This is a genomic window from Pseudomonas sp. MWU13-2105 (assembly GCF_023242315.1).
Taxonomy (GTDB): domain Bacteria; phylum Pseudomonadota; class Gammaproteobacteria; order Pseudomonadales; family Pseudomonadaceae; genus Aquipseudomonas.
The window spans coordinates 56979-114649 of sequence record NZ_JALLIY010000006.1 but is presented as its reverse complement, the minus strand read 5'-3'; the positions used below and the strand labels follow the sequence as shown (position 1 = coordinate 114649).

The 57671-nt window shown below is 64.3% G+C and carries 42 protein-coding genes and 2 pseudogenes (2 of these 44 cut by a window edge); 15 read left to right on the top strand and 29 right to left on the bottom strand.

Annotation, left to right across the window (positions count from 1 at the left end; all coding sequences use genetic code 11):
• A protein-coding gene (locus tag M5B96_RS10410) for an amino acid adenylation domain-containing protein (RefSeq protein WP_248796628.1) crosses the window boundary here: on the top strand, positions 1-2267 show its 3' portion. 6400 nt of this gene lie to the left of the window's left edge; the window shows 2267 of its 8667 coding nt (coding positions 6401-8667); the start codon falls outside the window, past its left edge; it ends in the stop codon at positions 2265-2267.
• A 93-nt stretch (positions 2268-2360) separates the two neighbouring features.
• Here M5B96_RS10410 and M5B96_RS10405 read toward each other — a convergent pair whose 3' ends face one another.
• The 5 genes from M5B96_RS10405 to pvdM form a co-directional block, all read right to left on the bottom strand.
• Positions 2361-4718, bottom strand: a complete 2358-nt coding sequence (locus M5B96_RS10405; RefSeq protein WP_412548599.1) for a TonB-dependent siderophore receptor — start codon at positions 4716-4718, stop codon at positions 2361-2363.
• Positions 4719-5025: 307 nt separating this feature from the next.
• Entirely contained in the window at positions 5026-6705 is a 1680-nt protein-coding gene (locus M5B96_RS10400) for a cyclic peptide export ABC transporter (protein WP_248796624.1), read from the bottom strand.
• Positions 6706-6825: 120 nt separating this feature from the next.
• The gene (locus tag M5B96_RS10395) at positions 6826-7866 is read right to left on the bottom strand and encodes a formylglycine-generating enzyme family protein (protein ID WP_248796621.1); all 1041 of its coding nucleotides are present in this window, start codon (positions 7864-7866) and stop codon (positions 6826-6828) included.
• Positions 7867-7909: 43 nt separating this feature from the next.
• Complete coding sequence (locus M5B96_RS10390) at positions 7910-9211, bottom strand: aminotransferase class V-fold PLP-dependent enzyme (protein ID WP_248796610.1); 1302 nt, start codon at positions 9209-9211, stop codon at positions 7910-7912.
• A gap of 7 nt (positions 9212-9218) precedes the next feature.
• On the bottom strand, positions 9219-10586 hold the full coding sequence (gene pvdM, locus M5B96_RS10385; RefSeq protein WP_248796608.1) for a pyoverdine-tailoring dipeptidase-like protein PvdM: 1368 nt from the start codon (positions 10584-10586) through the stop codon (positions 9219-9221).
• A 151-nt stretch (positions 10587-10737) separates the two neighbouring features.
• Here pvdM and M5B96_RS10380 point away from each other — a divergent pair, with 151 nt between their 5' ends.
• Positions 10738-12357: a PvdJ/PvdD/PvdP-like protein gene (locus M5B96_RS10380; protein WP_248796606.1), complete on the top strand. Its 1620-nt coding sequence runs from the start codon at positions 10738-10740 to the stop codon at positions 12355-12357.
• A gap of 153 nt (positions 12358-12510) precedes the next feature.
• On the opposite strand, the gene M5B96_RS10375 is transcribed toward M5B96_RS10380, so the two are convergent.
• The 3 genes from M5B96_RS10375 to M5B96_RS10365 are packed head-to-tail and all read right to left on the bottom strand — an operon-like array spanning position 12511 to position 17042.
• Entirely contained in the window at positions 12511-13890 is a 1380-nt protein-coding gene (locus M5B96_RS10375; protein WP_248796604.1) for an efflux transporter outer membrane subunit, read from the bottom strand.
• Between the two features lie 8 nt (positions 13891-13898).
• Positions 13899-15872 (bottom strand): MacB family efflux pump subunit, encoded by a 1974-nt coding sequence (locus tag M5B96_RS10370; protein WP_248796602.1) that lies wholly within the window; start codon positions 15870-15872, stop codon positions 13899-13901.
• Positions 15873-17042: an efflux RND transporter periplasmic adaptor subunit gene (locus M5B96_RS10365; RefSeq protein ID WP_248796596.1), complete on the bottom strand. Its 1170-nt coding sequence runs from the start codon at positions 17040-17042 to the stop codon at positions 15873-15875.
• Positions 17043-17354: 312 nt separating this feature from the next.
• On the opposite strand from M5B96_RS10365, the gene M5B96_RS10360 reads away from it, so the two are divergent.
• From M5B96_RS10360 to M5B96_RS10350, 3 genes are all read left to right on the top strand, one after another.
• On the top strand, positions 17355-17834 hold the full coding sequence (locus M5B96_RS10360; RefSeq protein ID WP_248796587.1) for a sigma-70 family RNA polymerase sigma factor: 480 nt from the start codon (positions 17355-17357) through the stop codon (positions 17832-17834).
• A 115-nt stretch (positions 17835-17949) separates the two neighbouring features.
• Positions 17950-18666 carry an MgtC/SapB family protein gene (locus M5B96_RS10355; RefSeq protein ID WP_248796584.1) on the top strand — a complete coding sequence of 239 codons (717 nt, stop codon included), beginning with the start codon at positions 17950-17952 and terminating at the stop codon, positions 18664-18666.
• A 312-nt stretch (positions 18667-18978) separates the two neighbouring features.
• The gene (locus M5B96_RS10350) at positions 18979-19602 is read left to right on the top strand and encodes a response regulator transcription factor (RefSeq protein ID WP_248796583.1); all 624 of its coding nucleotides are present in this window, start codon (positions 18979-18981) and stop codon (positions 19600-19602) included.
• Positions 19603-19807: 205 nt separating this feature from the next.
• Here the strand turns inward: M5B96_RS10350 and dkgB are convergent, their stop codons facing one another.
• The 3 genes from dkgB to M5B96_RS10335 all read right to left on the bottom strand — a co-directional run bounded on the left by dkgB (position 19808) and on the right by M5B96_RS10335 (position 22496).
• Complete coding sequence (gene dkgB / locus M5B96_RS10345; RefSeq protein ID WP_248796582.1) at positions 19808-20611, bottom strand: 2,5-didehydrogluconate reductase DkgB; 804 nt, start codon at positions 20609-20611, stop codon at positions 19808-19810.
• Positions 20612-20731: 120 nt separating this feature from the next.
• Positions 20732-21868 carry a thiolase family protein gene (locus M5B96_RS10340; RefSeq protein WP_248796581.1) on the bottom strand — a complete coding sequence of 379 codons (1137 nt, stop codon included), beginning with the start codon at positions 21866-21868 and terminating at the stop codon, positions 20732-20734.
• 88 nt (positions 21869-21956) lie between these two features.
• Complete coding sequence (locus M5B96_RS10335; RefSeq protein WP_248796580.1) at positions 21957-22496, bottom strand: PaaI family thioesterase; 540 nt, start codon at positions 22494-22496, stop codon at positions 21957-21959.
• 197 nt (positions 22497-22693) lie between these two features.
• Between M5B96_RS10335 and M5B96_RS10330 the strand changes: the two genes are divergently transcribed.
• Both M5B96_RS10330 and M5B96_RS10325 read left to right on the top strand, forming a co-directional pair.
• Complete coding sequence (locus M5B96_RS10330) at positions 22694-23560, top strand: pirin family protein (protein WP_248796579.1); 867 nt, start codon at positions 22694-22696, stop codon at positions 23558-23560.
• Between the two features lie 124 nt (positions 23561-23684).
• Complete coding sequence (locus M5B96_RS10325; RefSeq protein WP_248796578.1) at positions 23685-25127, top strand: mechanosensitive ion channel family protein; 1443 nt, start codon at positions 23685-23687, stop codon at positions 25125-25127.
• Between the two features lie 117 nt (positions 25128-25244).
• Here M5B96_RS10325 and M5B96_RS10320 read toward each other — a convergent pair.
• Positions 25245-25754: pseudogene (locus tag M5B96_RS10320) on the bottom strand (aminotransferase class I/II-fold pyridoxal phosphate-dependent enzyme); the annotation flags it as partial.
• 202 nt (positions 25755-25956) lie between these two features.
• Between M5B96_RS10320 and M5B96_RS10315 the strand changes: the two are divergent.
• Positions 25957-26397 (top strand): carboxymuconolactone decarboxylase family protein, encoded by a 441-nt coding sequence (locus M5B96_RS10315; protein ID WP_248796577.1) that lies wholly within the window; start codon positions 25957-25959, stop codon positions 26395-26397.
• A gap of 234 nt (positions 26398-26631) precedes the next feature.
• Here the strand turns inward: M5B96_RS10315 and M5B96_RS10310 are convergent, their stop codons facing one another.
• The 3 genes from M5B96_RS10310 to M5B96_RS10300 are packed head-to-tail and all read right to left on the bottom strand — an operon-like array spanning position 26632 to position 29613.
• Entirely contained in the window at positions 26632-27456 is an 825-nt protein-coding gene (locus M5B96_RS10310) for a sulfite exporter TauE/SafE family protein (RefSeq protein ID WP_248796576.1), read from the bottom strand.
• Positions 27453-28712 (bottom strand): FAD/NAD(P)-binding oxidoreductase, encoded by a 1260-nt coding sequence (locus M5B96_RS10305; protein WP_248796575.1) that lies wholly within the window; start codon positions 28710-28712, stop codon positions 27453-27455. Before M5B96_RS10305 ends, M5B96_RS10310 begins: the two co-directional genes overlap by 4 nt.
• Before the next feature lie 16 nt (positions 28713-28728).
• Entirely contained in the window at positions 28729-29613 is an 885-nt protein-coding gene (locus tag M5B96_RS10300) for an MBL fold metallo-hydrolase (protein ID WP_248796574.1), read from the bottom strand.
• Positions 29614-29894: 281 nt separating this feature from the next.
• Between M5B96_RS10300 and M5B96_RS10295 the strand changes: the two genes are divergently transcribed.
• Entirely contained in the window at positions 29895-31214 is a 1320-nt protein-coding gene (locus M5B96_RS10295; protein WP_248796573.1) for a sigma-54 interaction domain-containing protein, read from the top strand.
• Between the two features lie 46 nt (positions 31215-31260).
• On the opposite strand, the gene M5B96_RS10290 is transcribed toward M5B96_RS10295, so the two are convergent.
• Positions 31261-32247: a threonine/serine dehydratase gene (locus M5B96_RS10290; RefSeq protein WP_248796572.1), complete on the bottom strand. Its 987-nt coding sequence runs from the start codon at positions 32245-32247 to the stop codon at positions 31261-31263.
• A gap of 94 nt (positions 32248-32341) precedes the next feature.
• On the opposite strand from M5B96_RS10290, the gene M5B96_RS10285 reads away from it, so the two are divergent.
• Positions 32342-33247 carry a LysR family transcriptional regulator gene (locus tag M5B96_RS10285; protein ID WP_248796571.1) on the top strand — a complete coding sequence of 302 codons (906 nt, stop codon included), beginning with the start codon at positions 32342-32344 and terminating at the stop codon, positions 33245-33247.
• Positions 33248-33365: 118 nt separating this feature from the next.
• Here M5B96_RS10285 and M5B96_RS10280 read toward each other — a convergent pair whose 3' ends face one another.
• Entirely contained in the window at positions 33366-34766 is a 1401-nt protein-coding gene (locus M5B96_RS10280) for a VOC family protein (RefSeq protein WP_248796570.1), read from the bottom strand.
• Positions 34767-35079: 313 nt separating this feature from the next.
• Here M5B96_RS10280 and M5B96_RS10275 point away from each other — a divergent pair, with 313 nt between their 5' ends.
• The 3 genes and pseudogenes from M5B96_RS10275 (at position 35080) to M5B96_RS10265 (ending at position 37146) form a co-directional block, all read left to right on the top strand.
• Positions 35080-35511 (top strand): organic hydroperoxide resistance protein, encoded by a 432-nt coding sequence (locus M5B96_RS10275; protein ID WP_248796569.1) that lies wholly within the window; start codon positions 35080-35082, stop codon positions 35509-35511.
• Between the two features lie 12 nt (positions 35512-35523).
• Positions 35524-36156: pseudogene (locus M5B96_RS10270) on the top strand (redoxin family protein); the annotation flags it as partial.
• Between the two features lie 90 nt (positions 36157-36246).
• Positions 36247-37146, top strand: a complete 900-nt coding sequence (locus tag M5B96_RS10265; RefSeq protein WP_248796568.1) for a LysR family transcriptional regulator — start codon at positions 36247-36249, stop codon at positions 37144-37146.
• Positions 37147-37264: 118 nt separating this feature from the next.
• On the opposite strand, the gene M5B96_RS10260 is transcribed toward M5B96_RS10265, so the two are convergent.
• From M5B96_RS10260 to M5B96_RS10250, 3 genes are all read right to left on the bottom strand, one after another.
• Complete coding sequence (locus tag M5B96_RS10260) at positions 37265-38416, bottom strand: MFS transporter (RefSeq protein WP_248796567.1); 1152 nt, start codon at positions 38414-38416, stop codon at positions 37265-37267.
• A gap of 148 nt (positions 38417-38564) precedes the next feature.
• The gene (locus M5B96_RS10255; protein WP_248796566.1) at positions 38565-39716 is read right to left on the bottom strand and encodes a M14-type cytosolic carboxypeptidase; all 1152 of its coding nucleotides are present in this window, start codon (positions 39714-39716) and stop codon (positions 38565-38567) included.
• 543 nt (positions 39717-40259) lie between these two features.
• Complete coding sequence (locus tag M5B96_RS10250; protein ID WP_248796565.1) at positions 40260-40622, bottom strand: DUF6124 family protein; 363 nt, start codon at positions 40620-40622, stop codon at positions 40260-40262.
• Between the two features lie 129 nt (positions 40623-40751).
• On the opposite strand from M5B96_RS10250, the gene M5B96_RS10245 reads away from it, so the two are divergent.
• A complete protein-coding gene (locus tag M5B96_RS10245; RefSeq protein ID WP_248796564.1) occupies positions 40752-41402 on the top strand; it encodes a LexA family protein in 651 nt (216 codons plus the stop codon).
• Between the two features lie 149 nt (positions 41403-41551).
• On the opposite strand, the gene M5B96_RS10240 is transcribed toward M5B96_RS10245, so the two are convergent.
• From M5B96_RS10240 to M5B96_RS10205, 8 genes are all read right to left on the bottom strand, one after another.
• Positions 41552-43498: an acetyl/propionyl/methylcrotonyl-CoA carboxylase subunit alpha gene (locus tag M5B96_RS10240; protein ID WP_248796563.1), complete on the bottom strand. Its 1947-nt coding sequence runs from the start codon at positions 43496-43498 to the stop codon at positions 41552-41554.
• On the bottom strand, positions 43498-44313 hold the full coding sequence (locus M5B96_RS10235) for a gamma-carboxygeranoyl-CoA hydratase (RefSeq protein ID WP_248796562.1): 816 nt from the start codon (positions 44311-44313) through the stop codon (positions 43498-43500). The genes M5B96_RS10240 and M5B96_RS10235 overlap by 1 nt, the downstream gene beginning before the upstream one ends.
• 148 nt (positions 44314-44461) lie before the next feature.
• Entirely contained in the window at positions 44462-46069 is a 1608-nt protein-coding gene (locus M5B96_RS10230; protein WP_248796561.1) for a carboxyl transferase domain-containing protein, read from the bottom strand.
• Between the two features lie 11 nt (positions 46070-46080).
• The gene (locus tag M5B96_RS10225) at positions 46081-47244 is read right to left on the bottom strand and encodes an isovaleryl-CoA dehydrogenase (RefSeq protein ID WP_248796560.1); all 1164 of its coding nucleotides are present in this window, start codon (positions 47242-47244) and stop codon (positions 46081-46083) included.
• A 241-nt stretch (positions 47245-47485) separates the two neighbouring features.
• Positions 47486-52477, bottom strand: coding sequence for a dermonecrotic toxin domain-containing protein (locus M5B96_RS10220; RefSeq protein WP_248796559.1), 4992 nt, complete (start codon positions 52475-52477; stop codon positions 47486-47488).
• 933 nt (positions 52478-53410) lie between these two features.
• The gene (locus M5B96_RS10215) at positions 53411-54310 is read right to left on the bottom strand and encodes a hydroxymethylglutaryl-CoA lyase (RefSeq protein WP_248796557.1); all 900 of its coding nucleotides are present in this window, start codon (positions 54308-54310) and stop codon (positions 53411-53413) included.
• A gap of 160 nt (positions 54311-54470) precedes the next feature.
• Entirely contained in the window at positions 54471-54863 is a 393-nt protein-coding gene (locus M5B96_RS10210) for a MerR family transcriptional regulator (RefSeq protein WP_248796556.1), read from the bottom strand.
• A gap of 148 nt (positions 54864-55011) precedes the next feature.
• On the bottom strand, positions 55012-55941 hold the full coding sequence (locus tag M5B96_RS10205) for a LysR family transcriptional regulator (RefSeq protein ID WP_248796555.1): 930 nt from the start codon (positions 55939-55941) through the stop codon (positions 55012-55014).
• A gap of 151 nt (positions 55942-56092) precedes the next feature.
• Between M5B96_RS10205 and M5B96_RS10200 the strand changes: the two genes are divergently transcribed.
• Positions 56093-57322 carry an acyl-CoA dehydrogenase gene (locus tag M5B96_RS10200; RefSeq protein WP_100943900.1) on the top strand — a complete coding sequence of 410 codons (1230 nt, stop codon included), beginning with the start codon at positions 56093-56095 and terminating at the stop codon, positions 57320-57322.
• A gap of 232 nt (positions 57323-57554) precedes the next feature.
• On the opposite strand, the gene M5B96_RS10195 is transcribed toward M5B96_RS10200, so the two are convergent.
• Positions 57555-57671 carry the 3' end of a substrate-binding domain-containing protein gene (locus M5B96_RS10195; protein WP_248796554.1) on the bottom strand. 1218 nt of this gene lie beyond the right edge of the window, so 117 of the gene's 1335 nt are visible here — the last part of the coding sequence; its start codon lies off the right edge, out of view; its stop codon occupies positions 57555-57557.

The window sequence follows — 57671 nt, the reverse complement described above, 5'->3', positions numbered from 1 at the left end:
ATCCGCGCAACCTGACCTTGCCGGACCATCTGGCCTATGTGATCTACACCTCGGGTTCCACCGGGCGGCCGAAGGGCGCCGGCAACAGTCATCGGGCGTTGTACAACCGCCTGGCCTGGATGCAGAAGGCCTACGCCCTGCAAGCCCAGGATACGGTCCTGCAAAAGACCCCGTTCAGTTTCGATGTGTCGGTCTGGGAGTTCTTCTGGCCGCTGCTGAGCGGCGCGCGCCTGGCCATTGCCAGGCCCGGGGAGCACCGCGATCCGCAACAGCTGATGGACAACATCGAGGGTTATCAGGTCAGTACCCTGCATTTCGTGCCGTCGATGTTGCAGGTGTTCATGGCCGGGCTGGACGTGGAGCGCTGCCGCAGTATTCGACGCCTGGTCTGCAGTGGCGAGGCGCTGCCGGCCGAGTTGGCCCAAGAGGTGTTGAAGCGTCTGCCCCGGGCGGCGCTGTACAACCTCTATGGTCCGACCGAAGCGGCCATCGACGTGACTCACTGGACCTGCACGGCCGACGACAAGTTGAGCGTGCCGATTGGCCGACCGATCGACAACCTCAAGAGCCATGTGCTGGACAATGGCCTGCTGCCGGCGGCATTCAGTGCCGCTGGCGAGCTGTATCTCGGTGGCGTCGGGCTGGCGCGTGGTTATCACTGCCGTCCGGCGCTGACCGCCGAGCGCTTTGTCCCGGACCCGTTCGACGAGCACGGTGGCCGCCTGTATCGCAGCGGCGACCTGGCCCGGTATCGCGATGAGGGGGTGATCGAGTACGCCGGACGTCTCGATCATCAGATCAAGATTCGCGGCTTGCGCGTGGAATTGGGCGAAATCGAGGCCCGCCTGCAGGAGCACCCGGGCGTGCGCGAAGCCAATGTCATCGATATCGACGGGCCGCTGGGCAAGCAGCTGGTGGCGTATCTGGTGCCGCTCGAACCCGATCTGGTCGACGCCGGGCCGTTGGCGCAAGGCCCGTTGCGTGAAGCGCTCAAGGCGCATCTCAAGGCGCGGTTGCCGGAGCATATGGTGCCGGCTCATCTGGTGCTGCTGGAGTGCATGCCGCTGAGCCCGAACGGCAAGCTGGAGCGCCGTGCCTTGCCGGCGCCGGATGTGAATGCCGCGGGGCCGCTCTACCGGGCCCCGCGTACCGAGCTGGAGCAGCGTCTGGCGGTGATCTGGGCGCAGGTGCTGGAGGTCGAGCGGGTCGGGCTGGATGACAATTTCTTCGAGCGCGGCGGTCACTCGCTGCTGGTCATTGCGCTGGTCGGGCGCCTGCGCGAAGCGTTCGAGGTGACGATCAAGTTGCATGACTTCCTGTTGCTGCCGAACCTGGAAGCGCTGGCGGATTTCCTGCGGGAAGGGCAGGCGCGGGTCAAGTCGCCGGTGATCGCCATGAATGCCTGCCGTAATGAGCGCAGTCCGCTGTTCTGCCTGCCGCCGGGCGGCGGCGGGGCCTACGCCTACTACCCGTTGGCCGGGGCGCTGGGCAATCAGCGCCAGGTCTATGGGCTGGTCAACAAGAGTTATGTGGTGCCGGGCTGGTTCGACGAGTCCTGGGACGGCATGGTGGCGTACTACCTGGAGCAGATCCGCGCTACGCAGCCGCACGGGCCTTACAACCTGTTGGGGTGGTCGTTGGGTGGGGCATTGGCCATCGAGGTCGCCCATCGTCTTGAGCAGGCGGGTGAACCGGTGGGCTTTGTCGGGCTGGTGGATTCGCTCATGCCCCGGGGGGGCGAGGGGTGTGGCGTCGAACCTGAAACGGAGGCTGATGCGCCAGTCGAGGAGCCTGGGTTGCATGGCCCGTTGTTGAGCAGCCTGTTGGCCTTTGTGCCGGGGCTTGATGAAACGACGGCGCTGGGTTTCCTGGAACAGGCACGTGCCAGCTTGAGTGACGAGCAGGCGGTGGTCGAGCGGGTGATCGAGCAGGTGGCCGAGCTAGGTGGCGTGAGTGTCGAGCGCTTGCGCGAGATTCATCGCGATATCGCGCTACAGGATGAGATCGAGACCGGGTATCGCTTGCTGCATGCCAATGCCCTGTTGAGCGAGGCTTTCAGCCTGAAGCCGTTGTCGGTGAAGGTCGATTGCTGGTGGGCGGCGGGGAGTCGCAGCGCCGCGCAGATCCGCGACGCCGAGCTGCGGTTGTTGCGCGAGTGTGCGGTCAACGGCCTGGCGGGGTCCCGGGTGTTGGCGGAGAACCATGACAGCGTGATCTTCAGCCCGGTGCTGTTGAATGCGCTGCTGGAGTGCCTGGCCGGGCGATAAGGTCGGCGCACGATCTTTGTAGCAGCGGTGTTGCCCCTAGGCTTTTTTATACACACATGCCTGGCGGGTTGCCCCGCCAGGCCGCTTCCAGGATCAGAAGTCCGCGCGGACAGTCAGCATATAGGTGCGTGGATCACCATAGTAGTTGCCACGACCCAGTTCACCGATTGATTTGTAGTAGGCCCTGTTGAAGACGTTTTTCACATCCAGGCCGACTTTCCAGTTCTTGTCGACCTTGTATGACGCCAGCGCATCCCAGACGGCACGTCCGCCGTTGGACTCGGGGGCCCCGAGAGTATCAGTGGAATAACCGCTCTGTGCCGAAACACCACCGCCTACGGTCAGACGATTCCAGTCGCCAGGCAGGTTGTAGGTGGTAGAGGCGCGCAGCAGATGCTTGGGTGTCTGGTAGTCGGTCGGACCGCCACTGCTTTTGCTGGTGATATCGAAGGTGTAGCCGGCCGCCACTTGCCAGCCCGTCAGCACTTCCCCGCTGGCTTCCAGTTCAAACCCCTTGCTGCGTTGGATATCGCCGTTGGTGTAGCAATATTGGTCGGCATTGAGGGGGCATACGACGTTCTCGTCCGGATTCGCCAAGGCCACGTTTTTCTGTTTGATGTAGAACAGCGCCGCCGAGACGTTCAGACGACCGTCATACAGCTCACCCTTGATCCCGGTTTCATAGTTGCTGCCAATGGCCGGCTCCAGCAGGGTGCCGGATTGAGTGCGCAAATCGCTCTGTGGTTCGAAGATTTCGGCGTAGCTGGCGTACCACGACCACTGCGGGTTGAAATCGTAGATGAGACCGGCAAAGGGCGTGAACTCATGGTCCTGCCGGTTGGCGGCCCTGATGCCATTGAGCATGTTCTTGGTTTCATACTCATACCAGCTCAGACGCCCACCCAACACCAGGCTCAGCGGTTCCGAGAGGTGCAAGCGAGTATTGGCATACACGCCGTAGCGCCGGGCATTGTCGTCATTGATGCCGGTCCAGCCGGTGAACGCCGGTTTGTCGATGAGATCAGGATCAGGGTCGAACACATTGATCGGAGCCGTTACGTTCTTATCGAAGGTCTTGCTGTGGCGCTCCTGGTTCGACCAGTTGGCGCCGAGCAGTACGCTGTGCTCCAGGCCAAAGGCATTGAAGTTGCCGGAAATATTGCTGTCCAGGCCGATGTTCTCGACCACGTCTTCACGGAACAGCACCTGGTAGCGCGTTGGTCCGGCCAGGGTCAGCGGATCGACTGAGCCACGACTGTTCGCAATCTGCTGGCTGAATCCACCCTCGGTGCGGGTGATCGAGGTCTTGCTCTTCCAGTCATCGTTGAAACGATGTTCCAGATCCGCGAAGAGTTCAGTCTGTTGGGTGTCGTGATAGGCCCAGTTCTGTGCCAACGAGGTCGAGCGTGATACGCCCAGGGGCTTGCCGTCACTGTAGCGAGGCAGGCCGAAGACCGAGTAACCGTTGGTCCTGCTGGTCTGGTTGCGCAGGCCCACGGCCAGGGTGGTGGCATCATCCAGGTCGGCTTCGACAATGCCGTAGAACACCGGCTTGCGGCTGCTGGCGTAGTCGACGAAGTAATCGCGCGTTTCATAGGCGGTGACTATGCGGCCACGCAAGGTGCCGCTGTCGTTCAGGCGGCTGGTGCCGTCCAGGTCCACGCGATAGAAGTCATCCGAGCCGATGCGGGTGGTGATCGAGTAGTGGGGATCGGCCGTCGGGCGCTTGCGCACCAGGTTGACCGCACCGCCCGGATTACCATTGCCCACCAGCATACCGGCGGCGCCACGAAGGATTTCCACGCGGTCATACACTGCGGTGTCAGGTGTCATCCAGCCAGTAGGGCTGTAGCTCAGGCCGGGCACGCCGTCGACCATATAGGCGTCGGCACCCAACTCGAAACCCCGGGAGTTGTACTGGTTGTCGCCGAAGTTACGCGTCTGCAGGGTAATGCCGGTGGCCTGGTCCATCACCTGGTCGAGGGCGGTGAGGTTCTTGTCGTCCATCTGCTGGCGAGTCACCACTGTGACCGACTGTGGGGTTTCGCGCAGGGTCTGGGCGGTCTTGCCGATGGTCACCGCGCCGCTGGTGTAGGAACCGGTGCCGTCGGTGTTGCTGCCCAGGGCCTGGCCACTGACGTTGGTGGCGGCCAGGGTCAGGCCCGAGCCCTTGGCGGCGGCAGTGTCGCTCAGGGTCAGGGTGTCGCCCTGCAGGTTGTAGTCGACACCAGTGTCTTTGAGCAACTCGCTGGCGGCCTGGCCTGGAGTGAACAGGCCCTTGACCGGCGCACCGCGCAAACCCTGGACCCGCTCTGGATTGTAGAGAATCTGGATATTGCCCTGGCGCCCGAGCTCCCGCAGGGCGGCGCCCAATGGCTGGGCGCCGATGTTGAATTCGAACTCCTGAGCCTGGACCTGCGCGGCCAGGGGCAGTGCCAGCGCCATCCCCATGACGGCCAGCGACGGTGGCGAGCAGAACAACTGGCGAACCAGCAACGCTTTGCTCAAGGGTGTGAGGCGGTGTTGTTTTGGCATTGTGTCTGCTCTTGTCTATAAACTGCTGGAAAAGCGAGTGAGAATTTTTTGCATTTGAAATGAAGACGTACGGGATCGACAAAGACGGAAAAGAAAAGTGGAAAAAAAGCGCCAAGGAGGGGCTTTCTGTGGGGGCCAGCCTGCTGGCGACGGCGGCCTTGAGGGCGATGTCAGGCTTGAAGGGCAATCGCCGGCAAGCCGGCTCCCGCACGGGACGAGGGTGTTACGAGAAGGCGTTCTCGGCGAAAGCCTGCTGTGCCTCGCGGCGCTCGACCTTGATCTGCCCGGCGTGCATCCGCACCAACTGGTCGGCCACCGGGAAGTAGCGGTCGTCGTGGGAAATCACGATGATTGTCTTGCCCTGCTGGCGCAGTTCGGGCAGCAGCTCGGTGTAGAACACCCGGCGGAAGGCCGGGTCCTGGTCGGCGGCCCATTCGTCGAACACCAGCACCGGACGCTGGTCGAGCCAGGCATTGATCAGCGCCAGGCGCTTGCGCTGGCCGGTGGACAGGTCGGTGGTGGTGAAGCGCCCGTCACGGATGCTGACCTTGTGGGCGATGTCCAGGCGTTCCAGGTACTTGAGCGATTCCGCAGGCAGCAGGTCGTCGCCCTGGAGCACTTCGTCGAACAGGTAGTAGTCGGCAAAGATGGTGGTGAACAACTGCCGGTAATCATCCAGGCCCTCGGCAGTCACCGCCTGGCCGTTGAGGCGCACCTCGCCCTGTTGTGGGCGGTACAGCCCGAGCAGCAGCTTGATCAGGGTGGTCTTGCCGCAGCCGTTCTCGCCGACGATAAAGAGTATCTCGCCTTGCTTGATGGTCAGGTTCAGCGGCCCGAGGTGAAAGGCCTGGCTGCCTTCGACCTGCGGGTAGTCATAACGCAGTTGGTGCAGTTCGATGCTGTGCAGCGGCGCCGCGGCGGCCTGGCGGTCCTCGATCAGCAGGTGCGGTTCCGGCGAGGAGAACTGCCAGGACAGTTCGGCGATCCGGCGCAAGGCGATTTGTGCGCGGCTGATGATCGGCAGGGTGTTGATCAGGCGTTCCAGCGGGCCTTTCATATACAGCATGACCAGCACGAAGCCGCCCAACACGGTGCGCTCGCTGCCGGGCCAGAGTGCCTGGAAGGTGATGGCGATACCGATTACGGCGAAAAACAGCATCGAGCCGAAGGTTTCCGCGCTGACGAAGATATTCGCCGCACGGATATTGGCCCGGCAGATCCGCTCGGTGGTGCCGTGGATCTGTTCATCGTGCATGTACTGGCGCCGCTTGCGCTGGATCCGCAGCTCCTTGGCCCCGGCCGAGATCGCCTGGTAGTGCTTCTGCAATTCGTCTTCGCCGTCGCGGGCGGCAAGGATGCTGCGCATGCCGTAGCGATGGGCCAGCCATTGCGCGCCGGAGCCGATGAGCACGGTGAGCACGGTCAGCAGCAGGATCTGCCAGGAGAGCAGGGCCAGGTAGGACAGGCAGCCAAGGGTCACGGTAAAGGCGATCACCATCGGTGCCACCGACAGGGCGAAGGTGCTCAGGGTGCTGACGTCGCCGAGCAGCACCGGAATCAGCCGGTGGGCGCGATAGCGTTCGAGTTGCTCGATGGGCGCCACCAGCACCTGGGCGGCCAGTTCGCGGCGCAGGCGCGCGACTACCTGTTGGCCGACGTAGTTGGTCAGCAGGTTGGACCCGGTGGAACAGGCCAGGGTCAGCAGGCACAGGCCGGCGAACAGCAGGGCCGTATGGCGATCGGGCCCGGTGGCGGCATTCATGGCGTTGTTGACGGTGGCCAGCAGGCCGGTGACGCTGAGGCCGCTGACGATCCCCGATACGGCCGAAAGCACGACCAGCAGCCAGAATGGTTTGAGGATCCTGAAGGTTTCCCGGGCGAGACTTGGGGCGGGGAGGGGCATGGGGGCTACTCGTGAAGGGGCTGTGGAAGCGGGCGCCCCGAAGGCGCCTTGAACTCTGTAGACGAGTCGATCGGGCCAGGATTTAGGGCGCTGCGCTCCTACAGGGGGGCACGGGGGCTTTCAGAGTTCGCGGGCGACGCGAAAGCCCAGCCAGTCGCCACGGGTGATGGCACTGCGTTCGTTGCGATTGCCCGAGCGCGAGAACACCGGCGCTTCGGTCCAGTCATTGCCGCGAATCACCCGGCGCTCTTCGCACTCCTGGCTGTCCAGGCGCGGACTGCCGTCGGCGGGCGCGCCGACATAGCTGTCGACGTAGCAATCCGCGGTCCATTCGTAGACGTTGCCGTGGCCGTCATACACGCCATAGGCGTTCGCCGGGAAGCTGCCGCCCGGCGAGGTGTAGCTGAAGCCGTCGGCCGGACCATAGGTGTTGGCGTGCTCGGCGATGCTGTAGCCCTTGTCCTTGTCGAACGGGAAGGGGAACGAACCGCTGCTGCCGCCGCGCACCGCGTATTCGCGTTGCGACTCGCTGAGCAGGTGGTATTTCCTCCCGGTCTTTTTCGACAGCCAGTCGGCAAAGGCCTGGGCTTCGTGGGCGTCCATGCACACCGCCGGTTGCCGCTCGCCCTGGGGGTAGCGCGGCTGGCCGGCCAGGCATTCGCGACCGGGACGGGTATCGCCATCCGGCATCTTGTAGCCGGTGTCACGGATATAGGCATTCCACTCGCCGCTGAGCACCTGGAAGCGGCTGACGGCGAAGGCCTTCTCGAAGGTCACCGGATGCATCGGGCCTTCATCCGCCTCGCGGCCGACTTCGTCCTCGGGGGTGCCCATGGTGAAGGTGCCGGCGGGCAGCACGACCATTTCCGGGCAATCCTTGCAGTCCTTGAACACCTTGCCCGGCAGCGGCGCGGTGGCGGCCAGGGCGGCGCCTGGCAATGCGACACATAAGGCCAACGCCAACCTGTAGGAGCAGAGCTTGCCCGCGAGGCTTCCGGCGGTTTCAAGGGGCTCTTCGCGGCGCTGCGGCGTCCCGACCAGCCCTGCTCCTGCGGTACGGTGCGTGGGGCTGATCCGCTGGGCGAAAAAAATCTTGTATACAAGCGCGGCACCCTTGTCGAGCAAGGTGCCGGGTCGAAGATGGAACAGATCTGCTTTCATCGAAATGCTCACTGAGAGAAAACGCAAAATGGAAAAGCTGTCGCTACAGTCGCCGACCCAGCAGCGCCATGAAACGCTCGATCTCGGCCTCGTTGTTGAGCAGGCCCGGCGCCGTCCGTACGAGCGGGCCGACATCGCGATCCACCGCATCGACCACTACCTTGTTCTGCATCAGGTAGGCGGCGACCTTGTCGCTGTCCTGGCCCTTGACCCGGAAGAAGCTGAAGCCGGCGGACAGTTCGGGGCTCATGGGGGTGACCAGCTCGATCCGCGAATCGGCTTGCAGGCGTTGCTTGAGATCGCTGTTGAGGGCACGGATGCGCGCCTGGACCTCGGCCTTGCCCAACTGCAGATGCAGCTCGAAAGCTTTGTCCAGCGCCCAGCGATGTTCGAAGGCGTGGTAGCCGCCGGGGCTCATGGAGGTGGCGAAGTCAGTGTCCTCGGAGAAGGTCGGCAGCAGCGGCGTGACGTCCCTGAGCTGTTCTGAGCGGGCACAGACGATGCCGGTGCCACGTGGGCCGAACATCCACTTGTGGGTGCCGGCGATAAAGAAGTCGCAGTGCATGTCCGGGAAATCGAGGTTTTCCACGCCGAAACCGTGCACGCCGTCGACCACGTAGAGGATCCGCTCCTTGTCGTCGCGCGCGCGGTTATGCTCCGCGACCAACTGGCCGATCTGTCCGATCGGCAGTTTCACCCCGCTGCCCGATTGCACCCAGGTCATGCCGAGCACCCGGGTTTCCGGTCTGATCGCCCGGTCGATATTGCCGATCACCTCGTCGACCGAAACCAGTGCCGGGTCCTTGAACAGGCTGATCTTGCGCACCCGGGTGCCTTCGCGCTCGCTGCGCAGGCGCAAGATATTGCGGGTTGAATAGTGTTCGTGTTCGGTGCTGAGGATTTCCTGGTCGGGGCGCACATGAATGCCGCCGTAGATCATCGCCAGGCCCTCGGTGGTGCTGCCGGTCAGGGCAATCTGTCCGGGCTCGGCCTTGAGGTAGCGCCCGGCGGCCAGGCGGACCTGGGCCTCGCGTTTCCAGGTTTCCTGCAGGTCCCAGTCCATGGCCAGGCCCGGATTGCGGTCGATGGCGGCGCGGTGCAGTTCGATGGCCTCGCGCACGGGCTTGGGGTGGGAGGTCACCAGGAAGTTGGAAAAGTGCAGGTAGCCGGGGTCCTGGTCGAACAGCTGGCGCAACCTGGCCCACTTGTCCGTGGACAGCACGGGGTTCGCGAGCGTGGCGGGAGTCGTGACCGGGCCGGCGGCCAACGCATTCAGGCTGGCGCCCAGGGGCAGGCCGGCAGCGAGTACGCCGGCCTGCTTGAGAAAGGTTCTGCGATCGGTCATGGGCAATTCACTGGCGCGAGAGTGTGGCGGTGGGTGGCGCGGTGCCGGGGCGGGCGGCTTTGCGCACCTGGTCCCAGACCCGCAGGAAGTTGCCGCCCCAGAGCTTGGCGATATCGGCTTCGGAGTAGCCGCGTTCGAGCAGTTCGGCGGTGACGTTGCGCGCCTCGCTGACATCCTTGAAACCGTCGATGCCGCCGCCGTCGTTGAAGTCGGAACTGATGCCGACATGCTCGATGCCGATCTTCTTCACCGCATAGTCGATGGCGTTACCGAAGTCCTTGAGGTTGGCCTTGGGCTCTTCGTCGAGAATCGCGTAGAGGGCGCTGGCGTACTCGCCGAAGCGTTGTTCCGGCCAGATGCTGATGATCGGGTCGCCGGGCATCAGGGCCATGGCCAGGTTGGGCAGGGGCGGCAGGTCGAAACGCTTGCGCAGGCTGTTGAGCTTGTCCTGGGTGCGCTGGCTCAAGGGCCGCAGGTAGGCGGGAAAGGCCACGATCTGCACCACGCCGCCGCTGTTCCTGATCAGTTGCATTTCCTTGTCGCTGAGGTTGCGCGGGATATCCACCAGGGCACGGGGCGCCGAGTGCGAGGCGACCATCGGCGCCCGGCTCAGTTGGCTGACCTGCTCCAGGGCCTTGCTCGACATCTGCGAGACATCGATGATCACCCCCAGGTCGTTGAGGCGCCGCACCGCCTGCTGGCCGATCGCGGAGAGGCCATCGAGGGCGTCCGGGGTGTCGTTGAGGAACGGCAGCGGGCGTGAGGAGTCGGCCCAGTCGTTGTTGCCCACGTAGCTGAAACCGAACATACGCATGCCCCGCGCGGCCCACAGGTCCAGGCGATCGAGGTCGTGACCGAGGGGATAGGCGTTGAGCATGCTGATAAACACCGCGAACTTGCCTTCGCCGTGCAGGCGGCGCATATCGTCGGGGCTGTAGGCGATGCCGACACGGTTGGGGAAGTCGCGGACCAGGCCGCTGATGATCTGGTAGCGCACCTCCTGCTGTTTGCGCGCTTCCTCGACAAAACCGGCGGTGGGGTGGTGCGGGGCGTTCGGCCCGTTCCAGATTTCCGGCCAGCCGAACACCGTCAGCGCGGCGGCGGCAAGCCGTCCGCGAGCGGCCTTGGCCAGGTCGAACTGGCCCGGACCATCCTTGTCGGCTTCACGACCTTCAGTGCCGAAGGTCAGGGGCACGCTGATATGGCTGTCGAAGCTGATGATCCGTTCCTGAAGCTCGTCGGCCTGCTTCATGATCTTCAGCGAATAACCGGGGTTGGGCCACAGGTCCCAGCTCAGCCAGGCTGCGGCGGCGCAGAGTCCCAGGGCCAGCGGCAGGCCGACGTAGAGAGCCTTTTTCGAACGCGGTTTTATCATTGCCATCTCGTTGTGGTTTGCCGATCTTGCTATCTGGGAAGAACGGATGGCGCGCGTTCCAATTTAGGGCCGCCCGAGCCGCTAAATTTCCCCGCTGATGCAACGTTCTAGCTTGGATAAAGCCTGCTTCAGGGCTGACACAGGTAGGGCGATGACGATTTCTCGACGAGGCTTCATGGCGGGCCTGGCGCTCACGGGCGTGGCTGTTCCCGCGGCTTATTACGCGCAGCGCGAACTGACCCGGGACAGGGAACCCGTCACTCCGGGCGAGGCCACGGTCGATCTGCCCGACACCGCCGGCCAGCGCCTGGCCAACAACCTGCGCGGGGTCTGGAGCCTGCGCTTCGAAGGGCGCGACGCGGGCCTGGACGGCCTGCCGCTCGATGGCCTGGAACTGTTTATCGATATCGCCCCGCGTGGTCGCGGCCTGCGCGGGTTCATCGACACCGCGCAAGCGTTACGGGCTGATGGCGAACCCCGTTGGCGGCTGCTCGGTGACCTTGCCGAGAGCGCCGGCGCGCGGTTGTCCTGGCGCCTCAGCCAGGGCCGCGCGCAGATGCCGCTGTATGAGTTCAGCCTGGTCCTGGACGAAGTCTGGGCCACGTTCGGCAACGCCGGCAGTGGCACCTTGAGTGGGCATGTCGAGCGGCTGGACCGGCCACTGGCCTTGGCGCAACTGGACAACCGGTTTGTCGCCGTCAAGCAGGTCTTTCCCGAGGCCCGCGAGCGTATTGCTCTCGGCGCACCCCTGCTGGCCTGGCTGGTGTCGCCCGAGCACCGCCTGTTCCACCAGCTCTGGCATGCCTCCCGGGACAAGTGGCACAGCCTCTCCGAAGACAAGCGCAACGGTTTGCGCGGTATCGGCTGGCAGCCCGGTCCGCGGGACAAGGAGCGCGACGCCCGGGGGCCGCGCAAGGATCGCAACGGTTCGGGTATCGACTTTTTCTTCATGCACCGGCACATGCTGCGCACGGCCCGCTCGATGCAGGCCTTGCCGTCCTGGCTGGGGTTTCCGCTGCCACAGCCGGAGCTCGAACGTGATCGCCAGGGCTTTGCCCGTTATTTCGATAACCATGATGGCTGCGCCGTGCCGCCGACCTGGCTGGCCGAGGGTGACGACGAGTACAGCCAATGGGTCAGCGATATCAAGAGTGCCGAGACCTGGCACGGCAACTTCCAGGCCTGGGAATCGCGCTACAGCGACCCGCGTTACCTGTCGCGGCTGACCCTCGGCCAGTTCGGTTCCGAGGTCGAATTGGGGCTGCACGACTGGTTGCATATGCGCTGGGCCTCGGTGGCGCGTGACCCGTCCAATGGTGCGCCGGTGCCCATGGCGCGGGAGTTCACCGATTTTTCCGCGCGCTGGTATACGGCACAGAACGACTTTCTTGGCGACCCGTTTTCCTCCCATGTGAATCCGGTGTTCTGGATGTTCCATGGTTGGATCGATGATCGGCTGGAAGACTGGTTTCGGGCGCACGAGCGTTTTCATCCGGGGCAGGTCGCGCGCCTGGAGGTCAACGGCGTGCCCTGGTTTGCCCCGGGGCGCTGGGTGGAAGTGGACGATCCCTGGCTCGGGCCGAGCACCCACGGTTGCAGCACCACGCCGGGCTTGAGCCTGGGAAAGACGGTGGAGATGGATCCGGAGACCATGAAGCTGGCCCTGCGGATTACCTTCACGCCGGAGCAGGACCTGGCCGGTTTGTTGCGCCGGGTACCGCGCCGGCCGTGGTATGCGCGGCACCTGTCGATCAAGGATCGATTGCTCTAGAGGGGGGAGGTCCTGGGAGGGCTGGGCGGCGCGGGATAACTTGTGGGAGCGAAGCTTGCTCGCGAAGGGGCCCGTGAGGCCGCTAAAAGCTTCGCGGGCAAGCACCGTTCCCACAAAAGCCCGTATTTCAAGTTTGACGGCCCGTATCGGCTCTTACGGTGCCTGCCAGTCGCCACCGAGGGCCTTGTACAACGCAATGCTGGCCAGCACCCGCGACAGGCGCAGTTGTACATGCTGGTCCTGGGCCGCATACAGCGTGCGCTGGGTTTCCAGCACCGTGAGCAAATCCTCCGCGCCTGCCTGATATCGGCCCTGGGCAATCTCGAAGGCCCGTTGCGCCTGCTTCAGCTCTTCAGCCTGCCAACGCCGCTGCCGGTCCAGGCCGCTGATGCTGTTCAGGGCCTTTTCCACATCGGCCAAACCGTTGACGATCGCGCCCCGGTAGTTTTCCAGCAACTCCTCCTGGCGCGCCGTGGCCCGGTCGCGTTCGGCCCGCAGGCGGCCGTTGTTGAAGACCGGTGCGAGCAGGCCTGCACTCAACGTGTAGAACGGCGTGCGCAGGGCATCGGCGGCCCGGGTGGATTCCGAGCCCAGGCCGGCGCCCAGGGTCAGCTTCGGCAACAAAGCGGCCCGCGCCACCTCGACATCCGCCTGCGCCGCCGCCAGTTGCGCTTCGGCCCGGGCAATGTCCGGACGTCGGTGCAGCAGTTCGCTCGGCACGCCGGCATCGATCGACGGCCAACTCAGGCTGCTGAACGGCTGGGCACCGATCCGCAAACTCTGGACCGGCTTGCCCAGCAACGCGGCCAGGGTAATCAGCGACTCCCCGGCCTGCTGGCGCACCAGCGGCAATTGTCGTTCCTGGCTGGCCACCAGGCTCTTTTGCTGGGCCAGCTCCAGCGCCGTGGCCGAACCCGCGTCATAGCGCGTCTGGACTAACTCCAGCACCCGCCGGGCATTGCTCAGGTTCAAGCCGGCGATGGCTTCCTGCTCGCGGGCGGACAGGGTCCGCGCATATTGCTCGGCAACGCCGCCGAGCAGCGTCAGTTCCACCGTCGCCCGGTCATACTCGCTGGCCCGCAGGCTCTGCACGGCGCTGTCGCGGGCGGCGGCGAGGCCGCCCCAGAAGTCCACCTCGTAGCTGGCGTTGAGGTTGGCAGCATAACTTTTGCTGTCGTTGTCACTGTCGGCATTGTCGCGATTGTTCAGCAACTGGCTGCGGCTGGCATTCAGGCCCAGCGTTACTTGCGGCAGCAGCGGGGCCCCGGCGATCAGCGCCGTGGCCTGGGCCTGGCGCACCCGGGCAAGGGCGGCGGCCAGGTCGTGGCTGTCGACGCGGGCCTGCTCGATCAGCAGATCCAGCTCCGGGCTGCCGAAGCGCTGCCACCAGAGGGTGCTGGTCTGTTGCGTGCGACTTTTTGTTGCGAACTGCCAGTGCGCTGGCAGTGGCGCGACGTTATCCGAACGTGGCGCGGGCCCGCCGCAGGCATTGAGCAGCAGGCAGGCAGTGAGCAGGGAAAGTGACGGCTTCATGGCTTCGATCATTCACTGGTAAGCGCTGTGACCGGGTCGAGCCGGGCAGCTTTGCGGGCCGGCATGAAGCCGAAGAGGACGCCGGTGACCAGCGCGCAGGCAAAGGCGCCGATCACCGCTGCCAGGGAAAACGCCACGGCCACCTTGGCCAGCAGCAGGACACCGCCGACCGCCAGGGCCAGGGCCACGCCGGTCAGGCCGCCGACCACCGAGAGCATCAGCGCCTCGGTGAGAAACTGGCGCAGGATGTCGCGCTGGCGGGCGCCGGTGGCCATGCGGATACCGATTTCCCGGGTACGTTCGCGCACGGTCATGAGCATGATGTTCATCACGCCGATGCCGCCCACCAGTAGCGAGATGGCGGCAATCGAGCCGAGCATCAGCGACAGGGTGTTCTGGGTCCGCGCCTCGGCCTGGATCATCGCGGCGTTGTTGGTCAGGCGAAAGTCCCGACGTCCGTCGTGCATGTGCAACATCACCTGGTCGATGGCCTTTTCGGCGTCGCGGACATTGCGCCCGTCGCTGGTGGCAATGGCCACGTACTCCGGATTGTGCGTGCCGAACAACCGGACACTGGCGGCCGAGTAGGGGATCGCCACGCGGTCGTCGCTGTCGGTTTCGCCGGAGGTGGCACCTTTTTCCTGGAGCACGCCGACCACCTGGAACGGCACGTTTTCGATCAGGATGTACTGGCCGATGGGGTCGGTCAGCTCCTTGAGCAGTTTGTCGCGGACCTTGTGGCCGATCACCGCCACCGCCGCGCCGGCATCGGCATCGGCCTGGGTGAAGTAGCTGCCCTCGACCACCGGCCAATTGAAGATCGCCGGAAACTGCGTGTCGTTGCCGCCGACATAGGCGGTGTGGTCGAGGTTGCCGAAGCGCACCACGGCGTCGGCGCCATTGACCGGCATGATCATTTTCACCTGGGGCAGGTTCGCCAGCGCCGCCACGTCGTCGAGACTGATGATCCCCAGCGGCGCTCGTGGCGCGGCCGCTGCGCCGCTCAGGTAGATGATGTTCGAGCCGAAGGCGCCCATCTGCGCGATCACCTGGCGCTTGCTGCCTTCGCCGACCGCGAGCATCACCACCACCGAGGCGACGCCGATGACGATACCGAGCAAGGTCAGGGCGGTGCGAAAGCGGTTGATCCACATCACCCGCCAGGCCGCCTGCACGGCGTCCAGTAATTCGCTTTTCCAGGCGCCGCGGTAGGCGCTGCCGTCACTCAGGCGTTGGCGCAGGTCGATCGCCCGCAGGGCGACCGGGTCGTTGCCGCACTGGAGTTCGGGGGTGTCGCGGGCGCTGTCGCTGATGATCAGCCCGTCGCGGATCTCGATGAGCCGTTTGGCCCGGATGGCGACTTCGCGGTCATGGGTGATGAGAATGATCACATGGCCCTGGCTGGCCAGTTCGTCGAGCAGCGCCATGACTTCGGCACCGCTGTGGCTGTCGAGGGCGCCGGTGGGTTCGTCGGCGAGAATGATATGGCCGCCGTTCATCAGTGCCCGGGCAATTGACACCCGCTGTTGCTGGCCGCCGGACAACTGGTGCGGGCGGTTGCCGCTACGGCTGGCCAGGCCCAGGCGTTCGAGCAGGGCGGCGGCGCGGGCCTGGCGCTCGGCGGCCGGCGTGCCGGCATAGATCGCCGGCATTTCGACGTTCTCCCGGGCCGAGCCGGAGGCGATCAGGTGGTAGCCCTGGAACACGAAGCCGAAGGCCTCGCGACGCAGCCAGGCGAGGGCATCGCTGTCGAGTTCGGCGACGTTTTCACCGGCGAACAGGTAGCGTCCGGAGCTCGGTCGGTCGAGGCAGCCGAGGATGTTCATCAGGGTCGATTTGCCCGAGCCGGAGGCGCCGACGATGGCGACGAACTCGCCGGCATGGATCCTCAGGTCGATGCCGCGCAGCACCTGTACCTCGGGGCTGTCGCCGCCGCCATAGGCCTTGCGGATGTCCTGCAGGTCGATCAGCGGTGTTTGCATTCAACCACCACTACCGGTCGCGGGACCGATCAGCAGATGTTCGCCCTCGGCCAGCCCGTCGAGGACCTGTACCCGCAGCCGGTCGCTGATACCGGTGCGCACCTGGCGCACTTGGATATCACCGTTGCCGCCGACCACCCGGGCCGTCTGCGGCGTTGCCCGCGAGTCGCCCTGCAGGGCGGCAATCGGCGCGGTGAGGACGTCGCGTGCCTGGCCAGCGACGAAGAACACCTGGGTGGTCATATCCGCCATCAGCGCCTGGTCGGTGTTGTCGACATCCAGCAGCACGGTGTACAGCACCACCCGCGCGCTACCACTCTTGCTACTGCTGCTGGAACTGCTGCTCTGGCTCCCGGCCTCCAGGGGCTTGGGTGGCACCGGAAGGATCTGTCGGACCGTACTGGTCCAGCGCCGGCTACCACCGCTCAAGGTGGTGAAGTAGGCGGGCATGCCGGCTTTGACCTGGCCGATATCGGCCTCCGAGACTTCCGCCCAGACCGTCATCGGCGACAGCCTGGCGATCCGCAGGATCAGCGGTGTCTGTTGCTGGGCGTTGAGGGTCTGGCCTTCGCGGGCGTCGAGGGCGACCACGGTGCCGCTCATGGGCGCATAGATGCGCGTATAACCCAGTTCCGCTTCGTCGCTGCGCAGGCTGGCCCGGGCCTGGAGAATCTGCGCGCGGAACATGTCGATCCGCGCCTGGGTGGTGCGCAGCTCGGCCCGGGCCGCCTGCACGTCCTCGCCGCGGGTGGCGCCGCCGGCGTTGAGTCGTTGCTGACGCTGGTACTTCTGCCGGGCCAGATCGTGCAGGGCACGTTGTTCCTGCAACTGCGCCTTGAGGTTTTCAATCGAGTAGCGCCCGGCATCGAGACGGGCCTGCTGGGTCGACGGATCGATCTCCACCAGCAACTGGCCTTCCTTGACCCGGTCGCCGATTTCGACGTGGATCTTGTGGATCTGCCCGGACGCCTGGGCCCCGACATCGACGTAACGACGCGGATGCAGGGTGCCGAGGGCGGTAACGCTGCTTTCGATGTCGCCACGGCTGACTGTGACGGTGGCGAAGCGCTCACGCCCCGGCGGCAGGATCTGCCAGGCGGCCAGGGCGACGACAGGGATCAGACACAGGGTGACAAGCAGGGCACGGCGGGTGCGTCGGGGACGGTTCATGCAGGGTTCCAGCCGATGGAAAATCGATCCGTGACGCCGCCGCCGGGTGCCCGGGGGGCGCCGCGGCGCGGGTTGTCGTCGGGCGACAAACACGGGAGCTGCAAGATAGACGAGAGGTCGGCGGGTGAATTTAACCCCGGCTCGTGGGCTTTCCGAGGTATTTGCAGCGGGCGGATGCTGGATGGATTGGAATCTATATGAGAATTATTATAAATTACGTCTGTTTCAAACAGCCCTTATCATGAGGTCCCGAGCCGGACGCTGCCGATCATGCTCAAGGACAGCCCGCCGGGTGTGCGGACAGGAGTCAGGTTGGAAAGCTACTACCGCGAGCTGGTGTGTTTCCTCAATGCCAGGCTGGGCAATCGCCAGGCGGCCGAAGACCTGGTGCACGACGCTTACCTGCGGGTGCTCGAGCGTTCGAGCGATACCCCGATAGGGCAGCCGCGGGCGTTTCTCTACCGCACGGCGATGAACCTGGTGATCGATGAGCACCGGCGCAATACCGTGCGCCAGAATGAACCGCTGGACGTGCTTGACAACGATGAGCGGTTTTTCAGCCCGTCGCCGCACATCTCCCTGGACCATGGCCTGCGCCTGGAAATGTTGCAGCGGGCCCTGGCGGAGTTGTCGGGGCCGTGTCGCGACAGCTTCATGCTGCGCAAGATCGAAGGCCTGTCCCATCCGGAGATTGCCGAACGCCTGGGGATCTCTCGCAGCCTGGTGGAGAAGCACATCGTCAATGCCATGAAGCACTGCCGCGTACGACTGCGTCAGTGGGAGGCGAGCTGAGCCGCGGGCGCTGACATCATGCTGTGCATGTGGATGTGCTATGCCTGCGGCACCACCCCACTGTAGGAGCGCGCTCGCTCCTACAGTGGGGGACATCGCAGACACGAGAACCGCCATGCAAGCCCTGAACAACATCAACTTCGACTCCCTGATCGACACCTGCGTCAGCCTCAGCGCCGCCTTTATCCTCGGCGGCTTGATCGGTTTCGAACGCCAGTACCGCCAGCGCACCGCCGGCCTGCGTACCAACGTCCTGGTGGCGGTGGGGGCGGCGATCTTCGTCGACATGGCCAACCGTCTGGGCGGCGCCGAAGGGGCGGTGCGGGTGGTCGCCTATGTGGTCTCCGGCATCGGTTTTCTCGGCGCCGGGGTGATCATGCGCGAGGAGGGCAACGTCCGTGGCCTGAACACCGCCGCGACCCTCTGGGCCTCGGCGGCGGTCGGTGCCTGCGCCGGTGCCGACCTGATCCTCGAAGCCCTGCTGGGTACCTTGTTTGTCCTCGCGGCGAACACCTTGCTACGGCCGATCGTCAACTACATCAACCGCCAGCCGCTGGACGTGGTCTCGGCGGAGGTCACCTATATCCTCTATCTGATTGTCCGGCGGGCCCAGCAGAAGACCGCACTGTCGTTGCTGGAAAAGGAACTGGAGCGCAGCAACTACCCGGCCAGCGACGTCGAGGTGCGGCCCTTCGGCGACGAGGAAGTGGAAATCGAAGCGACCCTGGCGATCACCTCGGTGGACGGCGACGAACTCGACGCACTGGTGGCGCGGTTGTCGACCTCAAGCATGGTGCAGCAGGCGTTCTGGAGCCCGAGTACCACCGACTGAGGCCGGCCTCGCGGGCAGCGCCCTGTCGCTGCCCCTCGCGGGGTGGGTTGTGCAAGCTTCCTGGAAATGACGAGTATCTTGGGATTTTCCCTACAGATGCTCCCGAGACCTCTCGCTAAAGTGGCCGACCTTGTTCAGCCCTTGCGTCCTGAACCTGACAGCCACAGGCCGGAATGGCCGCACTTCCAATGCCCAGCCACAGCAGAAATTGAGAATTTTCCTATACTGTATTTCGCTATTTCTCTCCATTTGTTTCGATGCAAGCACGTTCCCGTCTCAAGCAGTGGCTGGCGTACTTCTTGAGGATTTGTAATGCGCACAGCCCTGATAGTTGACGATCACCCGTTCATTCGCATGGCCATCAAGGTCTTGCTGGAAAAGGAGGGGTTCAAGGTCGTCGCCGAGGCCGATAACGGCGTCGATGCGGTGCAATTTGCCCGGGAGCTGTCACCGAGCCTGATCGTCATGGACCTCAATATCCCCCGGCTCGATGGCCTGGAGGCAATCAAGCGGCTCACCGACCTGCACCTGCCGAGCAAGCTGGTGGTGCTTACCGAACAGGCGCCGGAGTTCTATTCCGAGCGTTGCATGCGCGCCGGCGCCATGGGTTATATCTCCAAGACCGCCGAATTGGTCGAGCTGCGCCTGGCGATCCAGGCGGTCATGCTCAACAAGAGTTTCTTTCCGCGCCTGGAGGGGCACGCCCAGGGCCAGGGCGCCAGCGTTTCGGAGCCGGTGCTGATCGACAGCCTGAGCAACCGCGAACTGAGCATCCTGCGCTACCTCGCCCGGGGGATGAAGAACAAGGACATCAGCGAACTGATGCTGCTCAGCGACAAGACGGTGAGCACCTACAAGACCCGCTTGATCGACAAGCTCAATCTGAAGTCGGTGGTGGCGCTGGCGGAGTTCGCCAAGCGCAACCAACTGATCTGAGGCGTCGGCTGGTAGCCCCCAGGCGGCCATGCGGAGCTGGAATGCATTTCTGAAAACGCCCCCTGACCTGTAGGAGCAGGGCTTGCCCGCGAAGCTTTTAGCGCTCTCACGGGACTCTTCGCTGGTAAGCCAGGCTCCTGCAGGTCGGTGGCGTGTTCACGTTTCGCGCGGCGCTTTCAGGTTTATGCCGGTCGTCGCAACCCCCTCAATCCCACTGCGGCGCCAGGCCTGCCGGGCTGGTCAGGCGATGGGCCCGTTCGAGGCCGGCGATCTTCGCCATGTCTTCATCACTCAGACGCAACTCCCGGGCTTTGAGATTGCTCGCCAGGTTCTCGCGCTTGGTCGACGATGGGATCACCGCGTAACCCAGTTGCATGGCCCAGGCCAGGGTCACTTGTGCCGGGGTCGCCTGGTGCCGCTCGGCGATCTGGCGGATGACCGGGTCGTTCAACACTTCACCATAGGCCAGGGTCATATAGGAGGTGATCTGGATACCCTGGGCTTGGGCGGCCGCCACAACCTTGCGGTTCTGCAGGTAGGGGTGCAGTTCGATCTGGTTGGTGGCGATCTGCTCGGCACCGACGGCGGCCACCGCTTGTTGCATCAGGTCGACGGTGAAGTTGGACACGCCGATCTCCCGGGTCAGGCCCAATTGTTTGGCCTCCAGCAGCGCGCCCATGAATTCGGCGACCGGCACCTGGTCCTGCGGCGATGGCCAGTGGATCAGGGTCAGGTCCAGATAATCGCTGCGCAGTTTGCGCAGGCTTTCCTTGAGGCTGGGGATCAGCGCGTCCTGGCCGAGGTTGGCGATCCAGATCTTGCTGGTGATAAACAGCTGGTCACGGGGGATGCCGCTGGCGGCGATGGCCTGGCCGACCTCGGCCTCGTTTTCATAGATCTGCGCGGTATCGATGACCCGGTAGCCCAGCGCGAGGCCGGTGCTGACCGAGTCGATGACGACCTGGCCTTGCAGGCGGAAGGTACCGAGGCCAAAGGCGGGAACGGACATGGGCGACTCCTGGAGCGACAGTGGGAATGAGCAGGAGTATCCCCAGCCCGATCTTTGAGAAAAAGTAGGGCTGGGGAAAATGACTCGTTACCAATACGCACGAATCGACGGAGTCTCAGTTCAGGCCTCGACAGCCTCAAGCAACGTCGCGATGCCCTGGCCGCCGGCGATGCATTGCGTGGCAATGGCGTAGCGTCCGCCACTACGCCGCAGCAGGGAAGCCGCTTTGCCGGTAATACGCGCGCCGGTAGCCCCGAGCGGATGACCGATGGCCAGGGCACCGCCGTCGAGGTTGATCCGACCGCGATCCAGGTCGAGTTCGCGCAGGCAGGCCAGGGACTGGCTGGCAAAGGCCTCGTTGATTTCCACCAGGTCGATATCGCCGATCCGCAATCCGGCCCGTTGCAGCACCTTGCGGGTCGCATGCACCGGGCCCATGCCCATGATCTGCGGAGCACAGCCGGCCACCGCGACGGCCTTGATCCGCGCCAGGATCGCCAGGCCGCGCGCGCGGGCGAAGGTTTCGCTGCACACCAGCACGGCGGCGCTGCCATCGGTCAATGGCGAGGCGGTGCCGGCGGTGACCGTGCCGTCGAACGCCGGTTTCAGTCCAGCCAGACCTTCCAGGCTGGTGCCCGGGCGAATGCAGCCATCCTCCTTGACCCAGCCGTTCGCGGTCTGGATAGCGATGATTTCATCTGCCAGATGCCCCAGTTCGCGGGCCTTTGCGGCCTTGGCGTGGGATTCGACGGCCAGGCTTTCCTGCTCGGCCCGAGCGATGCCGTAACGGCGTGCGACTTCTTCGGCGGTGTGGCCCATGGGCATATACACCTCGGGGTGGTCGCGCATCAGCGTCGGGTTCGGCGAGATATTGAAACCGCCCATGGGCACGCGGGTCATGGATTCCACCCCGGCGCAGAGGAAGGCGTCGCCGGCCCCCAGCAGGATCTGCCCGGCGGCATAGTGCACGGCACTCATGGACGAGCCGCAGAAGCGGTTGATCGTCGCGCCGCCGAGGCTGTCGGGGAACCCGGCGCGGAAACTGGCGATGCGGGCGATATTCATGCCTTGCTCGGCTTCCGGGTAGGCGCAGCCCATGACCAGGTCTTCGAGGTCGCTGGGATCGATCTCGAGTTTATCCACCAGGCCGCGCAATACCTGGGCGGCGAGGTCGTCGGGGCGGATATCGACCAGTGCGCCTTTTTTCGCGAAATGGAAAGGGGAGCGGGCGTAACCGGCGATCACGATGGCGGTCATGGTGAAACTCCTGCTGTGTTGAATGATAACTGTAATTTAATTGGGCGCCACCTCACCTTGTAGGCGCAGGCAAGGGCGCAGCGCTTTCTCAGCCTCTTGGTTGGAGAATCATGCAGGTGGTCGAGCCGGTGGCATAAAGTCGTCCGTCGACGTCGTAGATCCGCCCTTCGGCCAGGGCCGTGGAGCGCCCGAGATGGACGATCGTGCCCTCGGCGCGGATCGGTCCGCTGCTGCCGGTCAGGGCCCGCACATAGCTGATGCGCAGGTCCAGGGTGGTATAGCCCTGACCCTTTTGCAGGCGCGTATGAATGGCGCAGCCCATGCACGAGTCGAGCAAGGTCGCGGCATAGCCGCCATGCACGCTGCCCAGCGGGTTGTAGTGGCGGGTGTCCGGGGTGCCCTGGAACACGAAGCGGCCCTCGGACCATTCGATGGGGATAAAGTCCAGCAAGCTGCCGATCGGCGGCGAGGGCAGTTCACCGTTGCCGATACCGTTGAAAAACTCCGCCGGAGTCAGTTGGCTGACCTCGGCCAGGGTCAGGCTGCCGGGGCCTTGCAGGCGTTCGCGCATGGCCTGCTCCTCGGCAATCCATTGGGCGAGCGTGACGTCGCGGTTCGGGGTCTGCATGGGCGCCTCCTGATCAGGATAAAAAAATTACGGTCGTAATATTTTAATCCATATTATGTCCGAAATATAAATTAATCCAGCACCCTGGCGGCCAGTGGGTAATCGTCCCAACAGTAGAACGATGAAGCCGTTTTTTACCGGCTAGCGCCAAAAACCGCTTCAATCTAAGCTCTGCCCCATAAATGATGGAGGTACCCATGAAAAAGATTCTTGGTCTCTATACCAGCCCCAGGGGCCATTGGGTCGGCGACGGCTTTCCGGTGCGCACGCTGTTTTCCTATGACAACCTGGGCCGGCAGATCAGCCCGTTCCTGCTGCTGGACCATGCCGGCCCCGCTGATTTCACCCCGACCAGCCAGCGTCGTGGGGTCGGCCAGCACCCCCATCGCGGTTTTGAAACCGTGACCATCGTCTATGACGGTGAAGTGGAGCACCGCGACTCCACCGGGGCCGGTGGTGTGATCGGCCCGGGCGACGTGCAATGGATGACCGCCGCCGCGGGGATCATCCACGAAGAGTTTCATTCCGAAGCTTTCGCCAAACGCGGCGGCCGACTGGAAATGGTCCAGCTCTGGGTCAACCTGCCGGCGCGGGACAAGTCGGCGCCGGCCGGTTACCAGGGCATTCTCGACCGCGATATCCCGCGGATTGCCCTTAAGGACCAGGCCGGCAGCCTGCGCCTGATCGCCGGGGAGTTCGACGGCCAGCAGGGGCCGGCGCGGACCTTCACGCCGATGGATGTGTGGGATATCCGCCTGAACGGCGGGAAAACCCTGGCGCTGGAGCTGCACGAAGGTCGCAGTTCCGTGCTGGTGGTCCTGCGCGGCAGCGTGCGGGTCAATGGCGAGCAACTGGCGCAACCGGGGCAGTTGGTGGTGTTCGAGCCGGCCGGTCGCGACGTGTCGTTGCACGCCGATATCGATGCGCTGGTGCTGCTGCTCAGCGGCGAGCCGATCGACGAGCCGATTGTCGGCCATGGTCCCTTCGTGATGAACAGCGAAGCCGAGATCCACCAGGCCTTTGCCGACTTCCAGGCCGGGCGCTTCGGGCAGATGCACGACTGACGCCGCCAAGCGGCCCCCGTTCGCCGAGGGCCGCTGCGCCGCGCCGAATATAAAGCTATAACTCCAGGAAGCCGTTCTGTGCGATCTTCGCCGCGCCGACGGTTTCTTTTCATGGAGTGGCTCGATGCTTGACCTGTTGTCTGAACATCCCCTGTCCTGCGCTTTTCTGCTGATCGTGGTCGATTTGTTGTTGTGGCACCTGATGGGCAGCAAAAGCGACACCTGGAAACTGGCGGTGCGCCTGACGGTGTTCTCGCTGTTCAGCCTGCTGTTGTTCAACGAAGGCATGAACCCCCTGCAGACCCCGCCCTGGCCCGATGACATCCCCCGGCACCTGGCGGCCACCGGCCTGCAGATCGGCTGGTGGCTGTTCGGCGCGCGGACCCTGACGGTGCTGCTCGGCACGGTGATGATGCAGCGGGTCGGGCATGCCGGTCGGCTGGTGCAGGATGTGCTCGGGGCGATCATCTTCCTGATCGCCATCGTCGCGGCGGCGGCCTATGTGCTCGACCTGCCGGTCAAGGGCGTGCTGGCGACCTCCGGGGCCCTGGCGATCATTGTCGGCCTGGCCTTGCAGAGCACCCTCAGCGACGTGTTTTCCGGGATTGTGCTGAATGCCACCAAGCCCTATCAGGTCGACGATTGGGTGTCCATCGACGGCACCGAGGGCCGGGTCGTCGATATCGACTGGCGCGCCACGCGCCTGCAAACCTCCCAGGGCAGCATGGCGGTGGTGCCCAACTCTCTCGCGGCCAGGGCCAAGATCGTCAACTTCAGTCGCCCCAGCGATATGCATGGCTTGTCCATCAGCGTGCAGGTCAGCCCGCATTCCCGGCCCCAGGTGGTGATCGATGCCCTGGAGCGCGCGATGCTCGGCTGTCGCGCCTTGCTGCCGACCCCGGCGCCTTGCGTGACGCTGAAAAGCTCCAGCGCCGAGGGCGCGGAATACGAGATCAACGGTTTCGTGGTGTCCATGGGCGAGAAGCGCGAAGTGCGCAATCAGCTCTTCGACCTGGCGTTCCGCCACTTGCGTGCTTCGGGCGTGAGCTTGCTGTCCAGCGGGGAGAGCGCCACACCGGTGAATTTGTCGCGCCCGCGCAGGTTGTTGGAAAGCTCGTCGATCTTCTCCACCTTGCGCTCGGAGGAGAAGGATACCTTCAGCGAGAACATGCAGGCGCAGACGTTCCGTGCCGGTAGCGAGATCATGGCCCGTGGCGAGATCAGCGATCACCTGTTCATCATCGAATCCGGCGTGGTCTCGGTGACGCTGTTGCGCGGCGGCGTGCCGATGGAAGCCGGGCGCATGGGACCGGGCGAGGTGATCGGCGAGGCCGGGGTGCTGGCCGACATGGCGGTGGTGGCGGACTTCACCGCCAAGACCGACTGCCTGCTGTATCGCATTGAAAACGAGTACCTCAAGCCCTGCCTGGAAGCCCGCCACGACATCGGCGAGGCCATGAAGAACCTGCTCGACCGGCGCTTGAACGCGGTGCAGAACTTCACCCGCGAAGTGCCCCAGCCGGCGCAGAAGCGCGGGTTCATGCAGTGGTTGCGCAGTCGGACCTAGGGTTTCAGTCCCTTGGGGCCAGCTGTTGCAGAAGCGCCCGCAGCCGATCCAGCGACGGCTGGATATCCAGGCTGTCGATACAGCCGTAGCCCATCAGCAGGCCGCTGCGCGGCGCGGGGGGAACTGGTGCGCCGGGGTGACATAGATCAGTCGTGTTCCGTCGGGAATCAGCTCCACCCGCAGGCCCTGGTCGTCCACCGGAACCCCGATCACCCGCGCGCCCTGGGCGGCAAACAGCAGGCGTGCCGGCGGATAGCCGGGGTCTTCCACCACCACTGTGCAACCCGGTTCCACCAGCACCCGGGCAACCAGGTCGAGGGCCTGTTGCGCGCCGTTGGTCACCAGCAGGTCGTCGCTGCTGCAGCGCACTCCGCGGGAGAAGCCGATATGCCGGGATATGGCTTCGCGTAGCATCGACAAACCTTCTGGCTGGCCGTACAAACCGAGCGACTGTGCGCCCTGGCGCAAGGCGAAAAGCACGCAGCGGCGCCATTTCTCCTGGGGAAACTGGTGCTTGCCGGTGGCGCCGCCGAGGTAGTCGTAGCGCAGGGTATGGGTCGGGTGATGCATCGGCATGGCTGCGTCGCGCCAATGCTCGATCACCGCGGCCCCGGTCAGTTCATCGGCCTGGATCGGCTGATGTGCAATTCCATGTCGCGGCTCGGCTGGAGGGGCGGGCGGGTTCGCGCCGATGGACGCAGTCTAGCCTGCCGGCGGAGGCTTCGAAACGCCGGGATTGGTATCCCGATCTTTGCCGCAATTGGCTATTTGTCCCGTGGCGGGAGGGGGGTTACCTTGGCGCCAGTCCCCACTTGCCAGGAGCAACACCATGCAACCTCGTATTGATTTCTATACCGCTTCGCCGGATGCTCTCAAAGCCATGCTGGCGCTTGAAAACGCGGTGAACAAACTGCCTTTGGAGAAATCCTTGCTTGAACTGGTCAAGTTGCGCTCCTCGCAGATCAATGGCTGCGCCTTTTGTGTCGATATGCACACCACCGATGCGCGCAAGCTGGGTGAGACCGAACGTCGCCTGCACTGTCTGTCGGTCTGGCGTGAAACGCCGTTCTTCACCCCGCGCGAACGCGCCGCGATCGCCTGGACCGAGGCGCTGACCCAGCTCGCGCAGACCCATGCGCCGGATGAAGACTACGTCTTGTTGAGTGCCGAGTTCAGCCCCAAGGAAATGGTCGACCTGACGCTGGCGATCAACACCATCAACAGCTGGAATCGCCTGGCGGTGGGGTTCCGCAAGCTGCCGGCGGAATAAAATATCGGCGTGAAAGCTGCCCGCTGACCTGGAGGCGCCAGGCTTGCCGGCGATGGAGCCCTTGGGGCCGCCAAAAGCTTCGCGGCGGTGCGGCGATCCGACAAGCTCCGCTCCCTCATTGGATCTTCGGTCGTATGCGAACTCTCGGTTTGACACAAGACATTGTGGGAGCAGAACTCACCGGGACGCCGGATCGCAGCGAATAGGGCCTCGAGATCGCCAAAAGCCGATGGCCTAGAACGAAAGCCCCAGCGCGCCCATCGCCAGCAGCCCCGCCGCGATCACCCCGACCAGCGCGAACAATTGCTGCAACCGCGGCCCGGCCAGATGCCCGGCAACCTGGCGGCCGAGTACCAATCCCAGCACAGCCCCCGCCGCAAAAGGCCCGCCCACCGACCAATGCATCACCCCGGACAGGCTCGCCGTCACCACGCTGCCCAGCGACACCAGCGCAATCACCGCCAGGGACGTGGCGACGATGCTCCGGCTGTCCAGGTTGGTGTAGCGCGTCAGCGCCGGAATGATGACAAAGCCGCCGCCGACCCCGAGCAACCCCGACAACAATCCCGAGAGCATGCCGGTGACGGTCAGTGCGCGGGCGCAGGGCAGGGTCCAGCGCAGCCGGCCTTGCAGGGGATTCAGCACGCACGGCTGGAAGCCCGGTCGCGGCGGCGGATGCCCGTGCCGCAACTCCTTGCGCGCCTTGAGAAAGATCCGCCCGCAGGCGTAGACCATCACCAGCGCAAACCCCAGGGCCAGCGGCGCGTTGGGCAGGTGATGGGCGAGCCATAGCCCCAGTGGCGTCAGCAACACACCTATCCCGGCAATATAGGCCGCAGCCCGATAACGGACAATGCCCTGGCGCAAGCCGAGCAAGGCCCCGACGCTCGCCGCCAGGCCCACCGCGAGCAAGCCGATGGGCGCCGCCTCGACCATCGATAACCCCAGTCCGAACACCAGCAATGGCACCGCGAGGATGCCGCCGCCGGCCCCGGTCAGGGCCAGGATCGCGCCAATCAGCGTGCCGAGTCCCGCCCCCAGCAACAGATGTTCGTTCATGGTTGTGCTTTGGCCGCCGTCAATGTCGGCCGCGCCAGCCATTCACGGCCCTTGAGCATGCCGCGCCAGTACAACGGTGGCAGGATCCGCTCCTTCAGCCACCAGGCCAGGCGCGTCGGTTTGCGCCCGTCCAGCAACCAGGGGGCGAATGTCGGAGCCAGCTTGCCGCCGTAGGTGAATTCGGCGAGGACGATCTTGCCGCGCTCCACGGTCAGCGGGCAGGAACCATAACCGTCGTAGGTGGCCTGTCGGGGCAGGCGCCCGAGGGCCACCAGCACGTTGTTGGCCACCACCGGCGCCTGCTTGCGCGCGGCGGCGGCGGTCTTGGCATTGCTGGTGTTGGTCACGTCGCCCAGGCCATGGATATTGGCGAACTGGCGGTGTTGCAGGGTGGCCGGATCGACATCGACCCAGCCGGCGGCATCGGCCAAGGGGCTGGAACGGATGAAGTCCGGGGCCACTTGCGGCGGCACCACATGCAGCATGTCGAACGAGCGGACCAGGGTTTCCGGGCTGCCATCGGCCAGGGTCCGGGCGAAGGTCGCCTGCTTCGCCGGGCCGTTGACCGCCACCAGGCTGTGGCCGAACTGCAGGTCGATCGCATACTTGTGGACGTATTCCATCAGCGCCGGTACATAGTCGGCCACGCCGAACAGCACGGCGCCGGCGTTGAAGAAGCGGGCGTTGATCCGCCCCAGGCGTGCGCCCTTGAGCCAGTGATCACAGGACAGGTACAGGGCCTTCTGCGGCGCGCCGGCACATTTGATCGGCATCGGCGGCTGGCTGAACAAGGCTTCGCCCTCGTTGAGCGCCTGCACCAGTTTCCAGGTGTAGGGGGCGAGGTCGTAGCGGTAGTTGGAGGTCACGCCATTGCGTCCGAGGGTCTCTTCGAGCCCGTCGATGGCCGCCCAGTCGAGCTTCAGGCCGGGGCAGACGATCAACTGTTCGTAGCCGACCCGGCTCTGGTCGGTGAGTACCACTTCGTGACCGTGGGGGCCGAAGGCACTGACCGCCGCCTTGATCCAGCGCACGCCACGGGGGATCAGCGAGGCCATGGGCCGGGCAGTCGATTCGGGGCGAAACACCCCAGCCCCGACCATGGTCCAGCCGGGTTGGTAGTAGTGGGTGTCGGCCGGGTCGATAATCGCGATATCCAGGCCGGGGGCCCGGGCCAGCAGGCTGGCGGCCACGGCGATACCGGCCGCGCCGGCGCCGATGATCAGGATCTGGTGATGGGAAACGGCAGTCGAAGACATGGGGTCGGGTCCTGGTTCAGAGGGCATTGAGCGGGATCTTCAGGTAACGCACGCCGTTGGCTTCCGGCTCGGGCAACTGGCCGCTGCGCATGTTGACCTGCACCGCCGGCAGTATCAGCACCGGCATGTCGAGGGTGGCGTCACGGGCCTCGCGCATGCTGACGAAGGTGTCTTCGTCGATGCCGTCATGGATATGGATATTGCTCGCGCGCTGTTCGGCGACGCTGGTCATGTAGCGCAGTTCGCGGCCGCCGGGCAGGTAGTCGTGGCACATGAACAGCCGGGTCTGCGGCGGCAGTGCCAGCAGTTGGCGGATCGAGCGATAGAGGGTGCGCGCATCGGCGCCGGGGAAATCGCAGCGGGCGGTGCCGTAGTCGGGCATGAACAGGGTATCGCCGACAAAGGCGACGAGTTCAGTGTCGGACTCGATCAGGTAGCTCATGCACGCCGGGGTATGCCCCGGGGTGTGCAGGGCACGGGCCTGCAAGGTGCCGATGCTGAATTCGGCGTTGTCGCCGAGCAGTACATCGAACTGGCTGCCGTCGCGCTGGAAGTCACTGCCGGCATGGAAGAGTTCGCCGAAGACCTGCTGGACCACGGTGATGTGGCTGCCGATGGCAACCTTGGCGCCGAGCTGTTCCTTCAGGTAGGCCGCCGCCGAGAGGTGGTCGGCGTGCACATGGGTTTCCAGGATCCACTCGACCTCGGCGTCCAGCTCGCGGACCCTGGCGATCAGCCGGTCGGCCGATGCGGTGCGGGTCCGTCCGGACTTGGGGTCGTAGTCGAGGACGCTGTCGATCAGCGCGCAGCGGCGGGTGCTGGTGTCCAGCACCAGATAGCTGATGGTCCAGGTGTCGGGGTCGAAAAAGGCTTCTACGGCTAGCTTGTCGCCAAAGGTCATTGTGTACTCCGGATGTCGTCGACGGGTATGAGGCTCACACGCTCCTACAGGTTAGGCGATGTGTTCGATATCCCGTTCCTGTCTGTCAGAGTTCAATAAGCATGCCAGGCGGCGATTTTGATTTTTGTCCGTTATTGCTGATTTATATCAACACATTCGCCGAAATTTTATGCTTTGTAAGCGTCTGCCAGATAAAATGGCGGTCATTTTGGCGGTTTGTGGCAGTAAATGGCAGATAAGGCCGGCATGCATTAAACTCCTGCCTCCATCCAGGAGTTGCCATGACCATCCTTGCCACTGACCTTGCCCGACCCGATATGCGGGCCCTGGTGTCGTACCTGGAACACGACCCGCGGCCGACCATCGTCCTCGACACCGACTACAACATCATTGCGGCCAACACCGCCTACCAGCGCCAGTTCGGCGTGGAGGGCCGTCCCCATGTCGGCGCGAAGTGCTTTCGGGTCTCGCATCAGTTCGCGGTGCCCTGCGACCAGGCCGGCGAGCATTGCCCGATGCGCAAGGCCCACGAAAGCCGTTTGCCCGAGCGTGTCCTGCATATTCACCACACGCCACGCGGCCCCGAGCACGTCGATGTCGAGTTGCGGCCGTTGCTGGACGAGCAGGGCGAGGTGGTCGGTTATGTCGAACGCCTGAATACGGTTACCGTGGCTTCGGCGCAGCCGCAGCACCAGGGCCTGGTCGGCCGTTCGGCGCCGTTCAAGGAGGCCTTGAGCGCTTTGCAGCGAGCGGCGCCGTCGCCGATCCCGGTGTTGTTGCAAGGCGAGTCCGGCACCGGCAAGGAACTCTTTGCCCGTGCCCTGCACGAGGGCAGTCCGCGGGCCGGCGGGCCGCTGGTGGTGGTCGACTGCACCGGCCTGACCGAAACCCTGCTGGAGAGCGAACTCTTCGGCTACGAAAAGGGCGCCTTCACCGGCGCCGTGCAGCGCAAGATCGGCCTGGCCGAGGCGGCCCATGGCGGCACGCTGTTCCTCGACGAGATCGGCGAGGTGCCGCTGGCGATGCAGGTCAAGCTGCTGCGCCTGATCGAATCCGGCAGCTTTCGACCGGTGGGCAGCCTGCGTACCGTGCACTCGGACTTCCGCCTGGTGTGCGCGACCCACAAGCCGCTCAAGGACATGGTTGCCGCCGGGAGTTTTCGCCAGGACCTGTTCTACCGCATCAGTGCCTTTCCGATTCGCTTGCCGGCCTTGCGCGAGCGCAGCGACGACCTGCCGCTGCTGATCGACAGCCTGTTGCAACGCCTGGCGCCGACCGCGGTGCCGCGTATCGATCCGTCGGCGATGAAGGTCCTGGGGCTGCATGACTGGCCGGGCAATATCCGCGAACTGCGCAATGTGCTGGAGCGGGCGCGCCTGTTTACCGACGATGGGCTGATCCGGCTGGCCGACCTGCCCGCCGAACTGCGCCGTGAAACAGTGGCAACGGCGCCGCAGCGGCGTCGCGGGCGCAACGAGTTGGAGCAATTGGCCCACGCCCTGGCGATGTTCGACGGACCGCGCAGCGAACTGGCGAAAACCCTGGGGATGAGCGAGCGCACACTCTACCGGCGCTTGCAGGCGCTGGAAGGGAAGGCCTGACAAGTCCAGCCCGGCATGCGGGCCGTCACTCCCGCGACGGCGCCGTTCAATCGTTCGTCAGCAGTGCATTGGCGAACAGTGCCGGGTCGGCATTGCCCCCCGACAGGACCACCACCGCACAGCGGCCCTCCAGTGCGATGCGCCCGGCCAGCAGCGCCGCCAGGCCGACCACGCCACCCGGTTCGACCACCAGCTTGAGATTTTCGAAGGCCCATCTCAGGGCGAAGCGGACCTCTGCATCGGTTACCGCCAGCGCGCCGCGCAGCAGCCGGCGATTGATCTGGAAGGTCAACTCGCCCGGTGTGGCGGTCAGGATCGCGTCGCAGATCGAGTGTCCGCCTGCCGCGATACTTTGCCGGCTGCCCGCGGCCAGGGAGCGCCCGGTATCGTCGAAGCCTTCCGGTTCCACCGCATACAGCGCGATCTCGGGAAACTGACTGTGCAGGGCCACGCTGACCCCGGCAATCAGGCCACCGCCGCCGCAGGGCACCAGGGCGACGTCGGGACGCAGGCCCAGCGCCTCGGCCTGGCGGGCGATCTCCAGTCCCAGGGTGCCCTGGCCGGCCATGACCCGCGGGTCGTCGTAGGGCTTGACCAGCACCGCGCCGCTTTCGGCGATCAGCGTCGCGGCGATGGCCTCGCGGTCTTCGCTCTCGCGGTCGAACAGCACCACCTCGGCACCATATTCGCGGGTGCGGCGGATCTTCAAGGCGGGAGCATCACTGGGCATCAGGATTGTCGCCCGGATGCCCAGCAGCTTGGCGGCGCAGGCCACGCCCTGGGCATGGTTGCCGGATGAGAAGGCCAGCACGCCACGGGCGTGCTCTTGCGGGCTGAGACTGGCGAGGGTGTTGTAGGCGCCCCGGAACTTGAACGAGCCGGTTCTTTGCAGCACTTCCGGCTTGACCAGTACCCGACCCTGGCAGTGTTCATTCAGGCTATGGAATTCCAGCAGGGGCGTTTCCACGGCGTGTCCGTGGATACGGCGGGCGGCCTGTTCGATATCGGCCAGTTGGATGGACTGTGCGCTCATGTCGCGTTCCTCGCTGTGCAAAAGCCTAATTTGCGGTTTTCCAGGTCGCTTGAAAAGCGCTTGTTCACGCTGTTGAACAACGTAAAATCCGTGGATGGATACTCAATTTCTCGAAACCTTCCTGGCGGTGATCGACTGCGGTTCCATCGCCGCGGCGGCGCGCCAGCTGGACCTGGCGCCGACCACCGTGGCCCAGCAGATCAAGGCCCTGGAAAAGCAGCTCGGCAATGCCTTGCTCAGGCGCAGCGGCCATACCGTGAAGCCGACTCCGGTGGCCCATCGGATTATCGAGCGGGCCCGGCTGATTGTCCGCGAGGCCCGCGACCTGCGTGCCAGTGCTTCCAGTGGCGTATTGCCGGCCGGTCCCTTGCGCCTGGGGGCGACCCAATATGCCTTGATGCAGTTGTTGCCGCCGGCGCTGCATGAGTGGCGGCGGCGTTATCCCGAGATCGAGATCTATATCGAGCCGGGCAATTCCCAGGAGCTGCTGGAGCAGGTGGTGAGCGGCGACCTGGATGCGGCGTTGATCGTGCACCCGTTGTTCGCCTTGCCCAAGAGCTGCGAGTGGCGGGCGCTGGTGGAGGAACCGCTGGTGCTGATCACCCCGGTGACACTGCCGGTGGAGGATGTGCTGGCGACCATCGTCGAACAGCCCTTTATCCGTTTCAGCCGCAAGGTGGTTGGCGGCAAGCTGGTGGAGGCCTATCTGCAAGGCCACGGCCTCAAGCCCCAGTCCCAGTTCGAGCTGGATGGCATCGACATCATCGTCAAGTTCGTCGCCGAGGGGCTGGGGGTAGCGCTGGTGCCGGACCGCCCGGCGGCCAATCACGAGGCACAAGGCGTACGCCGCTGGGAAGTCCCGGGGCCGAGGCTGTTTCGGACCCTGGGGATTGTCTGGCAGCGTGCCTCGGTGCGGGCGCCGTTGGTGGTGGCGTTGAATGAGTTGATGGCTGAAGCGGAGTCTGGGTCAGCCAAGGCAACAGCAATTAAAGCCATTTGACGTCGAGCGCAGTTTTGTGGCGAGCGGGCTTGCCCGTGCTGGGGTGCGAAGCGCCCCTGAAGCCCGCTCGCCACAAGACCGCGCCAGGCTTGAGGTCGTTTTGAGTCTCGGGCATCCGTCAGACCAGCGGCGCAATATTCAACCGGGTCGAACACGCCAGCAACGAACGCCGCTGCGTCGCGGCATACAACTGCAATTCATCGATGGTTTCGCGCCCCAGCGCCTGGTGGAACTGCTCCCGGTTGGCGTTGCCGGCGTAATGCGCTTGCGCGTCGTCCCCGAGGTTCGACTGGAAGATCCCCGCCGCGCTGACCGGCAGGAAGTCCTCGTACACCAGCGGCTCGAAACTCACCTGACCGGCTTCGATCAAGGCTTCCAGTTCGCGCAACGGCAGTTCGCTGCTGCGCGCGGCGATGCCTTTTTCGGTCGGGAAGTAGCGGAAGTACGCCAGGCCCTGTTTGCGCATCTCGCTGTAGTTGTCGGGGAAGGCCTTGAAGGTGTTCGCCATGATCTGCTCATAGCGCGCCGCGTTGGCCTCATTGGGAAAGTCGCCGAGCTCTTCCCGTGCGGCGTTCAGCAGGCGGTCGTAGAGCGCCCGGCCCTTGGGCGTCAGCGCCGCGCCGCGTTGTTCGATTTCACCGAAACGGGCCGAGTGGCTGCCGGTTTCGTTGGCACCCTGGCCGATAAAGGTGATGGCTTCCTCGAGCGCCTTGAAGCTGGTCTGGCGCAACAGGATCGGGCACTCGCGGCGGGGCGGGCCTTCGATCACCGCCTTGGGGGTGATGCCCTTGCCCGGCATGGCCGCCTGCACCGCATCGATGTCCAGGGTGCGCGGAGTCAGGTGGTTGATATGCGGTCCCTTGAACGCCACCACATCGGCAATCAGCCGGTGCTGGGCATTGAGCTTCTTGTACTCCTCCAGCGACACCGTGGCGCGGTTGTGCCAGCGGAAGGTTTCCAACGCCTGCTGGACGAACTCGGCGCCATCAGCGCAGTCGAGGCCACCGTCCATCTCGGCTTTTTCGATCAGTTCGATGGTGCGCGGGGTGAAGATATTGCGCCGGCTGAGGATCCACTCGGCGAATTCCCGCAGCCCGTCTTCCTCGATCAGTTCCAGGCGCAGCAGCGAGGTAAAGACCCGGAACGGACTGACCTGCAAGGCTGTTTCATGCACCGCGCGAAAGGCCGTGGAATGCACCGGGACGCCGGCCGGGGTAAGGTCGTAATAACCCACCGGCTCCATGCCCATTACCGCGAACAGCCGACACAGGGTCGCCAGCTCCGCCGCCGTGCCGACACGAATGGCGCCGTGGCGCTCCATGTCCAGGCGGCGGATCTCTCCGGTCTGACGCAGGCTTTCGGCCACCTGGGCGTTGTTGCTCAACACCTGCTCGTTGATCTGCGCGACCAACTCCATCAGCGCGCCGTAGAGTGGCACTTCGGTCTTGTACATCTGCGACATGGCACGGGAAAAATTCGCGCGTATTTCGTCAGGGTGGGCGAAGACAGCGGTGCTCATGGGTGGGTACTCCGCAATATCGGGATGACTGGACTTGGACTGAATTCTGCGGCTGGCGGAGAGCGGGTTCAAACGAATTAAGGTCCAGGGATCATTCCAAAAAGGACTGACCTGGGGCCCCTCACGGCCGGCGGCGTGAATCCGGGCCATATTTGCCAGGGCGACGACAAATGCACCGGCGATTTGTATCCCACTGTGTATGGCGCGGTCCTGGAAACACTGGCTTAACCTTGAGGGTGATCGGGACACAGAGGGGATACAGGCCGACGTTCAACTAGCTCCAGCCAGTTTCCCCATCATCCAGGAATAGATCATGTCTCTCGAAACCATTCTGTATGCAGGTCAGGCTTCTGTTACCGGAGGCCGTGAAGGCCGAGCCCTCTCTACTGATGGAGCGCTGGATCTGCCGTTGTCGACACCACGCGAGCTCGGTGGCGCCGGCGGCCCGGGAACCAACCCCGAGCAGTTATTCGCCGCCGGTCATTCAGCCTGCTTTCTGGGGGCTATGAAGCTGGCGGCGGCTCAGGACAAGGTGATCCTGCCGGCAACCACCCGGGTGACCAGCAAGGTCGGCCTGGGCAAGGACAGCGCCGGGCACTTCGGCCTTGAAGTCGAGCTGCATATCGCCATCCCGGGTTTCTCCCGCGAGCAGGTACGGCGCCTGGTGGAGCGCGCCCACCAGACATGCCCGTACTCGCGGGCCATTCGCGGCAACGTCGATGTCACGCTGAGCGTCGAGGATTGACTGATGGCCGGGTTGCGACGCGTGGCAGGCGGCATGGCATTACTGGCGGCGCTGCTGATTGCAGGTGGTGTCAGCTGTTCTTCCCGCAGCTGCGGCCGGATCGGACAAGGTGTACTGCAAACGGTCTCCACGGTGGCTGACTACATCGTCGCCACGGTCAGCGCGCAACCCGCGACCGGTCGCCAGATGCCGTCCCTCTCGGGGGCGGTCGAATGGCTCAACGCACCGCCGCTGAGCGCTGAATCACTGCGTGGCAAGGTGGTCCTGGTGGACTTCTGGACCTACGAGTGCGTCAACTGCCTGCATGCGCTGCCTTACGTCAATCAATGGGCGAAGAAGTATGCGCGCGATGGGTTGGTGGTGATCGGGGTACACACCCCTGAATATGCCGAGGAAAAAATTCCGGACAATGTCCGCCGACAGGTCAGGCGGCTCGACATCGACTACCCGGTGGCCGTCGACAGCAACTACAGCATCTGGCGTGCCTTCGATAATCAGTTCTGGCCGGCGCATTACCTGATCGATGCCAAGGGGCAGGTGCGCTACAGCCATTTTGGCGAAGGTGCTTATGCCGAGCAGGAGAAGGTAATCCAGGCGCTGCTGGAGGAAGCCAGGGGCGCCGGGCCGCTGGACAATCCGGGTTGAACGGCTGGGGCGGAGCGCGACGCCGTGGGGATGATGGGTACCGATAATGTATTAATCTAGGCATCTTCATTTGCAGGCAGTACAAACCGGATGAATATCAATGCGACCGATCTCAATCTGCTCAAGGTTTTCGAGGCCCTGCATGACGAGGGCAGCGCCAGTCGCGCGGCGTTGCAGCTCGGGCTGACCCAGTCCGCGGTCAGCGCCGCTTTGAATCGCCTGCGCGCGATGTATGGCGATCAACTCTTTGTCCGCACGGGTCGCGGCTTGTCGCCGACCCTGATCGCCAACCAGCTCAAGCCGGTGATCTCCGATGCCTTGAACAAGTGTCGCCAGAGCTTTTCCCTGGTCCAGCCGAGCCTGGCCAGTTATGAAGGGCGTTCGGTGACCATCGGCCTGTCCGACGACTTTGAAATTGCCCTCGGTCGCCAGTTGATCGAAAGCGTGGCGCAACAGGCGAAAAACCTGCGGCTGATCTTTCGCCAGACCCACAGCCAGATTGCGGTCGATGCCTTGATGGCGCGCCAGTTCGATCTGACCATTACTGCCGGCGGCATTCCCAATCGGCTGCTGGGGCGGCATCTGCTCGGGGAGGGCGGTTATGCCTGCCTGGTGGATCGCGCCAGTCTGGGCGACAGGAGCGCCCTCGATCTGGAGGACTATGTGACCCGCGAGCATATCCTGATCTCCTCCGGGGGCTTTATCGGCATCGTCGACGAGGTGCTGGCGGCCAGGGGCCTGAGCCGCAAGGTTGTCACCGCCACCACGCATTTCGCCGCATTGCCCTTCCTGCTGAAGGGCTCGGCGGCGGTCGCGACCTTGCCTACCCATGCCGCCCGTGCAATCGCTCGGTTATGCGATATCCAGATGCTCCCCTGTCCCATCGACCTGCCGCACTATCCCATCGAGTTGGGCTGGCGCACCCATGCGCAGACAGATGGCGCGATGCTGCTGGTCAAGCAGGCGATTATCGACAGCTTCGCGCTCTGAAGCGCCGACGGCGCCGCTCCCACAGTCTTTCTGAGTCAGGCCAGCATGTTGTGCACGATGCCGGACCAATGTGGGAGCGGAGCTTGCCCGCGAAGGCATTTTTGGCTCCGCCGCCTTTTCAGGTCCGCAGGATCCTTCCGCTGACCGCCACCCCCACCAGCATCCCCGCGATCAGCATAAAGGCCAGGTTCAACGAACTGGCATGGGCGATAAAACCGATCGCCGCCGGTCCCGCCAGAATCCCCGCATACCCCAGGGTGGTAATTGCCGGCACGGCGATGCTTTCCGCCATGACCTTCTGCTTGCCCACGGCGGTGTACAGCACCGGCACGATATTCGAGCAGCCGGCGCCGACCAGCGCATAGCCGATCAACGCCGCCTCCCAGGCCGGCACCAACGTGGCCAGGGCCAGGCCCGCCGCGGCGGTGAGTCCGCCGAAGACGATCACTCGCTGTGCCCCCAGGCGTCGCACAATGGCATCGCCGGTCAGCCGCCCGAGCGTCATGGTCAGGGCAAAGGCGGCATAGCCGAGGCCCGCGTAGGCGTCCGCGACCTGGCGTTCGGCGCTGAGAAACACCGCGCTCCAGTCGAGCATCGCGCCTTCGGCGAGGAACACCACGAAACACAGCAGGCCGATAAACAGCACTACACCATGGGGCACGGCGAAGGCCGGGCCCGAGCTTTCGCTGCCATAGGGCAGCAGGTGCGGTGCGGCCTTGAACAGCGCCGCGAGCAGGAACAGGATCACCACGCCCATCGCCCCCAGGGGCGACAGCCCCAGGCCCAGCAGCGCGCTGACCCCGGCGGCGCCGGCGATCCCGCCAAGGCTGAACAGCCCGTGGAAGCCTGACATCATGGTCTTGCCGCTGGCGCGCTCGACGATCACCGCTTGCAGGTTGACGGTGGAATCCACCGCGCCGAGCCCGGCGCCGAACAGAAACAGACTGACCACCAGCCAGGGCAGCGAACTGACCGTGGCCAGCAGCGGCAGCGCGAGGCAGATCAGCACGGTGCCGACGCTCAGCACTCGCCGGCAACCGAAGCGCGAGGCCAGGGCGCCGGCCACCGGCATGGCGATGATCGAGCCGACCCCGAGGCACAGCAGCAACAGCCCCAGGGTTCCTTCATCGAGCCCGGCGCGGGCCTTGGCGTAGGGCACCAGCGGCGCCCAGGCGGCCACGCCGAAGCCGGCGATAAAAAAGGCGATGCGGGTCGACATCTGTTCCAGGCGCCCCGGTTTGACCGGGGCGTGGGAGGTGAGGGCAGTCATGAACAATCCTTGGCAGTCCGGCAGGCAACGCTGTGCAAGGAACCATCCTTGCACATCGTGTCCGGCGCGGCGAGGCCAAGGAGCGGTTTTGTAACCGCTCGGTCAGGCGTTGCGGCGGGCATTCAGGTCGCTGCGCCAGGGCCAAGCCTCAGCGCAGTTGCCCGACGATATCGGCGATGCTGCTGAGCACGTCCTTGCCCAACTGTTTCGAGCGCTGGCCGGACCAGCCGGTGCGCGGGTCGGGAGCGTCGTCATTGTCCTTGAAGGGCATTTCCAGGGTCAGTGACAGGCAGTCGAAGTGCTGGCCGACGCTGTTGCAGGCCAGGGTCATATTGGCTTGGCCAGGCAAGTCGCGGGTGTAGCCGTGGGTGGTCTGGAAATCCACGGTGAGCGCGCTCAGGTGGCGGCGAAAGTGGCTTTCCAGCTGGGCGATACGGGGGGTGTAGCCGGGGTTGCCTTCGCAGCCGGCGGTGAACACGTAGGGAATCTCCTCGTCGCCATGGATATCGAGGAACAGATCGACACCATGCTTGGCCATCTGTTGCTGGACGAACAGGACTTCCGGGCTGATTTCCCGGCTGGCGCTCTGCCAGGCGCGGTTGAGGTCCTGGCCCATGGCATTGGTGCGCAGATGCCCGTGGAAGGCCCCGTCCGGGTTCATATTCGGCACCAGGTACAGGTCGGCGCGCGCCAGCAGGCCGCGCAGTTCGGCGTCGTCCTGCTGTTGCAGGCGTTCGATCACTCCTTCCATGAACCATTCGGCCATGTGCTCGCCGGGATGCTGCTGGGCGATGATCCAGACCTTGCGTCGGCCTTCGGCACCGTTGCCCTTGCGTAACAGTTGGATCTCGCGGCCTTCGACACTTTTGCCGACGGCCAGCAACTCGGTGCCGGCGTCGGTCACGGCCTGTTCGATCAGCCAGTCATGGCGCTCGCGGCTGTAGGGTTCGAAGTAGGCGAACCAGACTTGCGCCTGCTCGGCCACCAGGCTGATATGCAGGCTTTCACCGTCGAAACGGGTGTCGACGCGGAACCAGTTCTGATGATCGTAGGAGGCGACGGCGCGGTAGCCGGTCCAGGCCTTGTTGTAGGAAGACTGGCTGGCGTTGCTCAGTTCGAAGGCGTAGGCCTCGCCCGGTCGCAGGCCTTCGACCTTGAAGTGAAACCACTGGAAATGCTGGCTGCGGGTATCCGGCTCCATGGCCAGGAGCAGGTGGCGCGGGTTGCTGGTGTCCAGTGCCTGGATATTGCCGCTGTCGAAGTCGCTGCTGATTTTCAGAGAAGGTAGAACCACGGGCATCGTCGAGTACCTGAAGAGGCTTTTTGTGGCTGCTACTGTACACCCCGATGAGGGTATTCGCCGAGGCGCGAGGGCGTGGGGGGCTGGAGAGGAGGGGGCGTCGTCCCTGACGCCCCGCTAGCCTAGTGCTTATGATATTCATTATCAAACAAATATCCATGCAACCTTACTCTCGATTCGCGGGCTGTCCCGGGCTTTGATCGAGGGATGTTCCTTTGCTATCATCGCCGCCAGCGTGACTGCCCACCCAGATGGCAGCGCAGCGGTCTTCATTAGCCTGAAGCCAAGCCCGGCAGTTGATCGGGTGCAAAAAAAGACCCGGCAAAGAGCCGGGTCAAAAACCGTGATTAGCCTGATGAGGAGATAATCCAGGAGTCCGACCTAAGGTCTCCGGGTTATCGACCGATCTCGCGATCGGCTGACTGCAATAATAATCATTATCATTTGCAGGTCAAGTCTTTTCCCGTTCTCCGCGGATATTCTTTTCCCCGCTCTCTCCCCAAGGCCGCTCTTCGCTTGGCAAAGCGCTTGGGCACGGTGAGTTCACGCGCTGCTGGTTTGTATCTGCACAACGCGGTCCACCAGGGCCTTGGCCATGTCGATCATGTACACCACCGAGCAACCAAGGTCGCGGTTCGCCCCGTTCGCGGCTTCGTAGGCGGCCGCCGCCGCGCAGCGCAGCAGGTCCGAGGCCTGGATCATGGCTTCCTCGATATCCAGGTCATCGCGCACGGCAAAGAGCTTCTGGTAGAGAGGTTCATCGCTGGTATTCGCCGCGCAGGCGGCTGTTGAAACAGTTGGTTTCAAATAATAGTCGAGTGCACGTTGGGCGGCGGCGCGATCCTTGAGGGACGCGAGCGGGCTTTTCGAGTCGGTTCGAGGGCTTTCTGTCGTGATGGAAGTCATGAAGGGCCTGCCTTTCAGAGGAAGTTCAAGTCAGCCCTTCAAGGTTAGTACTATTGGTATTGCGTTGCTTGTCACAAACAATACATTTTGTGTATTGAGTGGCGAAGTACTATCCGTATTGTTCCGCCCATGGATAAATGGATAGCATTGGTGAAGGCCAAGCTCGAAGAGCTTCGTCTTTCGCAGGAAAAACTTGGTGAACGCCTGGACATCACCCAGGGCGGCGTCGGTCATTGGCTGAACAAAAGGCGCAAGCCTGATCTTGTGATGATGAACAAGGTCCTCCAGGCGCTGGGCCTGGGGCACCTGGAGGTGGTCCTGCTGATTCGTGACCGCGCGGTGGCGGCCCAGGCCCCTGAAGAGCGCGACGAACAGGTCTACGACATCACCTCGGCGTTTCGCTACCCGGTCGGTGACTGGCAGGAGATCGCCACGCTGCGGGATTCGGCCCGGGGCGAGTACGCCGGGCGTTACGAGGTGACCGATCATTACGCCCCGGCGGCGTTCTGGTTGCAGGTGGTGGGCGATGCGATGACGGCGCCGTCCGGTACCAGTGTGCCCGAGGGCATGATGGTGCTGGTGGACCCGGACCGGGAGGTCGAGGTCGGCAGCCTGGTGGTTGCCCGTCTGCACGAGGGCGAGGAAGCGATTTTCCGCCAGTGGATGGAGGAGGGCGGGCATCCTTACCTCAAGCCGTTGAACCCGACCTGGCCGAAGATTCCGGTCGCCGAGGATTGCTGCGTGATCGGCGTGGTGGTGCAGGCGACCGCGAAATTCTGAAGACCGGCTCCGTGCGTGACGCGTTCACCTGTGGGAGCGGAGCTTGCCCGCGAAGAACGATGACGCGGTGCGCCTGATACACCGCAGCGCATTCTTCGCGGGCAAGCTCCGCTCCCACAAAAGCCGTGCACACACACGCTTGGTTGCAGTCAGGATTCCAGCTCCACCAACGCACTGCCTTCGCTGACCATCTCGCCTTCCTGGCAATACAACGCCTTGATCACGCCCGCCTGGGGTGCGCGGATGCTGTGTTCCATCTTCATCGCTTCCAGCACCACCAACTGGGCTCCGGCCTCGACGCTTTGCCCGACCGCCACCAGCACCCGCACGATGCTGCCGTTCATCGGCGCGCTCAGGCCGCCCTGATGGCCGTGGCCGCTGTCGACGGCGGCAATCGGGTCGAAGCGGGTGATCTTGTGGCACTCGCCCTGCCAGTGCAGGTAGAGTCCGTCGGCACCGCGGATCACCCGATGCCGCCGGCGAACGCCGGCCTGTTCCGTCGACAGGTATTCCCCATGCAGCTCAAACCGGGTCTCCAGCGTCAGGCTGACGGCCCGGTCCTCACCATCGCAACTCAGGTGCACCACGCTTTGCGCCGGCAGTCCGCTGCGAAAGCCGTTGCCTTGGGCCCAGGGCGAGGCCGGGTCGTCCGCCCGCACGCCAGGTACCTGGCCCTGCATGAAGGCCTGGGCGGCCGCCTGCCAGAACTCTTCGGTCCGCGCCCCCGGTTGCGGCAGCAGGTCTTCCTGATAGCGCGGAATAAAACCGGTATCCAGCTCTGCCGCGGCGAACGCCGGATGGGCGACGATCCGCCGAAGGAACCCGAGGTTGGTTTTCAGCCCGCCGATCACGAACTCGTCGAGCATCGCCAGCAAGCGCAGGCGCGCCTGTTCGCGGGTCTCGCCCCAGGCGATCAGCTTGCCGAGCATCGGGTCGTAGAACGGCGAGATGTTGTCGCCCTCGGCCACGCCGCTGTCGACCCGGCGTCCGGCCCCCGACGCCGACTCGCGATAGAGCTCCAGGCGCCCGGTGGCCGGCAGGAAGTCATGGCCCGGGTCTTCGGCGTACAGGCGCACTTCGATGGCATGGCCGTGCAGCGGCACCTGCGCCTGGGTCATCGGCAGTACCTCGCCGCGAGCCACGCGAATCTGCCAGGCCACCAGGTCGAGGCCGGTGATGGCTTCGGTGACCGGGTGCTCGACCTGCAGGCGGGTGTTCATTTCCATGAAGAAGAAGTCGCCGCGGGCGTCCAGCAGGAACTCCACGGTGCCGGCACCGACATAGCCGATGGCCTGGGCCGCGCGTACCGCCGCCTCGCCCATGGCCTGGCGCAGTTCCGCACTCAGCCCGGGCGCCGGCGCTTCCTCGACGACTTTCTGGTGGCGGCGCTGGATCGAGCAGTCGCGCTCGTTGAGGTACAGGCAGTGGCCGTGCTGGTCGGCGAACACCTGGATCTCCACATGGCGTGGCTTGAGCAGGTATTTCTCCACCAGCATCCGCGCATCGCCGAAGGACGATTGCGCTTCACGCTGGGCCGAGGCCAGGGCTTCGGCCAGTTGGCTGACGTCCTCGACCACTTTCATGCCCTTGCCGCCACCGCCGGCGGTAGCCTTGAGCAGCACCGGGTAGCCGATGCGCTCGGCGGCGACGCGGAAGGTCTCCAGGTCCTGCGCCGCGCCGTGATAACCCGGTACCAGCGGTACCCCGGCGGTTTCCATCAGGGCCTTGGCCGCGGACTTGCTGCCCATGGCATCGATGGCGCTGGCGGGCGGGCCGAGGAACACCAGGCCGGCGGCCTCGATAGCCCGGGCAAAAGCGGCGTTTTCCGAGAGGAAGCCGTAACCGGGATGGATCGCCTGGGCACCGCTGGCCTGGGCGGCGGCGATCAGTTTGTCGATTTGCAGGTAGCTTTCGGCGGCCTTGCTGCCCCCCAGGTCGACACGGATATCGGCCTCGCGGCTATGCCGGGCGTCACGGTCGATGGCGCTGTGCACGGCGACCGTGGTCAGGCCCAGGGCCTTGGCGGTGCGCATCACCCGGCAGGCGATTTCGCCGCGATTGGCCACCAGGATGGAAGTGATCACGGGCGTGCTCATCAGCGCGGCTCCTTGAGGGGGGATTCGGCCTGCCAGCTCGGCGGGCGTTTTTGCAGGAAGGCCCGCAGGCCTTCCTGGCCTTCGGCGCTGACGCGGATGCGAGCAATCGCATTTTCGCAATAACGCCGCCGCGCCGGGCTGAGTTCGCCGCTGCCGATTTCCCGCAGCAGTTCCTTGCTCGCGCGCATGGCTTGCGGGCTGTTGAGCAACAGGTTGTCGATCCAGGCCGCGACCTGTTGCTCCAGCTCACCGGCCGCGCAGGTTTCCGACAACAGGCCCAGCTCGCGGGCGCGCAGGCCGCTGAAGCGTTCGGCGGTCAGGGCGTAGCGGCGCGCGGCGCGCTCGCCGATGGCCTGGACCACGAACGGGCTGATCACCGCCGGGGCCAGGCCGATGCGCACTTCCGAGAGGCAGAACTGCGCATCGTCGGCGCCGATGGCCATGTCGCAGGCGCCGATCAGGCCGAGGGCGCCGCCATAGGCCGCGCCCTGGACCACGGCCAGGGTCGGGATTTTCAGCTTGGACAGGTTGTACATCAGTTCGGCCAGTTCGCGGGCATCGTCGAGGTTGGTCGCATAGTCCAGTTGGGCCGACTGCTGCATCCAGGCCAGGTCGGCGCCGGCGCTGAAGTGCCGGCCACGGCCGCGCAGCACCAGGAAACGCAGGGCGGCGTTGGCCTGGACCTTGTCCAGGGCAAGGATCAGCTCGCGGATCATCTCGGCGTTGAAGGCGTTGTTCTTTTCTTCGCGGCTCAGCCACAAGGTGGCGAAGCCCCGGGGGTCGAGTTGCAGTTCGAGGGTGTTGAAATCGGTCATGGTGTCGGGTCCTGTGCAGCTTTTGTTGGCGCTGGATTGCCAGTGGTGACGATGTTGCCCTTGCCGCCGCCATCGCCGGCAAGCCGGCTCCCACAAGGGGTGGCGTTTTCTCCGCGAGTCTGGGCAGGCGCGAACCGGCGGGTGACGGTCACATCCGGAACACGCCGAAGCGGCTCGGTTCGATCGCCGCGTTGAGCGCGGCCGAGAGTGCCAGGCCAAGGATTTCGCGGGTCTGGGCCGGGTCGATGACGCCGTCGTCCCACAACCGGGCACTGGAGTAATACGGGTGTCCCTGGTGTTCGTACTGGTCGAGGATCGGCTGCTTTATCTCGGCTTCCTGTTGCGCCGAGAAGTGCTCGCCATTGCGCTCGTGCTGCTCGCGCTTGACCTGCACCAGGACCCCGGCGGCCTGTTCGGCGCCCATCACGCCGATTCGCGCATTCGGCCACATCCACAGGAAACGCGGGTCATAGGCGCGGCCGCACATGCCGTAGTTGCCGGCGCCGAAGCTGCCGCCGATGATCACGGTGAATTTCGGCACCTTGGCGCAGGCCACGGCGGTGACCAGCTTGGCGCCGTGCTTGGCGATACCGCCGGCCTCGTACTTCTGGCCGACCATGAAACCGGTGATGTTCTGCAGGAACAGCAGCGGGATGCCGCGCTGGCAGGCCAGTTCGATAAAGTGCGCGCCTTTCTGCGCGGCTTCGGCGAAGAGGATGCCGTTGTTCGCTAGGATCGCGATGGGATAACCGTGCAGGTGGGCAAAGCCACAGACCAGGGTGGTGCCGAACAGCGCCTTGAATTCATCGAATACCGAGCCGTCCACCAGCCGGGCAATGACCTCGCGCACGTCGAACGGTTGCTTGGCGTCCGCCGGTACCACGCCATACAGCTCGTCGCTGCCGTACAACGGCGCGATCGGCGTGCGTTGCCGCAGTTCACCGAGCTTGCGCCAGTTGAGGTTGGCGATGCTGCGCCGGGCCAGGGCCAGGGCGTGCTCGTCGTTCTCGGCGTAATGGTCGGCCACGCCGGAGATCCTGCAATGCACATCGGCACCGCCAAGGTCCTCGGCGCTGACCACTTCACCGGTGGCGGCTTTCACCAGCGGGGGACCGGCGAGGAAGATGGTCGCCTGCTGGCGGACCATGATCGCCTCGTCGGCCATCGCCGGCACATAGGCCCCGCCGGCGGTGCAGGAGCCCATGACCACGGCGATCTGCGGGATGCCCTGGGCGCTCATATTGGCCTGGTTGAAGAAGATCCGCCCGAAGTGCTCGCGGTCCGGGAACACTTCGTCCTGGCGCGGCAGGTTGGCGCCGCCGGAGTCCACCAGGTAGATGCACGGCAAGCGGTTCTGCTGGGCGATGGTCTGCGCGCGCAGGTGTTTTTTCACGGTGAGCGGGTAGTAGGAACCGCCTTTGACCGTGGCATCGTTGGCCACGATCATGCATTCGACGCCTTCGACGCGGCCGATACCGGCAATCACCCCGGCAGCCGGGACGTCTTCGCCGTAGACCTCATACGCCGCCAGTTGGCTGATCTCCAGGAACGGCGAGCCGGGATCGAGCAGGCGGTTGATCCGTTCCCGTGGCAGCAGTTTGCCCCGCGAGGTGTGCCGTTCCTGGGCCTTCGCCCCGCCGCCTTGCTGGACCTGGGCCAGCAGGTCGCGCAGGGCCACGACCAGTTCGAGCATCGCCGCGCGGTTGCCGGCGAACTCGGCCGAACGCGGATTGAGTTGCGTGTGCAGGATTGCCATGTGCGCGCCCCTCAGCGGGTTTCGTTGAACAGTTCGCGGCCGATCAGCATGCGGCGGATCTCGCTGGTGCCGGCGCCGATTTCATACAGCTTGGCGTCGCGCAGCAGGCGTCCGGCGGGGAATTCGTTGATATAACCGTTGCCGCCGAGGATCTGGATCGCGTCGAGGGCCATCTGGGTCGCGCGCTCGGCGCTGTAGAGGATCACCCCGGCGGCGTCCTTGCGGGTGGTCTCGCCGCGTTCGCAGGCCTGGGCCACCGCATACAGGTAGGCGCGGCTGGCATTGAGCTGGGTGTACATGTCGGCGACCTTGCCCTGGATCAGCTGGAATTCGCCGATGCTCTGGCCGAACTGCTTGCGGTCGTGGATATAGGGCACCACCAGGTCCATGCAAGCCTGCATGATCCCGGTCGGACCGCCGGAAAGCACCACGCGCTCGTAGTCGAGGCCGCTCATCAGCACTTTCACGCCGCCGTTGAGCACGCCGAGGATGTTCTCTTCCGGCACTTCGACGTCATCGAAGAACAGCTCGCAGGTGTTGGAGCCGCGCATGCCGAGCTTGTCGAACTTGTTGCTGCGGCTGAAGCCTTTCCAGTCACGTTCGACGATAAAGGCGGTGATGCCGTGGGCACCTTTTTCCGGCTCGGTCTTGGCATAGATCACATAGGTGTTGGCGTCGGGACCGTTGGTGATCCAGGTCTTGCTGCCGTTGAGCACGTAGCGGTCGCCACGCTTGTCGGCGCGCAGTTTCATCGAGACCACATCGGAGCCGGCGTTGGGTTCGCTCATGGCCAGGGCGCCGACATGTTCGCCGCTGATCAGCTTGGGCAGGTACTGGGTTTTCTGCTGGTGATTGCCGTTGCGGTTGATCTGGTTGACGCAGAGGTTGGAGTGGGCGCCATAGGAGAGGGCGACCGAGGCCGAGCCACGGCTGATTTCTTCCATTGCCACCACATGGGCCAGGTAGCCGAGGCCGGCGCCGCCATATTCTTCGGCCACGGTGATGCCCAACAGACCCATATCACCGAACTTGCGCCACATGTCGGCGGGGAACAGGTTGTCCACGTCGATCTGCGCGGCCCGTGGCGCCAGCTCGCGGGCGACGAAGGTCTGCACCTGGTCACGGAGCATGTCGAGGGTTTCACCGAGGGCGAAGTTCAGGGTCGGATAGCTCATGGGGCACCTTTTGTTATGGGTTGAGCAAGGCGTTGGCGTGGGTGTTTATTCACCTTTACGTTAACGTAAAGGTGATGGGGCCGGCTGTCAATCGGACATTTTCGCCGGACTGTCCCGGCCCGGTCGCGGTCCATCTGGGAGCCGGCTTGCCGGCGATGGGGCCGGCAAGTCCTGTGTCGATCTTGCGCGCGTCTTCGCCGGCAAGCCGGCTCCTGCACGGACGGTGCCTGGCCTGAAGGATTCAGCTCGCCAGCCCGTGCTCGCGCAACGCCGTTTCGGTCAGGCGCTCCAACTCGTCGTTGTACTCGCGTGCAATGGCTTCATAGAGGGCCTGGTATTCGGCGTCGGTCATGCTCCGGGCAAACACCTCCCGCTCGGGCTTGCCCAGGGTCGCGGCCGCCGCTTTCATCGCCGCTGCCAGTCCGGCCTTTTCATCCGTCGACAGCTTGCCGTTGTCGAACCAGCGTTCCTGTGCCGTTTGCAGGTCCACCAGCGCGTCGCTCTTTTGTTCGCGCAGCGTCTCTTTCTCGCTGAGCTCCTGCAGGTACTGGATTGCCAGGTAGTCCTTCCAGAACGCCTGCTTGACGGTCTGTCTGACGGCATCCCCGGGTTGCGATTCCTGTTGCAGGATAGCCAGGTAAGCCGCGTCCAGTTGACTCTGGCTGACACCGGCAACGTCCTCGTAAACCATCTTCGACGCCTGCCAGGGCAGTTCCAGGTGCCCGGCCAGACCGACGCGATAGGCCAGGTAGACTTCCGCTTCATCGGGATCCGCGCCCTCGGCCCTGCGCTTGACGATCAATGCCCGGGCATGCCCGTTGACGCGATCCAGGCGTGCCTTGCCCTTGGCCAGTTGCAGCAGTTTCGATTCGATCCGTTGGGCCTCCGGTTCGGCATAGGCCTCATACAGCAATACGTCGAAGCCCATGTCGCTGAAGGCCACGGTCATGCCGTCGACACAGGCGTCCGGTTGCGGCGCGCTGGCCTTGAGGAAGAGCTTCTCGCGCAGCGCGGTATCCTCGGCCGCGGCCCTGACCATGCGCCGGACCTTGTCCATGAGGGCCGGGCGGGTGACCTTGTCCTCATAATCGGCGGATTGTTCCAGGTCGCCGATCACCCGGAAAAACGCTTCGGACTGGTCGACCGGCTCCTCGCCAGCCAGATGCTGCCAGTCATCCCGGAAGGTCTGCTGTTCCTTGCGCGCAAGCCCTTGCAGCCAGGCACTCTGATCCCGTTGCACGGCGCCACGGGAGCCCCAGCGGTCATGCGTCGGTTCATCGTCGCTGCTCAGGTTGGCCTCCGGGTCCGATTCGGTCGGCAGGTCCAGGCCCAGGTCGATATCGGTTTCGGCATGGTAGCTCGCGACGTCGTCCAGGGCGCTGGCCCCGATGGGGTTGCCATGGAGGTTGACGGTGCTGGCGATCCGTTGACCCCGTTGACTGAGATTCAGCAGCGTACTCGGGACCGTGGTGAGCTGGTTCCCGCCCAGGTCCAGGCGGACCAGTACCGGCAGCCGCTCGTAGCCGCTCGGCCAGGTGGCGAGCCCACAGCCGTGCAGGTCGATGCGGGTCAGGCCGAGCATGGTGGAGAAATCCGGTGTGCGCCCCAGTCCCGGATTGTGTGCCAGGTTCAGATCCGTCAGACGGATCATCCCGGCCAGCAGGGCGGCGGCGTCCGTGCTCAGGACGATATTATTGTGGCTCAGGTTGAGGTGGGTCAGCCGGGTCATCGAACCCAGCGCCGATGGCACCTCGGTCAGGGCGCCGCCACTGAGATACAGCCGGTTCAACTGCGGGAAATCACTGAGGAAGCGGTTCAGCCCCGTGGTGATATCCGGGTGGGCCAGGCTCAGGTACAACTCGGTGACATGCCCGAAGTCGGCCGAAAGCACCGGCAGCCGGGCGTTGCGGTCGTAAAGGACAACGTTGAGCCGGTAACCGTCCAGGGTGGCGCGCTGGCTGGGTTCGCGGCGCCAGCATTCCTTGATGGTTCTGGCGATATGGCTTTTGACCATCACACTCTCCTGGGGACCCGGCGGTGTGCCGACCCAGGCTTCGAGTTCCGTGCACAGGCTGTTGTACTCGCTCTCCAGTTGTTCGAGGCGTTGCACCGCGGCGCCCTCGTTCAGCCCGCGCAATTGGAGGAAGGCCTCGACCGCTTGCCAGGAATGGGAGGGGTACAGGCATTGGGCGCGCTCGGTGAAGGCCGCGGAGCGACTGCCCAGGGGCCTGCCGCCGACGCCGCGACCGCTGAGTGGATAGCCGAGCCGGCCGTCGGCCAGGCGCATCGGCGGAACGTAGCCGGGCTTGAGCGGCGGCAGGCCGAGGCGGGATCCCAGCTCCCTGGCCGTGGGCAAGGGTTGCTTGAGCACTGTCTGTTTCAGTTTGTCGGCCTCGTGGGTTGCGGGAAATCCCAGGGCCTTGCGCTCGGCATCGGGCAGGGCGTGCAGGACGCTGCCGTACAGGTCGTCCGGACCGTGCAGTTCCTGGCCAAGGGCATCATGGGCTTCGTAGAGATCGCCTTTTTTGACCAGCACCTTGCGAATCGTCGCCTGCTCCGGACCGAGGCTGTCGAGCAGGCGGCCACTGAAGGACTGCTCGCGTATCTCCAGGCGCAGCTGCTTCGACCAGCCCGGCAGCTTGCCGAGTTGGCCGAGGATGATCCTGTCGGTGTCCGGGTTGTGCGCCGCATCGAGGTAAAGCCCTTCCACGGCCCGTCCCAGGCGCAGGTTACGGCCGTAGTGCCGGGCCTCTTCGGCGAGTCGCAAGGGCACGCGTCGCGCGTCGAGCAACAGCTTGTACTCGGGCGGACTGGCGTGCCGGAGCAATTCCTCGGCAATGCTGCTCGGCAGGCTCGGAAAGTCGTGCTGGATCACGGCGACAGCGGGGTTCTCGGACTGGGTCCGATAGCGATAGTGCGAATCGAACAGCGCTGCCCGGCGGTTGGCGGCCTGGGCCGCGAGTTTGCGCCTGAGGGCCACGCTGCGGGCGTCCAGGCTGATGGGGCCGGTGCCGAAGTCTTCGCCCAGCAAGCCGCGAATTTCCGCCTCGTCGAGTTTTTCCAGGACATGGCGCAACAGCTGGTTGGCATCAAGCCCCGGCCAGACGAGGTCGATGCGTTGCAACGCTTGCAACTGGCCGGCAGGGTATTCCTTCAGCGGCACGCCGTGTCGATCCAGCAGCCGCAGCACCTTCGAACGCGGCCAGACCGCTTCGCTGGTGAGCAACTGCAGTTCCATGTGCAGTTCGTCCAGCGAAGGGTTGGCCGCGCCACCGTTTTGCAGGCGTTGCACCAGGCGCTTGAGGTCCTGGTCGAGCTTGAAACGGGTCACGCTGTCGTCGAGCAGGGCCGGGGGCCGCTCGCGGTCCACGAACAGCCGCCGCAGGACATGCTCGTCGACCCCGCTCAATTGCAGGGCCCGGTCCGCGGACGCCGGGTCGAGGCTGGCGGCGTCCGGCCCCAGCCGGGCAAACAGCTGCGGCTTGCGCCACTGCCAGGGTTGTTCGAACTCATGGAGCCAGGCGCCCTTGCCGTTGTGATGGACCAGCGGTGTATAGGCGTCGGGGTTGTTCGGGTGTTGCAGGTGGAAGCGGTTGGCGGTGGCGCCGGGGTTGATCTGGTAATGGCGGCCGTCCAGACCCAGGTAGGTCTTGCCCTGATAGTGATAGAGCCCGGCGGCGTCGGGCTGCAATGCCGGGGTCTCGGGCAGGCTGTGGGCATAGGGCGCCAGGTCGGGTTTCCAGAGTGCCTGTCCACCTTGCGGCGGCCGGACCGACTGGAGTCCTTCAATGAACGACGAACCTTCGAAGTCCATCGCCAGCGCGGTTCCCAGCCCCAACAGTTCGAGATTCAGCAGTACCCCGAGAAAGCCGAGTACCGCTTGCTCTTTCTCCTCATGGCGCCATTCTTCGATCCCGTTGTAGAGCTGCACGACCAATTGCGCGGCGGCGACCGCGAGCATGGCTTCGCCGAGCCCGGGCACCAGGAACAACAGGTTGACCGTCCAGTTCAGCAACGCATGCAGGCGCGCCGTGCGGGTTTTCTTGTCCTCGTCGTCGGTGGGCACCGCCGTGACCCGGGCGTCGTCGAGCATCTTCACCACTTGCAGGGTGCAGAACTCGCGCAAGGCGTTTTCCCCCAGCGGGTTTTTTTCCAGGTTCAGGTTGGCGTTCGGGTCGGGCTTGCGCTGTCCGCTGGCCGGGTCGAGGGGGCTCAGGCGCTCGTTGAGGGCATGGAACAACAGGGGTTGCGTGCGCAGGTGCACATAACGCTTGAAATCGCCTTGATGGCTTTTGTCCCGCAGGTGTTCCCTGAGCTCATCGTGGAAGGCAGTGAAGGAGGGGTAGCGCTTGATAGCCTGGTGCGCATCGCCCGAGCGATAGACCACACAGGGCGCGGCGCCGGCGACAGGGGCGTCTTGTTCGATCAGCAGGACGCCCTTGAGCATCGCCCCCCAGTCGCCGCTGCCGGGGTTGGGGAAATCCAGCAAGGTCAGGTAGCAGCATTGCACCGGGCGCTTGTCCCAGCGCGCGGCCCGCGTCGGGTCGAGCAGGCTTTGCAGCATCTGGTAGGCCGACAGGTCCAGGGAGCCTTTCATCAGGGCGATCTCCGCCTGCACCGCCAGCTCGTCGCGTTCGTGTCGCTCGAACAGCTGGTTGAAGACCGGGCTCGGGTGACCTCGATGGACGGGCAGGAGAAAGCTTTCCACGTGTTGCTTGTACTGTCCGCCGAGGTCGAGCTGGCGACAGAGGGCGGCGAAGTCCGGGGGCGTGATGGGCGTTTTCAGGACGTCGCTGGTCTTGCGCAGGATCGCCGAACCGCGGTCGAAACCGAAATGGCCGGTTTCGCTGCTTTCGAAGTTTTGCAGGGCGGCTTGCAGCAGGCTCTGCACGATAATGTTCTCCTGGCGTGGTTGGCCGAGGGTGGCCGCCGCGAGGATATGGACGTGCTTGAGCTGATCCTGGTGAATGTCCAGGCCGGGGCCATAGCGCTCCTCCAGGGCCCGGGAGAGCAAGGGCGCGGCAAAATCCCTGGCGCTTTTGAAACCGCGCAGATAGTGCGCCAACGCGGTTTTGGAGGTCTGGCTCTGCCTGACGCGGGTGGCGAAGTCCTGGCGTCGGAGCAGGGTGGCCTGGGTCAGCCAGGACGGCAGCCGCTTGATGATCAGGTGATGGTTCTTGAGGGCGTGCGGCGGTTTGGCGGGGGCGACAAGGGTGGGTTGTTCGGTGCTCATGACGATTGGCTTTTTCAGTGAATGGAGCGTTCAGCTTATGCCCGGCATCAGAGGATAAAAGTTTAAAAAGTTGAGCTGAATCATAGGGTTGGGATCAGTATTCTGGTTGCTGAAAATAGCCGGATATGGGCGTTGGGTAATCGCCTCGTGCTAGGGCATCCGGCTCGATCAAGACCGGACGGGGCCTTTTGTAGCCTGGCTTGTCGGGGCCGCGAACCTGAACGGCGCGAGGGCTTGCTCCAGCACGGGGTTGGCAAAGACTTCGAGCGTGCCCATGTTGCGCGGCACGGCCTCGACCTTGCGCTGCTGGTGCAGGCAGCGGGCGTAGTGCTGGTGCCGCCGGGTGAAAACGGCGCACCGCCTGGAATTACGCTAGCCAGGCATTCAGAAGGGGAGAGGGGGAATCGCGGAAACACGAAGGGGAGCCGAAGCTCCCCTTGAATGTGTTGTTGTATGCTCTTTTTTTTATTATTGAGGGGCGGTCTGTTGTTGTTTTTGTCAACCGTGACCCTTTCTCGCCGTTTAGGTGACCCCCATCCGGGGTCAAAGAGCAAACGTATTTTTTTGAGCGCTGATCTGCTTTATCAGGTGATCCAACCAGTTCGGGAGCTACCTTGAGGTAGTTTTATTCTTCTCTGTCCGGTTGCGGGTGACCCGAGGGTTCCCTGAAAGCACACCTTCTCCAAAAAAATCTGTTAGCTGCGTCTCTGCCGTGTTGTTTTTGTTATGTCAGAGTCGGTACGTCTTATTTTTATGGGTTTGCTGCTTTTTATTCTTGTTATGCAAGAGATATAGCAGGTGGCGTGCCAACTTTTTAAAACCCTTTAAAATCAATGGCTTGATATTTTTCATGAACCTTCGGCAGCGGCCAATGTCGTGAATCTGTTTCCGTGTTACTCGTTTGTGTTTCCAGACGGTAACACCCGGACACATTCATCCCGCCTGGCGGGCCTTGGCGACCCGTGAGCCAGTAACACGTCCCAGCACATCACAGATTTCTTTGCCGGCGAGGAGCAAGCGGTCGAGGTCGACACCGGTGTGGATACCCAGGCCGTTGAGCATATAGAGCACGTCTTCGCTGGCGACGTTACCGCTGGCGCCCTTGGCGTAGGGACAGCCGCCCAGGCCGGCGATGGAGCTGTCGAAGATCTGGATGCCCTCGAGCAGGCTGGCGTAGAGATTGGCCATGGCCTGGCCGTAGGTATCATGGAAATGCCCGGCGAGTTTTTCCCGCGGCACGCTGGCCGAGACCACGTCGAACATTTTCCGGGTGGCCCCCGGGGTACCGGTGCCGATGGTGTCGCCCAGGGATACTTCGTAGCAGCCCATGGCATACAGCTCGCGGGCCACCACGGCGACCTGCTCGGCGGCGACCGGGCCTTCATAAGGGCAGCCGAGTACGCAAGATACGTAACCGCGTACTGTCACGCCGTGCTGGCGGGCGGCATCCATGATCGGTACGAAGCGTTCGAGGCTTTCCCTGATGGAGCAGTTGATATTGCGCTGGGAGAAGGCCTCGGACGCGGCGGCGAACACCGCCACCTCCTTGACCCCGGCGGCCACGGCGTCTTCGAACCCGCGCAGGTTGGGGGCCAGGGCACCATAGGTGACCCCGGGCTTGCGCTGGATGCGGGCAAAGACTTCGGCGGAACCGGCCATCTGCGGCACCCATTTGGGCGAGACGAAACTGCCGACTTCTATATAGCCCAGGCCGGCGTCGCTGAGACGGTCCACCAGGCGCACCTTGTCGGCCACGCTGATGGGTTGGGCTTCGTTCTGCAGGCCGTCGCGAGGACCGACTTCGACCAGGCGTACGTGGGTGGGTAGGGACATGGAGGATACCTTGCGCAAAGTGGTCACTACTGATGCGGTCCCCTGTAGGCGCCGGCTTGCCGGCGATGAGGCCCTTGAGCCTTGCGGCGCCTGTCCGGACGCCATCGCCGGCAAGCCGGCGCCTACAGGGACGGTGTTTACAAGATTACCTGATGAGTGCCTAGAGGGCCTGGGTTTCCAGGGTCTGCAGGGCCTGGTGGCAGCGCTCCTCGGCGGTGTCGAGCTCCAGTTGCATCTGCTCGATATCCAGCAGTTGCTGCTCCAGCTGCGCCCGGCGCTCGGTGATTTTCGCCAGCATGCTGTTGAGTTGCTTCTGGTTGCCGCTGGTGGGGTCGTAGAGCTCGATCAACTCGCGGCACTCGGCCAGGGAAAAGCCGATGCGCTTACCGCGCAGGATCAGTTTCAGGGTCACCTTGTCCCGGGCCGAGTAGATGCGTTCCAGGCCCTTGCGTTCAGGAGTTAGCAGGCCCTGCTCTTCATAGAAGCGAATGGCCCGGGTGGTGATGTCGAGCTCGCGGGCGAGGTCGGAGATGCTGTAGGTCTGGCTGCTCATGAAAGCGCTCGAGAAAGGTCATGGCGCTAAGCTAAGGGTTGCTTGACGTATACGTCAAGCATGGCGGTAGTACGCTGTTCCTCTTGTGGCAAGCTCCGCTCCCACAGGGCATGCGTTCAGATTCAAGTGAACAGTGCTTTCCTCTGGCTCAGGCCTTGTCGAGCTTCTTCTCATGGGCGGTGACCTGCTGGCACAGTTCGATCATCTGTTCGCGCATCCAGCGGTTGGCCGGGTCCTGGTCGGTGCTTTCGTGCCAGTAGAGGTGGGTTTCCACCGGTGGCACGTCGTTGACCGGCAACGGGAAGTAATGCAGGTCATGGCGGCGGGCGAAGCGCTCCGGCACGGTCATGACCATGTCGGTCTGTTGCAACACCTGCGAGGCCATCAGGTAATGCTGCGAGCGCAGGGCGATCTTGCGCTGGATGCCCATCTTGCCCAGGGCCAGGTCGACATAGCCGAGGCCGTTGCGCCGGCTGGAGATATGGATGTGGGTCAGGCCCAGGTAGTCGTCGAGGGTCAGTTTGTCCTTGCCTGCCAGCGGATGGGCCTTGCGCATGGCACAGACATAGCGGTCTTCCATCAGCTTGACATGGCGTACCTGCGGGTCGGTGTTGAGCGGCGCGTCGACGGCGAAGTCGATGCGTCCGGCGGCCAGCTCCTTGGTGGTTTCGCGGCGCTTGGAGAGGAAGCTCTCGATCACCACCGTCGGTGCCAGGCGGCGCAGGCGCTGGAACAGCGGCGGCAGGATCACCGCCTCGGTCAGGTCGGTCATGCTGATGCGGTAGGTCTTGTTCGCCTGCAACGGGTTGAAGATCCGGCTTTCCTGGACCGAGATACGCAGCAGCGACAGGGCATTGCGCACCGGGCCGATGATGTTCTGCGCCATTGGCGTGGGCACCATGCCCTGGGCGGTGCGGACGAACAGCGGGTCGTTGAAGGTCTCGCGCAACCGCGCCAGGGCGTTGGACACCGCCGGTTGGGTGATGCCGACGATCTGCCCGGCGCGGGTCAGGTTGGCTTCGGTATAGATGGCGTCGAAGACGATGAAAAGGTTGAGGTCGACCTTGCTCAGATTCATTTCGCGGCGCTCTTATTGTTAGGGTTCGATCAGCCGATCATATATCGGTGATGAATGTTAATACACGGCGAGAATAGCTTTGGTAAATTTTCGTAGCTGCACTAGCATCGATTCCATGACCCCGACCACCTACTCAAGAAGGTAGCTGCCCATGGATTTCGCCTATTCACCCAAGGTTCAGGAACTGCGTGAGCGCGTGACCGCGTTCATGGACGCTTATGTGTATCCGGCCGAACCGGTGTTCGAACGCCAGGTCGCCGAAGGCGATCGCTGGCAGCCCACCGCGATCATGGAAGAGCTCAAGGCCCGCGCCAAGGCCGAAGGCCTGTGGAACCTGTTCCTGCCGGAATCCGAGCTGGGCGCCGGCCTGACCAACCTGGAATATGCCCCCCTGGCGGAAATCATGGGCCGCTCGCTGCTCGGGCCGGAGCCGTTCAACTGCTCGGCACCGGACACCGGCAACATGGAAGTGCTGGTGCGTTATGCCAATGAAGAACAGAAACAGCGCTGGCTGGAGCCGCTGCTGCGCGGCGAGATCCGTTCCGCGTTCGCCATGACCGAGCCGGATGTGGCCTCGTCCGACGCCACCAACATGGCCGCCCGGGCCGAGCGCCAGGGCGACGAGTGGGTGATCAACGGCAAGAAATGGTGGACCTCCGGGGCTTGCGACCCGCGTTGCAAGATCCTGGTGTTCATGGGCCTGAGCAACCCGGATGCGCCGCGTCACCAGCAGCACTCGATGATCCTGGTGCCGGTGGACACCCCCGGGGTGAAGATCGTGCGTCCGTTGCCGGTGTTCGGTTACGACGATGCGCCCCATGGTCACGCCGAGGTGCTGTTCGAGAACGTGCGGGTGCCTTATGAAAACGTGCTGCTGGGCGAGGGCCGTGGTTTCGAGATCGCCCAGGGACGCCTTGGCCCGGGCCGGATTCACCACTGCATGCGTTCCATCGGCATGGCCGAGCGCGCGCTGGAGCTGATGTGCAAGCGCGCGGTCAACCGTACCGCGTTCGGCCGGCCGTTGGCCCGCCTGGGCGGTAATATCGACAAGATCGCCGATTCGCGGATGGAGATCGACATGGCGCGCCTGCTGACCCTGAAGGCGGCCTTCATGATGGACACCGCCGGCAACAAGGTGGCGAAAAGCGAGATCGCGCAGATCAAGGTGGTGGCGCCGAACGTGGCCTTGAAGGTGATCGACCGGGCCATCCAGATCCACGGTGGGGCCGGGGTTTCCAACGATTTCCCATTGGCCTACATGTATGCCATGCAACGCACCCTGCGCCTGGCCGACGGCCCGGATGAGGTGCACCGGGCGGCGATCGGCAAGTACGAGATCGGCAAGTATGTGCCGCGCGAGATGATGCGGTCGGAGCGCTAGGCCGGCAGTAACGGTGACTTGAAGGCGAATGCGGTCTTGTGGCGAGCGGGCTTGTCGGAACGCCGCATCACCGTGCTCGGCTGCGAAGCAGTCGTAAACTGGTGATTTCGATCTACCTGGTACATCGAGTTTCCTGGTTTTAGGGGCGCTTCGCGCCCCAGCGCGGGCAAGCCCGCTCACCACAGATGTCGGTCGGAGCTGAGAGTGTTGCCAGGCTCCAGATGATCCTTCCTCAGTAAACCCAGACCTCGACCCGACGGTTCTTGATGCGGCCTTCATCCGCGGTGTTGGCCGCCACCGGCATCTGCGCGCCGAGGCCCTGGATATCGCGAAACACCACGCCGCCCTT

Excerpts from the sequence above, each read along its gene's own strand:
- M5B96_RS10405 (WP_412548599.1), bottom strand. The coding sequence starts at position 4,718 with ATGGGGATGGCGCTGGCACTGCCCCTGGCCGCGCAGGTCCAGGCTCAG.
- M5B96_RS10400 (WP_248796624.1), bottom strand. The coding sequence starts at position 6,705 with ATGCCCCTCCCCGCCCCAAGTCTCGCCCGGGAAACCTTCAGGATCCTC.
- M5B96_RS10395 (WP_248796621.1), bottom strand. The coding sequence starts at position 7,866 with ATGAAAGCAGATCTGTTCCATCTTCGACCCGGCACCTTGCTCGACAAG.
- M5B96_RS10390 (WP_248796610.1), bottom strand. The coding sequence starts at position 9,211 with ATGACCGATCGCAGAACCTTTCTCAAGCAGGCCGGCGTACTCGCTGCC.
- pvdM (WP_248796608.1), bottom strand. The coding sequence starts at position 10,586 with ATGATAAAACCGCGTTCGAAAAAGGCTCTCTACGTCGGCCTGCCGCTG.
- M5B96_RS10380 (WP_248796606.1), top strand. The coding sequence starts at position 10,738 with ATGACGATTTCTCGACGAGGCTTCATGGCGGGCCTGGCGCTCACGGGC.
- M5B96_RS10375 (WP_248796604.1), bottom strand. The coding sequence starts at position 13,890 with ATGAAGCCGTCACTTTCCCTGCTCACTGCCTGCCTGCTGCTCAATGCC.
- M5B96_RS10370 (WP_248796602.1), bottom strand. The coding sequence starts at position 15,872 with ATGCAAACACCGCTGATCGACCTGCAGGACATCCGCAAGGCCTATGGC.
- M5B96_RS10365 (WP_248796596.1), bottom strand. The coding sequence starts at position 17,042 with ATGAACCGTCCCCGACGCACCCGCCGTGCCCTGCTTGTCACCCTGTGT.
- M5B96_RS10355 (WP_248796584.1), top strand. The coding sequence starts at position 17,950 with ATGCAAGCCCTGAACAACATCAACTTCGACTCCCTGATCGACACCTGC.
- M5B96_RS10350 (WP_248796583.1), top strand. The coding sequence starts at position 18,979 with ATGCGCACAGCCCTGATAGTTGACGATCACCCGTTCATTCGCATGGCC.
- dkgB (WP_248796582.1), bottom strand. The coding sequence starts at position 20,611 with ATGTCCGTTCCCGCCTTTGGCCTCGGTACCTTCCGCCTGCAAGGCCAG.
- M5B96_RS10340 (WP_248796581.1), bottom strand. The coding sequence starts at position 21,868 with ATGACCGCCATCGTGATCGCCGGTTACGCCCGCTCCCCTTTCCATTTC.
- M5B96_RS10335 (WP_248796580.1), bottom strand. The coding sequence starts at position 22,496 with ATGCAGACCCCGAACCGCGACGTCACGCTCGCCCAATGGATTGCCGAG.
- M5B96_RS10330 (WP_248796579.1), top strand. The coding sequence starts at position 22,694 with ATGAAAAAGATTCTTGGTCTCTATACCAGCCCCAGGGGCCATTGGGTC.
- M5B96_RS10325 (WP_248796578.1), top strand. The coding sequence starts at position 23,685 with ATGCTTGACCTGTTGTCTGAACATCCCCTGTCCTGCGCTTTTCTGCTG.
- M5B96_RS10315 (WP_248796577.1), top strand. The coding sequence starts at position 25,957 with ATGCAACCTCGTATTGATTTCTATACCGCTTCGCCGGATGCTCTCAAA.
- M5B96_RS10310 (WP_248796576.1), bottom strand. The coding sequence starts at position 27,456 with ATGAACGAACATCTGTTGCTGGGGGCGGGACTCGGCACGCTGATTGGC.
- M5B96_RS10305 (WP_248796575.1), bottom strand. The coding sequence starts at position 28,712 with ATGTCTTCGACTGCCGTTTCCCATCACCAGATCCTGATCATCGGCGCC.
- M5B96_RS10300 (WP_248796574.1), bottom strand. The coding sequence starts at position 29,613 with ATGACCTTTGGCGACAAGCTAGCCGTAGAAGCCTTTTTCGACCCCGAC.
- M5B96_RS10295 (WP_248796573.1), top strand. The coding sequence starts at position 29,895 with ATGACCATCCTTGCCACTGACCTTGCCCGACCCGATATGCGGGCCCTG.
- M5B96_RS10290 (WP_248796572.1), bottom strand. The coding sequence starts at position 32,247 with ATGAGCGCACAGTCCATCCAACTGGCCGATATCGAACAGGCCGCCCGC.
- M5B96_RS10285 (WP_248796571.1), top strand. The coding sequence starts at position 32,342 with ATGGATACTCAATTTCTCGAAACCTTCCTGGCGGTGATCGACTGCGGT.
- M5B96_RS10280 (WP_248796570.1), bottom strand. The coding sequence starts at position 34,766 with ATGAGCACCGCTGTCTTCGCCCACCCTGACGAAATACGCGCGAATTTT.
- M5B96_RS10275 (WP_248796569.1), top strand. The coding sequence starts at position 35,080 with ATGTCTCTCGAAACCATTCTGTATGCAGGTCAGGCTTCTGTTACCGGA.
- M5B96_RS10265 (WP_248796568.1), top strand. The coding sequence starts at position 36,247 with ATGAATATCAATGCGACCGATCTCAATCTGCTCAAGGTTTTCGAGGCC.
- M5B96_RS10260 (WP_248796567.1), bottom strand. The coding sequence starts at position 38,416 with ATGACTGCCCTCACCTCCCACGCCCCGGTCAAACCGGGGCGCCTGGAA.
- M5B96_RS10255 (WP_248796566.1), bottom strand. The coding sequence starts at position 39,716 with ATGCCCGTGGTTCTACCTTCTCTGAAAATCAGCAGCGACTTCGACAGC.
- M5B96_RS10250 (WP_248796565.1), bottom strand. The coding sequence starts at position 40,622 with ATGACTTCCATCACGACAGAAAGCCCTCGAACCGACTCGAAAAGCCCG.
- M5B96_RS10245 (WP_248796564.1), top strand. The coding sequence starts at position 40,752 with ATGGATAAATGGATAGCATTGGTGAAGGCCAAGCTCGAAGAGCTTCGT.
- M5B96_RS10240 (WP_248796563.1), bottom strand. The coding sequence starts at position 43,498 with ATGAGCACGCCCGTGATCACTTCCATCCTGGTGGCCAATCGCGGCGAA.
- M5B96_RS10235 (WP_248796562.1), bottom strand. The coding sequence starts at position 44,313 with ATGACCGATTTCAACACCCTCGAACTGCAACTCGACCCCCGGGGCTTC.
- M5B96_RS10230 (WP_248796561.1), bottom strand. The coding sequence starts at position 46,069 with ATGGCAATCCTGCACACGCAACTCAATCCGCGTTCGGCCGAGTTCGCC.
- M5B96_RS10225 (WP_248796560.1), bottom strand. The coding sequence starts at position 47,244 with ATGAGCTATCCGACCCTGAACTTCGCCCTCGGTGAAACCCTCGACATG.
- M5B96_RS10220 (WP_248796559.1), bottom strand. The coding sequence starts at position 52,477 with ATGAGCACCGAACAACCCACCCTTGTCGCCCCCGCCAAACCGCCGCAC.
- M5B96_RS10215 (WP_248796557.1), bottom strand. The coding sequence starts at position 54,310 with ATGTCCCTACCCACCCACGTACGCCTGGTCGAAGTCGGTCCTCGCGAC.
- M5B96_RS10210 (WP_248796556.1), bottom strand. The coding sequence starts at position 54,863 with ATGAGCAGCCAGACCTACAGCATCTCCGACCTCGCCCGCGAGCTCGAC.
- M5B96_RS10205 (WP_248796555.1), bottom strand. The coding sequence starts at position 55,941 with ATGAATCTGAGCAAGGTCGACCTCAACCTTTTCATCGTCTTCGACGCC.
- M5B96_RS10200 (WP_100943900.1), top strand. The coding sequence starts at position 56,093 with ATGGATTTCGCCTATTCACCCAAGGTTCAGGAACTGCGTGAGCGCGTG.